Raw genomic sequence first — 56,138 nt, 5'->3', positions numbered from 1 at the left:
GCAACGCCCTGAAGTGGCACTGCGCCGAGCACCACGGCCCGAAGGTCATCCGCAAGATCCTGGAGGCCGGCATCGACAAGGGCATCCTCGTCAATGTGAACTTCCCGGATTGCGAGCCCGACGAGGTTCGCGGCACAGCGGTGGTCAACCAGGGGCAGCGCACCCAGGAGCTTCTGCGTCTCGATGCGCGGGTCGACGGACGGGGCAACCCCTATTACTGGATCGCCTTCGAGCGCGGCCCCTTCGATCCCGGCAACGGCACGGATCTCTGGGCCCTGACCGACAGGCGCATCGCGGTCACGCCCCTGCGCATCGACATGACCGACGAGCCGACTCTGACGCGCTACGCGCAGGCCTTCGGCTAAGCGAGGCTTCAGATGAGCCAGGAGCCCTTCTTCTCCGAAGCGGAAGCCCGCAGCGAGCAGGAGGCCATCGGCGTCGCATCCTTCATCCTGTCCCTGCGGGCTAAGGGCATTCGCGACACAGCGCTGCTCAGGGCCATGGAGCTCGTGCCCCGTGACGTGTTCGCCCCCCGCCGCTTCCGGGACCTGTCCCGCACCGATGTCGCCCTGCCGCTTCCCTGCGGCCAGACGATGACCGCGCCCGCGACGGTCGCGACCATGCTCCTGGCCCTCGGCGTCGCGCCGGGGCAGCGCGTGCTAGAAATCGGCACCGGCACCGGCTACGTCAGCGCTCTCATGGCGCATCTCGGGGCGGAGGTGACCACGGTCGAGCGCTTCAACACCCTAGCCGCGAGCGCCGGCCAGCACCTGACCATCGTGGAGGCAGGCAAGGTGCGGGTGGAGGTCGGCGATGGGCTTGCCGTGCGCGTGCGTGACCGGTTCGACCGTATCCTGCTCAACGGCGCCTGGCCCGACATTCCGGCGACATTGACGTCGCAGCTAGGGCCCGGCGGGCGTCTCGTGGGCGCCTTGGCGGAAGAGGGCGCGCCGCGCCTCGTTCAGATCGATCGCCTCCCGGATGGTGAGTTCAGCCGGAACCTGGGCGGGCCCCTGCGGATTTCCCGACTGGTCGCCGGCATTGCGGCAACACTCTGATCGAATCGAAAAAATTTGGCGACACGGTTACGACATTTTTCATGGCGTCAACCGTTGCTTAACCTGAACAGCGTTTTAATGCCCCCATCAAGTTGCGTGCGGTTGGGGTAATTGAGTCATGCGTTTGCGTGTGGGTTCTGGGCAATGGAGTGCTGTGTCGCGGGTCGCTCTGGTGAGCTTGATCGGCTCTGCCGCGGCGGCCTGTAGTGGCGACACGATGCGGTTTTCGGAGAATCCGTTCTCCAATCCGTTCTCCAACAGCGAACGCGTTGCGCCCGGCACGCCGACGGCCTCTCAGGACACTCCGTCCTATAACGGTGCTCCCTCCTATGCGGCGGCTCCGCTGCCCACCCCGTCCGTTCACGCGCAGGCACTTCCCCCGGTGCAGGCTCAGCCTCTGCCGCAGCCCTCGCGCATGGCGGCCGCGCCCGCTCCGATTCAGCCGCGCCCCGCGCCGATGACCCCGCCTGCCGCTCAGTCGAAGATGCGTTTCGTTGACCAGACCAAAGTCGCCGTCTCCGACCAGCCCGTCCCGGTCGAGCCGGCCCGCCGCACCCGTCCGGGCATGCAGCAAGCCGCAGCGCCGGCTCCCATGCAGCCGAGACCCGCGCCCGTGCAGCAGGTTGCCTCCGCCACGAACGAGCCGCTCGTGTCGCCGGCGCGTCCCGTCGAGCCTCAGCAGAAGGTCGCCGCCATCGAGCTGCAACCCGTGAAGCCTGCTCCGGTCACACAGAGCGTTGCTCCGGCCCCGGCTCCCGCGCCGGCTCCGCAGCCCGAGGCCGCCAAGGCCCCGGTGCAGGAGCCCGAGCAGACGGCAAGCCTGTCCGCCAGCAACTTCCGCTGGCCGGCCCGTGGCCGCGTAATCGCGGGCTTCGGCGCCAATGGCGGCAACGAGGGCATCAATATCGCCGTTCCCGAAGGGACGCCGGTGAAGGCCGCCGAGGCCGGCACGGTGACCTATGCGGGCAGCGAGGTGAAGGGCTACGGCAATCTGGTTCTCATCCGGCACGAGAACGGCTACGTCTCGGCCTATGCCCATAACAGCGCGCTGAACGTGAAGCGCGGCGAGCAGGTGAAGCGCGGTCAGGTGATCGCCACCGCCGGCCAGACAGGCAACGTGACCTCGCCGCAGCTGCACTTCGAGATCCGCAAGGGCGCGACCCCGGTCGACCCGATCAAGCATCTCGCCGACTAGAGTCGGCAACGGTTTGGATTGGCTTTCGAGACCCGAGGCTGATCACGCGAGGGGACGGTGGAGCTCAGCCACCGTCCCTTTGGCGTTTGCGATCGGGTGAGGCTGTAAAGACCTCGCCGCGTCATGCCCTCGAGGGGCAGAGACCGCGACCGGTGGGAGTGTAGGGACGACAAACGGGCAACCCGCTCCGCGGGCATTCGTCATCCCCGGCCTTGGGCCGGGGATCCACGTCTTCGCGGCGCGGCATTTCTCAAGATGTGGACGGCCGCACCGAGGGCGGCCGTGCCGGCGGGGAGCGGAGCGGCCTCTCGGGCTGACCGTTGGTGGCTGAGATCGGCTTAAATCGCCTTGCCCAAGCGCCCGGCGAGATCCTGGATGAACTGCCAGGCCGTGCGGCCCGAGCGCGCGCCGCGGGTCGTGGCCCATTCCAGGGCTTCGGCACGGATGGCGGCGCGGTCGCCGTCGAGGCCGAGATGGTCCACATAGCCGAAGATCATGTCGAGATACTCGTCCTGGCTGCACTTGTGGAAGCCGAGCCACAGGCCGAAGCGGTCGGACAGGGACACCTTCTCCTCGATGGCCTCGCCGGGATTGATGGCGGTGGAGCGCTCGTTGTCCATCATGTCGCGGGGCAAGAGGTGGCGGCGGTTGGACGTGGCGTAGAAGATCACGTTGTCCGGGCGTCCCTCGATTCCGCCTTCCAGCACTGCCTTGAGGGACTTGTAGGAGGTATCGTCCGCATCGAAGGACAGGTCGTCGCAGAAGACGATGAAGCGATGCGGGTCCGCGCGGAGCAGGCCCATGAGATCCGGAAGCGTCTCGATGTCCTCCCGGTGGATCTCGATGAGCTTGAGGGGGCGGGCCTCGGGTGCCCTGGTCGTGTTGATCTCGGCATGAACCGCCTTCACCAGCGACGACTTGCCCATGCCCCGGGCGCCCCAGAGAAGGGCGTTGTTGGCGGGCAGGCCTCTGGCGAAGCGGGCGGTGTTCTCGGCGAGCTGATCCCGCACCCTGTCGATGCCCCTGAGCAGGTTCATCTCGACCCGGTTCACTTTCGCCACGGGGGAGAGCCTGCGCCCCGCCGCGTGCCAGACGAAGGCGTCCGCCGCGGCAAAGTCCGCCTGGGGAGCCCCAGCCGGGGCCAGACGCTCCAGGGCGTCGGCGATGCGCTTCAGAAGGGCCATGGATTCGGGGGAGGTGAGATCGGCGGACATCGGCATCTGACTTCAAGAAAAGGTGAGGAGGCCGTGCTTAGCGCAAAAACCGCCCTCCGGTCCATGCAAGAGGGGCGGGAAAGACCGCAGGAGCTTTGGGAAAGCCTTCCAACTTCATTGATTTCGTGGAGTCGATGGGTATAGTCCGCCCACTTTCAGTCCCGTTTGGCGCGGGTGGGCCCTGAATGGGTGCCTGCCTCGCGCCTTTATCCATGGAGAGCCGCTTGTTCATTTCACCTGCTTTCGCACAAGGGGCCCCCGCTGCAGGGGGCGGAATGGATACCATCATCCAGTTCGTCCCGTTTATCCTGATCTTCGTGATCATGTGGTTCCTGATCATCCGTCCGCAGCAGCGCCGGGTGAAGGCTCACCAGGAGATGATCAAGAACGTGCGCCGCGGCGACACCGTCGTCACCTCCGGCGGCATCATCGGCAAGGTCACGAAGGTGCTCGAGGATTCGGCCGACATCGAGGTGGAGATCGCGGACAACGTGAAGGTGAAGGTGGCTCGCGCCATGATCTCCGAGGTCCGCTCCAAGACCGAGCCGGTGAAAGCCTGACAATAAATGATCGGCCCTCGGGCTGGTGGCGCATCGTGCGGAGAAGTGGACCCGGTTTTCCGCCATCGACGATGCGCCATTTTAGAGAGGGAGCATCGGATGGGTGCCGAAAGTGGACGCCGCTTTCGGGTCCGATGCCTGAAGCTCTTGAGGGCCGGTTCGCTGTACGACATGTGCAGCAGAGTGTTTGAGAAAGGTTGAGCTGACGATGCTGCGCTTCTCGAAGTCGAAGATCATCGCTACCCTGGCGGTCATCATCATCGGTCTCCTGCTGGGGATTCCGAGCATGATGTCGCCTGAGCATCGCAAGGCGTATCTGAGTGCCGTTCCGAGCTGGGTTCCCTCTTGGATCGTGCCGTCCCGCGCCATCGTGCTCGGCCTCGACCTGCAGGGCGGTTCCCACGTCCTTCTCCAGGTGGACGAGCAGGATCTCGTGCGCGGTCAGGTCGCCATTCTGCGCGACGACGTGCGCCGGGTCCTCCGTGACACCCGCGTCGCATCGCAGAACGGCATCCAGACGATCCCGCGCGGCGTCCAGATCCGCGTGCCGAACGCCGCCGATCGTGAACGCCTGATGCCGCGTCTGCGCGAGCTGGCTCAGCCTATCAGCAACGCCGTTCTCGGCCAGACCGGCAATGCCAGCGTGGCGATGAGCGAGACGCCGGACGGCGCGATTACCCTGACCCTGACGGATGCGGGCATCAACGAGCGCGTGCGCCGTGCCGTCGATCAGTCCATCGAGGTGATCCGCCGCCGTATCGACGCCACCGGCACGACCGAGCCCAGCATCCAGCGCCAGGGCGCGGACCGCGTGCTCGTTCAGGTTCCCGGCCTCCAGGATCCGCAGCAGCTCAAGGCGCTTCTGGGTGAAACCGGCAACCTGGAATTCCGCCTCCTGGCCCAGCCCGGCGCCACCGATGTGGACATGCTGCCCATGCGCGATGCGGGCGGACAGCGGGTGCCCGTGGAGCGTCGGGTGATCGCCGAGGGCGGTGACCTGACGGATGCGCAGGCGGCCTTCGATTCCCAGACCAACCAGCCCATCGTGAACTTCCGCTTCAACATCCGCGGCGCGCAGCGCTTCGGCCAGGCGACGACGGAAAACCTCGGCCGGCAGCTCGCCATCGTTCTCGACAACGAGGTGATCTCCGCCCCCACGATCCAGTCGCCGATCACGGGCGGCTCGGGCCAGATCTCCGGCAGCTTCACCGTCGAGCAGGTGAACAACCTCGCGGTTCTGCTGCGCTCCGGCGCGCTGCCCGCCAAGCTCACCATCGTCGAAGAGCGCACCGTCGGCCCAGGCCTCGGGCGTGACTCCATCGAGGCCGGCAAGCTGGCCACGTATGTGGCCGCTATCTTCGTTGCGGCCTTCATGTTCGCGACCTACGGCGTGTTCGGCCTCATCGCCAATATCGCGCTTCTCGTGCACGTGGGCCTGATCTTCGGTCTCATGTCGGTGCTCGAAGCCACGCTCACCCTGCCGGGCATCGCGGGCATCGTGCTCACCATCGGCACGGCGGTCGACTCGAACGTGCTGATCTACGAGCGCATCCGCGAGGAAGTGCATGGAGGCCGCTCCATTGTGTCCGGCATCCAGGCGGGCTTCGACCGGGCCTTCGCGACCATCGTGGACTCCAACAGCACCATGGCCATTGCCGCCGTGATCCTGTTCTTCCTCGGCTCCGGTCCCGTGCGCGGCTTCGCTGTCGTCTTCATTCTCGGCATCCTCACGACGGTGCTCACCGCCGTGACCCTGACGCGCATGATGATTGCGCTCTGGTACCAATGGATGCGCCCCAAAGTTCTTCCGTTCTAAGGAGTGAGTATCGTGCGCCTCGTTCGGCTCTGGCCCGAAAACTCCCACTTCGACTTCATGCGCTTCCGGCGCTTCTCCTTCCCGCTCTCGGCCCTGGTGTCGGTGGCGACGGCGATCATGCTTCTGACGGTCGGCCTCAATTTCGGCATCGACTTCAAGGGCGGCACGCTCATGGAGATCCAGGCCAAGTCCGGCCAGGCCAACGTCGCCCAGATCCGCCAGACCGCCGAGGGCTTCGGCTTCGGCGACGTGGAGGTTCAGGAATTCGGCACCGCCGGCGAAGTTTCGCTGCGCTTCCCGATTCAGGCCGGCGGCGAGGCCGCGCAGGCGGGCGTGGTGCAGAAGGCGCGCGACACCTTCAGCAACGAGTACGAATTCCGCCGCGTCGAGACCGTTGGCCCGCGCGTGTCGGGCGAGCTGGTCCAGTCCGGTACCATCGGCATCGTGCTCTCGGTGATCGCGGTCCTGTTCTATCTCTGGTTCCGCTTCGAGCGCGAGCTGGCGGTGGCCTCCATCATCGGCACGCTGCACGATATCGTGCTCACCATCGGTTTCTTCGTGATCACGCGGCACGAGTTCAACATGACCTCGATCGCGGCGATCCTGACCATCGTGGGCTATTCGCTCAACGAGACCGTGGTGGTGTTCGACCGTACCCGCGAGCTCATGCGCCGCTACAAGACCATGCCGCCGGAAGAGCTGTTGAACCTCTCGATCAACCACACCATGTCCCGCACGATCATGACCGCGACGACCACGGCGCTGTCGCTTCTGGCCCTCGTACTCTTCGGCGGGCAGGCGATCCAGGGCTTCGCTCAGGTCATGCTCTACGGCGTGGTGATCTGCACCTATTCGGCGATCTGCATCTCCTCGCCCATGCTGATCTATATCGGCCTGCGCGGATCCGAGACCGTGAAGGTGCCGGAGGGCAAGGCCGCAGCCGCGGAGTGAGATCATGAGCGCTGGCCGCCTGTATGACGGTTTCGTCCCCGGACGCCACCAGATCGACGCTTACGGCAATGGCGGCTTTCGCTTCGCGGACATGTCCCATCGCGGCTCGATCCTCGCGCTGCCGTCTGGCATCAAGGCCTGGCCGGTCGGCTCGATAAAGGAGCTGAACGACGAGGCGCTCGCGCCCATCCTGGCCGAGGCCGAGGAGATCAACCTTCTCCTCTTCGGCACGGGCGCGGATATCGCAGCGCTTCCAGGGCCGTACCGCGAACGTTTCCGCGAGGCCGGCATCGGCCTCGACGTGATGCAGACCGGGGCGGCCGCGCGCACCTACAACATCCTTCTGGCGGAAAACCGCAAAGTTGCCGCCGCCCTCATCGCCGTGGGCTGATATGGCCGATCCGCAAGCCAATTTCGCCCATTGCGAGGCGCTCGTCCGCGAGGCCGATCCCGACCGCTATTGGGCGAGCCTCCTCGCGCCCGAAGAGAAGCGGTCCTATCTCCACGCCCTTTACGCCTTCAATTTCGAGATCGCGCGCGTGCGGGAATCCGTGCGCGAGCCGATGCTCGGCGAAATCCGCCTGCAATGGTGGCGCGACGCGCTGCAGGGCGAGGCGAGGGGCGACGTGCGCGCCAATCCCGTCGCCGCGGCGCTCGACGACACGATCGTCAAATTCCGGCTGCCCCGGCAATCCCTCGTGGACCTGATCGAAGCCCGCATGTTCGATCTCTACGACGATCCCATGCCGAGCGTGAACGACCTCGAAGGCTATAGCGGCGAGACTTCGTCGAGCCTGATCCAGCTCTCCAGCATCGTCCTGTCCGATGGCAAGGACCCCGGCACGGCGGACGCCGCAGGCCATGCGGGCGTGGCCTATGCCATCACCGGCCTCCTGCGCGCCTTTCCGATCCACGCCCGGCAGGGGCAGCTCTACATGCCCGTCGATATCCTGGCGCGGCATGGGGTGGTGCGGGACGACGTCGTCAGCGGACGCGGCGGGCCGGGCCTGAAGGGAGCGCTGGCCGACATGCGCGCCATCGCCCGCCGCCACCTCGAACAGGCGAGAACGCTGCGCACGACGATTCCGCCGGCGGCCGAACCGGCCTTTCGCCCACTCGCGCTGGTCGAGCCTTATCTGAAGGCGATGGAGAAGCGGGATTACGACCCGCTCCACACACCCGTCGAGCTCCCGCAATGGCGGAAGATCTGGGCGCTCTGGCGCGGGCCGTTCTGAGGGGACGTCCTTCTCTCCGCCATTCCCCGTTACCGTCTTCACCGGCCGTGTGCCGGTGATTCGCGCTATTGCGCATCGCGGCGCCGGAAAGACGTGGATGGCCGGATCTGATCCCCGGACCGAGTCCGGGGACGGCCATGACGAGGGGTGAAAGGCATCAGCCTCGGGAAGAGCAGATCACTCCGCCGCAGCTCACTCCGCCGCAGCGGGCATGTTGGCGGCGGACAGCCACGCCGCGAGATCGTCGCGGGCGCGGTCGGTGAGCATCTTCTTCTTCGCGATGGTCTTGGCCGAGCCGCGCAGACGCTTGCCGTCCTCCGCCTTCGGCGCGCGGTCGAGGGGCGGGAACAGGCCGAAATTTACGTTCATCGGCTGGAAGGAGCGCGGACCCTCGTCGATGGTCTCGATATGGCCGCCGGTGATGTGGTTGATCAGGGCGCCGAGAGCCGTGGTGTGCGGCAGGGGTTGGATCGGATGGCCGAGCCGCTCGGCGGCGGCGAAGCGGCCCGTCATGAGGCCCACCGCCGCGCTTTCCACATAGCCCTCGCAGCCGGTGATCTGGCCCGCGAAGCGCAGGCGCGGCATCGCCTTCAGGCGCAGGGTCGGATCGAGGAGCTTGGGCGAATTGAGATAGGTGTTGCGGTGGATGCCGCCGAGCCGCGCGAATTCGGCGTTCTCCAGGCCGGGGATCATGCGGAAGATGCCGGTCTGCGCGCCGTATTTCAGCTTGGTCTGGAAGCCCACCATGTTGAACAGGGTGCCGAGCGCGTTGTCCTGGCGCAGCTGCACCACGGCATAGGGCTTCCGGTCGGGGTTGTGCGGATCGGTGAGGCCGACGGGCTTCATGGGGCCGTGCCGCAGGGTCTCGCGGCCGCGCTCGGCCATGACCTCGATCGGCAGGCAGCCGTCGAAATAGGGGGTGTTGGCCTCCCATTCCTTGAACTCGGTCTTGTCGCCTTCCAGCAGCGCATCCACGAAGGCTTCGTACTGCTCCCGGGTCATGGGGCAGTTGATGTAGTCCTTGCCGGTTCCGCCCGGGCCGACCTTGTCATAGCGGGACTGGAACCAGGCGATGTCCATGTTGATCGACTCGCGATAGACGATCGGCGCGATGGCATCGAAAAAGGCGAGCGACGTCTCGCCCGTGAGGCCGAGGATCGCCTCGGCCAGGGAAGGCGAGGTGAGGGGGCCGGTGGCGATAATGACGGAAGACCAATCCTCCGGCGGAATCCCCGAGATCTCGCCACGCTCGATCGTGACGAGCGGATGAGCTTCGAGGGCCGCCGTCACCGCATCGGAGAAGCCGTCCCGGTCCACCGCCAGCGCGCCGCCCGCGGGCACCTGATTGGCATCACCCTTCGCCATGATGAGGGAGCCGAGGGTGCGCATTTCCTGGTGCAGCAGGCCGACGGCGTTCGTCTCCGCGTCGTCCGAGCGGAAGGAATTGGAGCAGACGAGCTCGGCCAGGCCTTGCGTCTTGTGCGCGTCGGTGCCGCGCACCGGGCGCATCTCGTGGAGGATGACAGGGACGCCGGCCTGCGCGATCTGCCAGGTGGCTTCCGAACCGGCGAGGCCGCCGCCGATGACGTGAATGGGTTCGATCTTGCTCATGGTCATTCTCCAGGCTGGCCTTGTTGACTCCCATGGGAGCCCTGGTCAAGCTGAGCCAGTGTTTTCGAAAAGGTTCGCGCCATGCCATCCAAACGGCCCGTGGTCTTTATTACAGGCGGCAGCCGGGGCATAGGGGCCTCCGTGGCGCAGATGGCAGCCGCTCGCGGCTACGATGTGGCGATCACTTACCGGTCCGAGCGCGAGGCCGCGGAGGCCGTGCTCGCGGCCTGTCGCGCTTCCGGCGCCAAGGCCTTGGCCTGCCAGGGCGACGTGGCCGTGGAGGCGGACGTCATCCGCATGGTCGGCGAGGCCGAGGCCGGGCTGGGCCGTCTCTCCCATGTGGTGAACAATGCGGGCATCACCGGCAAGTCCGGCCGCCTGGAGGACACCCCCGCCGATGTCCTGCGCAGCTGCATCGACATCAATGTCACCGGGGCTTTGTTCGTGGCCCGCGAGGCGGCGCGGCGGCTCTCGACCCGGAGGGGCGGCCAAGGGGGCTCCATCGTCAATATCTCGTCGGCCGCCGCCAGGCTTGGGAGCCCTGGAGAATATGTCTGGTATGCCGCCTCGAAGGGCGCAATCGATTCCCTGACGATCGGGCTCGCCCGGGAACTGGCGCTCGACGGCGTCCGCGTGAATGCCGTTTCGCCGGGCATGACCCGCACGGACATCCACGAGCGCAGCACCCAGGATATCGGGCGCCTGGAGCGTCTGATGCCCTTCATTCCCATGCAGCGGATCGGGGAGCCGGAGGAAGTGGCAGAGGCCGTGCTGTTCCTGATGTCCGATGCAGCGTCGTACATCACCGGAGCCAATCTGCCGGTCTCGGGCGGACGCTAGTCGGATGGCGCCGCCTCTCCGCATGCTTTCTCGTCATGGCCGGCTCAAGGCCGAGGATGACGAAGCAGAGCGAATGGCTGGCACAAGACTGATCCAAAAGAAAACGCCCGCTTGTAGCGGGCGTGAAACTCTTGGTGCAGTGCAGCGATTTTTTTACGCGGCAGCGTGCTCGCGGGCGATGCTGTCGATCTGGAAGCGGGAGATGCCGAGATCGTCGAGCTCGCGGTCCGAAAGCAGGGAGAGCTCACGGACGGTTTCGCGGTAACGCATGTAAGCGCGGACTTTAGCGAGGATGTAGGACACGAACATTGGGAACTCCTGTCAGTTTGCCGGCCCCTGTGACCGGCGGGCCTTTGTTCTTGCGTGTGCAATGCAGCATATAGACCTGTGCGCCGCAAAAGAGGAGTGGTAATAATGTAGATCAGTTATGCTTTAGTAGCATACCGCTTTAAGGCTCCGTTAATGGGGCCAGCGCTCCGCTATGGCCTCCGGCCCGGGCGTGACGAACTCCGTCCGCGTGCGGGGGAGCGCCTGGGGATAGGTCTCCAGCAGCCAGGCAATGAGCTTCTCCCGGACCTCATTGCGAAGATCCGAGGAGGCCCCCGAGGAGCCCGCGCTCATGAGGCCCCTGATCTCGAGGGTCGCCTCCTTCGCGTCGGTGACGTGCAGAACCCCGACCTGACGGTCCCATAGCTTGGATTCCTCCAGGATTTCCAGGAATTTGGCCCGCACTTCGTCGATGGGCGTGGCATAGTCCACATACCAGAAGACGGATCCGAGGATCGAGCTCGATTGCCGGGTCCAGTTCTGGAACGGTTTCTCCATGAAGTAGGAGAGGGGCACGACCATGCGTCGCCAGTCCCAGAGGCGGATGACCACGTAGGTGGTCTGGATCTCCTCCACGGTGCCGAACTCGCCTTCGAGCAGCACCTCGTCCCCGAGCCGGATCGGCTGGGCGATGGCGAGCTGGACGCCGGCGATGAGGTTCGAGAGCACCGGACGGGCCGCCAGACCCACGGCCAGGCCCGCGACGCCTGCCGAGGCGAAGAGGCTGACGCCGTATTGCCGCACGGACGGGATCGTCATGAGCATCGCGGAAAAGGTGAGAAAGCCCAGCCCGAACACGATCGTCCGGCGCAGCAGGCGCACCTGGGTGAGGAGCTTGCGGCTCAGGACGCTGTCCTCGGAGCCTCTCAAGGCCCGGCGGAGATAGATCTCCGAGGCCGTGTTCACGATCGCGATCGCGCTCCAGCCCAGGAAGATGATGAAGCCGAAGAGAAGAACCCGCTCGAACAGATCGTAGTTGGGCCCGCGCCTCGGCAGGATCTGCACCACGAGGCCGAGGCCCAGCACGAGAAGGCCGAGCCGGGTCGGCGGGCCGATTCTGTGCAGCAGCTTGCGTCCAAATTCCGCCAGCCTCCCTCTCAATGCCAGGCGCAGCGCATTGAAGAGGAGCGAGTGGAGGAAGAAGAGCAGAAGGGCTGCGACGGCGAGGAAAGTGATGTTGACCAGCCAGCTCGGCCACAGGTTCTGCCATCGCTCGAGAGCGTTGGTGAGAGTCAGCAGGATGTCGTGCATGGGAGCGCAACGTCAGGCCGGGGCAGGTGTTCCCCAAAAGAAAAGCCCCCGGTCAGGCCGGGGGCTGAGATCCTGCGGGCCACGCAGAGACCTAGAGCACGTAGAAATCGGCTTTCGTGATGGCGAGCCCAGCCTTCAGCTGCGCGAACTTGATAGCCGCTGCGCCGCCGATGCCGTCGGGATCGTAGAGAACGGCGCCGGTGCTCTTGTTGTAGATCAAGCGGTCCGTGGAATCGGCCGCGGCGCTGCCGACCCGGAACGCAGCGGATGAGAGCCAGCCATCGGGCCCGACCCTCGTGAAGATCCTGTTGTCGAGCATGATCGTATCGTAGCGCGGGTCGAAGTCCGTGATCGTGTCGACATTCGTCCGCGAGGGTGTCGCGTCGAAGACGAAGTAATCGTTTCCGGAGCCGCCGGCCAGAGTGTCGATGTCGAGGCCGCCGCTGAGATAGTCGCTGCCAGAGCCGCCGCTCAGATAGTCGCGGCCCGCGCCGCCGTAGAGATCGTCGTCTCCGCTGAGGCCGTAGAGCCTGTCGCTACCGGCATCGCCGAAGACGATGTCCGCGCCGCCATAGGAATAGACGACATCGTTGCCGTTGCCGCCACGGATCACGTCCGCATAGTCGTTGCCGTAGAACGTGTCGTTGCCCCGGTTGAGCGCGACGTACCAGTCGTAGCTGTTCAGATCGTCCACCGTGGTGTGGAGATCGAGATCCTTGATCGAGAGCACGGCTTGGCCGTAGTTCTCGTAGAGCAGGTCGTCGATGATCACGTCGTAGCCGTTGCTCCAATACCAGGCCGAGTAGCGGTCGATGAGAGAGCTGCCATTCACGTCGAATACAGCGAGGTTGCCGTCGTCGTAGATGTTGACGGTTTCTATATACGGACTGGCGCTGACGAAGGACCAACCGGAAGGGGTGGTGCCGGACATATTGAAGCCGATTCCGGCCGTATTGAACGCTTGAAAAATCGCCATGGCGGCACATTCCTGCTTGGTAACTCAGTAGCGTGACTCTACAGGCCCGAATCTGAATTTAAGCTGCATAGTCTCTGAGAAGATTTGGCAGCGTTAATACTGCGTAAATGGCGCTCTCAAGTTGCAAGATGAACGGGTATTCATAAAGAGCATCGAGTATTGATATGTTTCGTTACTCTGAGGCGGTGGAACAGGAATTTGCGGTATGCGTTCTCACTCCACATTATAGTTAAGTGGAGATGAATAGATGAAGAAAATCGCCCTTGGCGCGGCTCTTCTGCTGTTGAGCAGCACGGCTTACGCGCAGACGACAACGAATTCGAACACCTCTTCGTCCTCGACGTCCGATGCCCGGATGACGGTGCCCAACAAGCAGCAATCGGGCGGGGAGCAGGCGAGCGGCAGCGTCCGGCACGGCGAGAGCACGACCTCGCGATCCAGTGTGTCGACCCGCGAGCAGGGCGGCGCCCGCGTCGGCGTTGGCGTGGAGAGCCGCGAGCGCACAGGCGTTTCGGTTCGCTCGCGCACCGTGCGTGAGGTCGATGAGCCGAGTGTCACCGTTCATCGCCGCCGCAGCGTGACCACCATCGAAGAGCCGGACACCGAGGTCCGTCATACGGTGATCAAGAAGAAGCCTTCCACCAAGAAGGTGGTGCTGAAGAAGAAAAACACGAAGAAGGTCGCGGTGAAGAAGCGGCGCTATCACGTGGTGGATGAGCCGGTGGAGGTTCGTCGCCGCACCGTGCGCCGCTATGAGGAAGTGAACGAGCCGAGCGTGTCCGTGAGCCGCCGCACGACGGTCCGTACCCGCCATGAGGCACCGGCGGTCGGTGTCTCCGTCGAGCAGCGTCGCAACGCGACCCGCACCTCCACGGACGTGAACACCACGCGCTCGCCGTCGACGACAGGTTCGGTCTCGACCCGCAGCACGTCGAGCGGCAACACGTCGGACCGGAGCAACGCCACGACGTCCACGAAGAAGCTGCCGGCCGGCTCATCGTCCCAGAGCGGTAGCTCGACGGCACAGTAAAACCTGTGCGTTCCGCATATAGGACAAAGGGGCCGGTTTCCGGCCCCTTTGCATGAGCAATCGACAGATGCCGCTGCCCGAATGAGATCAGTGGTGGGCGCCCATGCCTCCCATGCTGCTGAGAGCCTGCTGGCAGGCCTGCTCGCAGCGGCGGCATGCTTCGGCGCAGACACGGCAGTGCTCGTGCTGCTTGGCATGTCGCTCGCATTCGTCGCCGCACAGGCGGCACGCGGCCATGCATGCGTTCAGCATATGGCGGATGACGTCCTCGTTGGAGCCGGTCCGCCGCGTGGCGACGGTTCCGGTTGCCATGCAGATATCCGCGCAATCCATGTTGAGGCGGATGCATTGCGTGAGCTGGGCGACCATCTGCTCGCCGAGGCAGGCATCGGCACAGGACGTGCAGGTCTGCGCGCAGTCGAAGCATTCCTCGATACAGCGGACAAGGGCGTCGTTGGTGTTTCCTTTGACATGCGGATGCGTACTGATCATCTCGCGAGCGTGCATGACGATCTCCTCTGCTGTTGCGGTTGTTCCCATGAGAAGCTCGGCGAAAGCCCTCGGCCTGCGAGCTTGGGGACCAACAGAGGATCGGCGGCATGGTTCCAGCGTGAGGGGAGCTGCCGTTCCGGAGACCGGCGCCTCAGCGCCGGATGCCTTCGACGCTGATGAAGGCCCGCGCGGGGCCGTACTCGGTCTGCTTCCTGACATCCATCTGAACGCGGCCGCCAGCCTGGTTCGTTACGGTGTCGGACACACGGCCGCGGGACGAGCGGACGATCGTCTCGGCCCGCACCCGGCCGCCGATGCGCACGCAGGTGGACGCATCCTGAAGCTGGGCAAAACCGGGAGGGCAGGGCGAGGCTGCCCTGGCGGAGCTGCCGTAGGCCAGCAGGGTTGCCGATACGAGGAGAGCGACGTATTTCATGGGCCTGCAGTCTAGCTCCTGGAAGCCCGAAAGCAAATATCGCCGCCCGGAACTCAGAGCGAACCGGTGCCGGTCCTTCGGTCCGAGGCCCCGGCGACGCCGGCGCGGTCGACCTCGACATGGAACTGTTCGGCTTTCGGACTGTCGTCCTCGATTGCGCCGATGCGGTAGCGGTAGGCCATTTCTCCGCCGAGCCAGCCGCTGAAGAGCAGCAGCAGAGTCTGCACGCTCGAGAGCCAGAGGCCCCATCCCTGGACGCCGGCAGCCGGATCGCCCAGGCGAACGCCCACATTCACGAGAGCGAGGCCCACGACAGCCACGTTCGCGATCATATGGGCCCAGGAGATCCAGAGATTGCGGACGCGATCGATCGTCGCGAAATCGATCAGGCCGGGAATGGCTGCGACCAGCGCCATGACGACACCCGCGATCAGCAGCCAATAGGAGGCCTGAGCCCAGAACGGATCCCCGGTGCTCACGAATGCAATGTCGGTGCCGAGAGCGCCTATGAGAAAGGCAATGGGGAAGGCGACCAGCATATGATGGAGGGGGTGACCGGCGATCGCTGCCGTGCTTTCCACCCCGTAACGATGATAGCGGGCCATGTGGCACTCCCTTGGATACAATATGAAGAAGAATGCTGCGGCCAAGGCTTCGTTCCTGTGCCTGGTGCACGCGGCGATCATACAACGTATTGGGGACTGGACATCCGAAGGTTAATCGAACATAGCACGAGTAATGATTACCTAGGGTAGGGGGTGTGCAGGGACTCCTTTACTGCTGCCATAGACAAGCTGAATCCTTGCCGCTGCTTCGATGACCCTGGATCCCGTTACCCTCAATGCTGCTTTCATCCTGCTGGCGCTGGTTCTCGGTGCCTTGCTGGTGTTCGCCTGGACCCTCAACCGGAGGGTCCGCGCTCTGCTGCCGTGGGGAGCGGCTTTTTGCCTGATCGCAAGCGGCTTCGCGGTCGCGAGCCTGGGCCGGCCGCTCAATTCCTACCCGGCGCTCCTGGTGGGCAATGCCCTCGGGCTTCTGTCCTATGTGGCGCTTTACGCCGGCTGCCGGATCTTCAACGACCGAAGGGGGTTCCCTGCGCCGATCCTGTCCGGCGTCGTACTGTGGATCGCGGCTTTCCCCTTCATCTATGAAAGGCAGGACCTCCGGCTGATCCTGGTTTGCTTGGCGACCGGCGTCTATTCCCTGCTCAGCGCCTGGGAACTCTGGCGGCATGCCAAGCAGCCGCTCGCCTCCCAGCGGATCGCGGTTGTTCTCCTGATCCTCCTGGCGATGTTCAACATCATCCGAACCTGGCCCGGGATCTCGCTGACATCGGTCCCCTGGTTCGATGCCCTGGCCCATCGCTGGTCCTCCGAGATGGCCCTGTTCCTCGTGGTCTTCACGCCGACGCTGGCCTTCATTTTCCTGTCGATGGCCAAGGAACGCGTGGAGCTGGGCTACAAACGGGCTGCTTTGATCGATCCCCTCACCGAAATCCCGAACCGTCGCGGGTTCATGCAGAGCGCAGCCCAGCTGATAGAAGGCAGGCAGGGCAAGCCCGTCAGCGGCCTCGTTTTCGACCTCGACAACTTCAAGAGCATCAATGACGGCTTCGGTCATGACGTGGGCGACAATGTCTTGCGACTCTTCGCGGAGATCATGGCCAGGCATCTTCCCCCGCAATCCTTCGGACGACTTGGGGGTGAGGAGTTCGCAGCAATCCTGCCGATGGATATGAAGAGTGCCAAGGCTCTTGCCGAGGCCATCAGGACTGACTTCGCTCTGGCGGGAAAGGCCATGCTCGGCCCACACGCTAGGGCCACCGTCAGCGTCGGGTGTTCCGCATCCACCGAAGCCGCTCTTGAGGCGCTTCTTCACGAGGCTGATCTCGCGCTCTATCAGGCGAAGGATCACGGCCGGGACGTTGTGATGTCAGCGGCTCCGCAAAAGGCGGCTCAGTAGACCGACCGGTCTCATCCCGAAGCTCAGCGCTGCGCTGTCACGACGAGCGCCCTCATGCGATTTTCGACGGTCCCATTGCCGTAGCGCGCGGCAATGGCCTGCGCCGCTCTTTCCGTGATCTCGTCGAGGCGTCCGGGAGCGCGGGCCTCGAGTTCCCCGCGAAGCGGCGTTCCTTGCGTGAGCCCCATGGCAGCATCGCTGGCTGACGGGGCATAGCTGGTCCTGTCGACGGTCTCGACGGCGATGGTGCCGAAGCCTGCTCGCTGGAGGTCGCTCCGGATGCGATCCTCGTCGAAATAACCGAAGGGTATCCGTTCGAAGAAGCGCGGCGGGTCCTCCGGGAACATTGCAATGGCCTCGTCGGAAACGATCTTACTCACCGGGTTCGCTTCCAGCCTGCCCCAGACATTGAACAGGTAGCGCCCGCCGGGCTTGAGGACACGCAAGGCTTCGCGGAAGGCGGCTGACTTGTCGGGGAAGAACATCGCGCCGAACTGGCACACCACGGCATCGAAGGAGCTGTCCTCGAAGGGGAGTGCCTGGGCATTCATCTGGCGCCATGTCACGTTCGGCACCTGGAGCTTGGTCTGAGCAAGATCGAGCATCGCCTGATTGAGGTCGGTCGCAACGATCTCGACGTGGGGTGGAAGAGCATCGGCCAGGGCGCGGGTCACGATGCCGGTTCCCGCCGCCGTTTCCAGAATCCTGCCCGAGGCGAGATCCCTCAGCCGCCATGCGAGATCCTCTGCGTAGGGTTGGAAGACAAGCGATCCGAGATAGTGTTCGTAAAGGGCCGGGATCGAGCCGGCGAAAGCCGTGTCGGTCGCGCTCATGGTCTCCTCCACCGGAAACGGTGCCATCATCCGTCTCACGGCGGGAGCGGGCAATGGTCTCAAAAGGGGAGGGCCAAGGTTGCGGGGCACGTCCAGGCAGGGAGCAAGTGCCCGGCGGCTACGCCGGAAAAGCCATGGCGTCGTGAACACCGGTGTGTTGACCTGTGCGCATGAAGGGTCGGCGAGGGCGCGGCGGGCTCGGGCCTGGAGGCAAGCATGACGGCTATTTTGCTGTTGCCGTCCTGGCTGGGAGCGACCCTTGCGATGCTGATCGCCGTCACCGCATCGGCGCTCCCGCTTGCCATCGTCGGTAGGCGCATCCGCAATGAGCTGTCGCCATCGGCGCACGATGTGGCGGAAACCGTCGCCGTTCGGATCGGCACGATCCATGGCCTCATCCTGGCGCTCGTCTTCGCAGAGGCGCAATCGACCCACACCAACCTGCAGCAGGAGGTCTCGAAAGAGATCACCACAATCGAGCATGTGGCGCTTCAGCTCAACCAATGGGATGGGCCGGAGATAGACACTCTCCGAAGCCAGCTCGCGGCCTATGTCAGGGCCGTTCTGGAGCACGAGTGGCGGGCCGACGCACGCCCTCAGGGCAGCAAGGTGGCGGCGCGCGCCTACAACGACCTCGACATCAGCATCCTCAACCTGAAGGCGGACACCCTCCGGGAGCAGTCACTGCGGAGCCGCATGATCATGAACCTGGATAATCTCCAGGATCACCGGAAGGCGCGGCTGGCGCTTCTTCATCGCGGCCTGCCCAGCCTGTTCTGGTGGATGGCCGTGGCGGGTTTCGGCATCATCGCAGGCTTCTTCCTGGTCTTTCCCGCATCTGCGACCCACATCGCCATTCTCTCCATCTACGGAGCCTATACGGGACTTGCGCTCTATTTCATCCTTGCTTTGAGCCATCCCTATGCGGGCCCGGCCACCATCGACACCGCGCCCTATGAGGCCGTGCTCGAAGACGAACTCAAGGCGTCGAAGGTGACCTCGACGCCTTGATGCAGCCGATTGGCTCGATGTTCGAGAGGATGCGGGAGCCGGCTACTCCGCAGCTTCCTGTCGTGTCACCTTCTTGGGCTTCTTGCCGGAGTCCTTTCCCGAGGCTTCCTTCTTCAGGGGCCTTCGTTCCAGCACCTCCTTGAGGAAGCGGCCGGTATGGCTTGCCTTCGATGCGGCGATGTCCTCGGGCGTGCCCTCGGCGACGATCTGGCCGCCGCCGCTTCCGCCTTCGGGCCCCATGTCGATGACCCAGTCCGCGGTCTTGATGACTTCGAGATTGTGCTCGATCACCACCACGGTGTTGCCTTGGTCCACCAGTTCATGCAGCACCTCGAGGAGCTTGGCGACGTCGTGGAAGTGCAGGCCCGTGGTGGGCTCGTCGAGGATGTAGAGTGTGCGGCCGGTGGCGCGCTTCGACAGCTCCTTCGAGAGCTTCACGCGTTGGGCCTCGCCGCCCGACAGCGTGGTGGCCTGCTGGCCCACATGCACGTAATCGAGGCCGACGCGGGCGAGCGTCTGCATCTTCTCGCGGATCGACGGCACGGCCTTGAACAGGTCGCGGGCCTCCTCCACCGTCATGTCGAGCACGTCCGCGATGGACTTGTCGCGATATTTCACCTCCAGCGTCTCGCGGTCGTAACGCTTGCCCTTGCATACGTCGCAGGTGACGTAGACGTCGGGCAGGAAGTGCATCTCGATCTTGATGACGCCGTCGCCGGTGCAGGCCTCGCAGCGGCCGCCCTTCACGTTGAACGAGAAGCGGCCCGCCTGGTAGCCGCGCGCCTTGGCCTCGGGGAGGCCGGCGAACCATTCGCGGATCGGCGTGAAGGCGCCCACATAAGTCGCCGGGTTCGAGCGCGGCGTGCGGCCGATGGGCGACTGGTCGATGTCGATGACCTTGTCGAGATGCTCGAGGCCCTCGATACGCTCATGGGAAGCCGGGTGCTCCAGCGCGCCGTTGAGCTTGCGCGCCACCGCCTTGTAGAGCGTGTCGATGACGAGGGTGGACTTGCCGCCTCCGGACACGCCGGTGATGCAGGTGAAGGTGCCGAGCGGAATGTTCGCCGTCACGTTCTTGAGGTTGTTGCCCTTCGCGCCGACCACCTTGAGCATGCGCTTCGGATCGCGCTTGCGGCGCTGCGCCGGCACCTTCACGGACATCTCGCCCGTCAGGTACTTGCCGGTGAGCGACTTTGCGCTCTTCATGATCTCGTCTGGCGTGCCCTCGGCGACGATCTTGCCACCATGGATGCCCGCGCCGGGGCCGACGTCGAACACGTAATCGGCCTGCAGGATCGCATCCTCGTCATGCTCCACCACGATCACGGTGTTGCCGAGATCGCGCAGGCGCTTGAGCGTCATGAGCAGGCGGTCGTTGTCGCGCTGGTGGAGGCCGATGGAGGGCTCGTCGAGCACGTAGAGGACCCCCGTCAGGCCGGAGCCGATCTGGGAGGCCAGGCGGATGCGCTGGCTCTCGCCGCCGGAGAGAGTGCCGGAGGAGCGGGCGAGCGTGAGGTACTCCAGGCCCACATCGACCAGGAAGGTCAGGCGGTCGCGGATCTCCTTCAGGATCCGACCGGCAATCTCGTTCTGCTTCTTGTTCAGCTTCTTCGACAGGCCGCCGAACCACTCATGGGCGTCCTTCACGGACAGCGCCGTCGCGTCGCCGATGTCCGAGCCCGCGATCTTCACCGCCAGGGCTTCGGGCTTGAGGCGCTTGCCGCCGCAGGACTCGCACGGCGTCTCGCTCATGAAGCGGCCGATCTCCTCGCGGGCCCAGTCGCTCTCGGTTTCCTTGTAGCGGCGTTCCAGGTTCGGGATCACGCCCTCGAAGGGCTTCTTGACCTCATAGGCGCGAAGCCCGTCGTCATAGGCCATGCGGATGGCTTCGCCGTCCGAGCCGTAGAGGATCACGTCGCGGACCTTCTCCGGTAAATCGGCCCAGGGCTTCGTCATAGAGGCCTTGTAGTGCTTGGTGATCGCCTCCAGAGTCTGGCCGTAATAGGGGGAGGTCGACTTCGCCCAGGGCATGACCGCGCCGCGCTTGAGCGAGAGCGCCTCGTCCACCACCAGGGCAGGATCGATGCGCATCTCGTGGCCGATGCCGCCGCAGGTGGGGCAGGCGCCGAAGGGGTTGTTGAACGAGAACAGGCGCGGCTCGATCTCGGGAATCGTGAAGCCGGAGACCGGGCAGGCGAACTTGGAGGAGAAGACGATGCGCTTCGGCTGTCCCTTCTCGTCCTTCTCGTCCGCATATTCGACGATGGCGATGCCATCCGTGAGTTCGAGGGCCGTCTCGAAGGAATCCGCCAGACGCGCCGCGATGTCGGCGCGCACCACGATGCGGTCCACCACCACGTCGATGTCGTGCTTGAACTTCTTGTCGAGGGCAGGGGCCTCGTCGATGGCGTAGTATTCGCCGTCTACTTTAAGGCGCTGGAAGCCCTTCTTCTGGAACTCCGCGATTTCCTTGCGGTATTCGCCCTTGCGGCCGCGCACCACGGGGGCCAGCAGGTAGAGCCTCGTCTTCTCCGGAAGCTCCAGGACCCGGTCCACCATCTGGCTCACCGTCTGGCTCTCGATGGGAAGGCCCGTGGCCGGGGAATAGGGAATGCCGACGCGCGCCCAGAGCAGACGCATGTAGTCGTAGATCTCGGTCACCGTGCCGACCGTCGAGCGCGGGTTTTTCGAGGTGGTCTTCTGCTCGATGGAGATGGCGGGCGAGAGGCCGTCGATCTGATCGACATCGGGCTTCTGCATCATCTCCAGGAACTGGCGGGCGTAAGCCGAGAGCGACTCCACATAGCGCCGCTGCCCCTCGGCATAGATGGTGTCGAAGGCCAGCGACGACTTGCCCGAGCCGGACAGGCCGGTGAACACCACGAGCTGGTCGCGGGGCACCATCAGGTCGACGTTCTTGAGGTTGTGCTCCCGCGCGCCGCGCACGCAGATCACGCGCGCATTCGGGTCTCCCGCCTTGGCGCGGTTGAACAGCTCGTCGAGTTTAGCCATGGCTATAAGCGGCCTTCAAAGGGGAAAACGGCCATGAGCGGCCGGCTCCGGGATATGTGACGTCTCCCCCGCCGATGCAATGCGACGGATGATTCCGGCAGGAATTTAGAACAAAAAGGGTACGTTGGGCAACTGTCAGCCAAAGCCCAGTGTCGGCGACCCGAGGCTCTGGTTCCGGAGCGAAGTGAGGTCGGAAAAATCCGCGACGGGCTTCTCTCTACTGAAATGCAATAACATTGACAAAACAATAGTTATTTAGTTACGTTGACTGATCCCACCAGGAGCAAAATCATGACAACTGTGGCCCTCGCCACCTATCTTGCCCGCCCGTCTGCCTTCAATGACGCGGAGGATATTATCATTCAGGGCTCTGCGGACGAATTCCGCGTTCTTTCGCCTGCTCAAATCACTCAAATGGGCCTGCACAACGTCGACCAGATCGATGTGGATGCGGGTGCCGGTGTTCTCAGCCTCTCGGTCGCACAGGCTGCTGCTTTTGCTCCCACCAACATCATCTTCACCCCTGGCGACACGATAACCGTGAGCGGTACCAACGCGGACCTGCAAAATCTCACGCCAACGCAGATTCTCAGCCTGGCGGAGAAGGGACTCCTTGCGATCGTCTGTTCCGAGACCGGCCTAACCTTATCGGTCGCGCAGGCCATCGCCCTGGCCTCAACAGGCATCGCATTGAGCGGCACCAATGTCGTCACCATCAGCGGCACCGCGGACGAGCTCAAGGGTCTTGGGGCTGGCACACTCGACGCGCTGTCGGCCAAAGGCGTCGCTTTCCTCGATTCCACCACTGATGAGAACATCTTCAATCTGGCGCGCTTCAACTCTCTTGGGACGATCCGCCTGACGGACGCCGACACGAACCGACTGGAGGCTTCCTCACAGGAGATCGCCGCATTCGGGACCGGCCACTTCGATCAGTTTAGAGCCAAGGGCATTGACGTCATTTTTGCATCCAATGGCGACCTGGTTTTGTCCCTGGCGCAGTTCAATGCCCTGGGAACCCTCGACATCGGGAGCTTCACCGATGTCAAGACCCTGCGGGGGCCGGCGGATACATTACAAAACCTCACGACGGGTCAGATCGGGCAGCTCCACGCGAAGGGCATCAACCGTATCGACGCGAACGAGGGCAGCCTCAGCCTGTCGCTCGATCAGGCTTCGGCCCTGGCTCCAACCAATATCGTGTTCGCAAATGACGATGTGGTAAGCCTGACTGGGTTGAGCGATAACCTGAAAAATCTCACGCCGGTTCAGATCTCCGCGCTGAACAGGAACGGCTTCGATAAGATCGATGCCACGGACAACAAGCTGAACTTGACCGTCGAGCAGGCTGCGGCCCTGGCCGAGACATCCATCACATTCGCAGCGGATGATGCGGTCAAACTGATCGATACGAAGCTCCATTTGGAAAGCCTGACGCCGGATCAGATCGCTGCGCTCAACGCCAAGGGCCTCGATGTCATCGACTGCTCGCCCGAGAACGCCTTCAGCCTCTCGATTGCGCAGGCTGACGCCCTGCTTGCCACGACGATCGCATTGAGCGGCGACGACACGGTGACCCTGGTCGGTAGCGTGTCGTCATCGCTCGGTAACTTTCTCACGGCGGAGACTATTGGGAATCTTGGCACCCTGGGCGTCAAGGTGATCGATGTGGACGAAAACCTCATGGCCATCTCGGTCGATCGAGCGGTCGCCATGATTGAGGCGCACATCGCATTCGCCGATAATGATTCGGTTGCGCTGGTCGATTGGGGAACCACTCTGGATGACCTCTTGCCTGGCCAGATCGCCGCATTGGAGGGCATCGGCATCACAGCAATCGACGCCGTTGACGATGCACTCACCCTCGGTGTCGAACAGGCCGGCGCTCTGGCCGGTACGGGCCTCAGCTTGAGTGCAGGCGACACCATCGTTGTCTCCGACGATGGCGTCAATTTCCAGTTTCTGTCGGCCGCCCAGATCGGCGCGCTCGCAGCCATGGGCGTCGATACCTTCCACTCTGGCAGTCCGGTTAATCCCCTCGCGCTGACCTTGGAACAGTTCAACGCCCTGGGCGGGATCACTCTGTCAGCGGTCAACGGCATCAAGGTCACGGCTTCCGGAGATGCCTTTGCCGCTTTGACCCCCACGCAGTTTGAGGCCTTTGCCGCCAAGGGGGTTAATGTCATTGATGCGGACAACAACGCTCTCGCCCTGAATATGGCGCAGTTCAATGCCCTGGGCACCGTCGGCTTCGCTGACGACGACACGGTGATCTTGCTGGACGCTGCGGATGCGCTGCGCACGCTCGACGAAAACGCGATCCAGCATTTGGCCGACAAGCACGTCACCCGGATCGAATCGACTGGCAATGCCTGGAGCCTGACGGTCGCAGCGGCCAACAAGCTGGCTACGACGCAGATTGCCTTGAGCGACGATGATATGGCGTTTGTGTCCGATACGGCGGATGCGCTGCGCACCCTCACGACGAGTCAGATCACCGCGCTGGGCCAGAAGGGCTTCGACGTGATTGATGTGCTCCCTGATGCGAATGGGGTCAGCACTCTCACCCTCGGTGTTGAACAGGCCGCTACTTTGGCCGGTACGAACATCATCCTGACCGCTGAGGATCGGGTGGTTGTGGCCGATACAGCCAGCGCTCTGGAACTGTTTACAGTCACGCAGATCGATAGGCTGGGCCAGAAGGGCGTCGATGTGATCGATGTGGTCCACAATCCAGCTCCCGGGACCAGTGACACGCTCCACCTCTCCGTCGACCAGGCGCAGGCCCTGGCTGCCACGAATATCGTGCTGATGGCGGGCGATGACGTGGTCGTGGCCGCTTCGGGAGACAGTCTCCACAACCTCAGCGCCGATGAGATCACCCGCTTGGGCCAGAAGGGCGTCAAGGCGCTCGATGCGACGGGCAACAACATCTTCAACCTCTCTGTCGATCAGGCGCGAGCCCTGGCGGATACGCCCATCATCCTGACCGCTGCCGACGAAGTCTCGCTCAATGTGACTTTGGAGGAGCTGCAAACTCTGACGGGAGCTCAAATCTCTGCGCTCCGCGCCAAGGGCGTCGACCATATCAACATCACGAACCCGACGAACGAAACGTTCTACGTAACCGTGGCGCAGCTCGATGCGCTGGCCGGGGTTGATCTGTCGAACATCGGGACCATCGCTCTGCGGGATCGCGGTGCCGTTCTTGGAGGCCTCTCGCCCGATAAGATCGCGCAGCTCGTCGCCCTGGGGGTCGATTCCGTCGATGCCGCCAACGACGTTCTGGTTCTGAGCGCGGCGCAGCTGAGCGCCTTCGGCGCGGTTCCGCTCGCGGTGGAGGATTCGGTGACCCTGCTCGATACGAGCGCGTGGCTCGTTGAGCTGACGGAGGCACAGATCAGGGCTCTGGACATTCAAGGTGTGGACAGGATCAACGTTCTCGACGACGAATGGGAAATGACGATCGCGCAGGCCAAGGCTCTGGCGACGACCGATATGGGGCTTTTTGCAACGGATGACGTGACCTTGAAGGGGACCGCCGCGGAACTGGTGACGCTCTCCGCTACCGACATCACCGTGCTGGGCCGCAAGAACCTCGACATGATCGACGTGAGCGGCAATGCCTTGACCTTGAATGCAGGTCAGGCTGCGGCGCTTGCCGCTACCGCCTCTCTGAAGTTCTCCGCAGGGGACGTGGTGACCGTGTCCGGCGAAGGCGGCGCCCTCGCCGCTCTCACGCCTGTGCAGATCGCCGCCCTAAGTGCCAAGGGCGTGGACGTCCTGGATGCTTCGGACAATCAGCTCACGCTGTCGGTCGCTCAGCTCGATGCTCTTGGCAACCTGGCACTGGCCGCCGGCGATACGGTGACCTTGTCCGGCACGGGGGCTGCTCTTGCTGGCCTCACGGACGTGCAGATCGCAGCTCTGGATGACCAGGGCATCGACGGCATCGATGCGTCCGACAACAGCATCGCTCTCTCCTTGAGCCAATTCAACGCGTTGGGAGCGCTGAACCTGGCCGCGAACGACGTCATCAAGGTTCAGGGAACGCTCTCGGCGGACGTCTTTACCGGCACAGGGAACAACGAGGCCTTCTTCGGCTCCGTTGGCAATGACGTGCTGCGCGGCGGTGGCGGTGACGATACCCTCTATGGTGGCGCTGGCAAGGACGTGCTCACCGGAGGTGCTGGCAAGGATACCTTCGTGTTCGACACGGCACCGAACAAGCTTACGAACCTTGATCAGATCACGGATTTCAACGTCAGGGACGACGGAATCTGGCTCGACAATGCGGCGTTCAGGAAGCTCGGAAGCGCCGGAAGCGCGCTGAATCCGGCCAAGTTGAACAAGGCCTTCTTCACGATCAGTTCCGTGGCCAAGGACAAGAACGATTATCTGGTCTACGACAGCGCGAAAGGCATGCTCTATTATGATGCCGACGGATCGGGAGCGGGCAGGGCGATCGAGATCGCCAAGCTCGCAAAAGGTCTCAAGTTGACTGCTGCGGACTTCTTCGTCGTCTAAGCTCATATCCATGCGAGCCACGGCAGGGGGCCAAAGCCCTGCCGTGGCTCGTCGAGTGACCTGGAAGATCGAACTCAAATGCGACTATGGGGTCTGGGCAGTCAGATGCTCGAATCGAGCACGCCAGGCTTCCAGCCTTGAATAAGGCCTCGTAAAGTATATATCGTTTCGCCGAACGTTAGGATAGGCGAACCGTATCATGACCGCATATACCCATACTGTCGGGAACTTTATAACCACTGGCCAGATCGTGGGGGCGAACGAGTCCTTGCTCGTGACCCGGGACGGCAGAATTTCGACTGTGGCCGATGACGCCATCTTCGCCGCCGACAACACGACCCTTGATATCTTTGGTACGGTCATCAGCGCATCCGGCTTCGGTCTTTATGCCGAAGGATCGTCGAGGATCTGGGTTGGGGCGACCGGATCCGTCTCTGGCACGACAGGTCTCCTGCTCACCGGCACCGGATCGAAAGTCGTCCAGAACGACGGCAGGATTTCCGGCGTCAATATAGGCATTGATGCGGTTGGGGCCCTGACCCTCGTCAACAAAGGGATCATCGAAGGTGGGACCTTCGAAAATGGAACATCGATCAAGGGGTCCAACGTCGCTGACATCGTCATCAATGAAGGAGCTATCCGTGGCGGTGTTGTCGCCCTTCAGGCCGGGAGCGACACCTATTATGGCCGCAATGGGGTTGCCCAAACTCTGATCCTTCTCGGCGATGATAGCGATCGAGCCTATGGTGGGGCAGGAGCTGATTACTTCGGTGGAGAAAGCGGGGACGACCTGCTCGACGGAGGCAGCGGCCAAGACATGGCCTTGTTCCTCGCCAATTTCACGGGAAACCGAACCATCGACTTGAGAATCTCCGGCCCTCAGGACACGGGAGAGGGGACAGATACGCTCATCAGCATCGAGAATGTCATGGTCCTGCACGGAAGCAATCAGCTGATCGGTAACAATGCCGGCAATCTCCTGGCAGGCGGGGAGGGCGCGGACACGCTCATCGGCGGAATCGGCAATGACACTCTGTTCGGCGGCTCAGGCGACGACGTCTTCAATGGCGGCTCGGGTTTCGACGTCGCGACGTTCATCGTGCCCGCACCATTCTCGTTTTTGTTCCCCCCTACGGTGGGTGCCGTGGTGAACCTGGGAAGCCAAGCTGCCCAGAATACCGGCTACGGCAGTGACGCCTTCATCGGCATCGAGGGGCTGATCGGCACGTCCTTGGCCGATAGATTCACTGGGAACAGCGCGGCCAACACCTTGTGGGGCCAGGGCGGCAACGACACGCTCGACGGTGGCACCGGGCGGGACGTAATCAGCGGCGGCCCAGGGAACGACACCTTCGTGTTCCGGGACCGGCCGGGCTCCACGCGCCACGACAAGATCACCGACTACAACAAAACCTATGACAGCTTCCAGCTCGACAACAAGTACATGGCGAAGCTCGGACCAGCGGGCCGCTTGGGCAGTTCCAAGTTCGTCGTGGGCCCGCACGCCAAGGATGCCAACGATCACCTGATCTACGACCGCTCGACGGGCAAGCTCTATTACGATGCGGACGGATCGGGCGGTGGCGCCCAGGTGCTCATTGCTCATTTCACCAACAAGGCCGCGCTCACCTACGCGGAGTTCACCATCATCTGATGAGAGGCGGCAGTTCCAATCGTCGCTTCGCGTCTTCATCGACCGATGGACGACCGTACGGCAGATCAGGCTCCCTCGGATCAGGCCTGGGCATTCTGGGGACAGGTCGATCCTGGGCTTGTCCTGGCATCCATTTGGCCCCAGAACAGCCTCACGTGAACAGGAGAGTGCCCGATGGCAGGCAGTGTGAACAAGGTGATCTTGGTGGGCAATCTGGGGCGTGACCCGGAGGTGCGGCGGCTGAACAACGGCGAGCCGGTGGTGAACCTGCGCCTGGCGACCTCGGAAACCTGGAAGGACAAGGCCACCGGCGAGCGCAAGGAAAAGACCGAGTGGCACTCGGTGGTGATCTTCAACGAGAACCTGGCGCGCGTGGCCGAGCAGTATCTGAAGAAGGGCTCCAAGGTCTATGTCGAGGGCCAGCTCCAGACCCGCAAATGGACCGACCAGTCGGGCCAGGAGAAGTACACCACCGAGGTGGTGCTGCAGCGCTTCCGCGGCGAGCTGACGATCCTGGACGGGCGTTCGGGCGGCGGCGGCGCGTCGGAATATGGCGACGAGGAGCCGGGCCAGATCAGCCGTGGCGGCGATTTCGGCCGCTCCTCCCCCATGGAGCGCCGTCCGGCGCCCGCCTCAGGTGGGGGCGGGGGTGGGGGCGGCGCGCCGCGCTACAACGACCTCGACGACGATATTCCGTTCTAGCGCATCGCGCGAAGGGCGGCCCCGCTTTGTCGCAAAGGACGACGCGCTTTTCCGGAGAGTGGGGCATTGGGTGGATTCCAAGAGGGCATAGCCACTTTCCATGTCCGATGCTTTCGTCGATTGGCCGTGACATCGCCCTGCGAGGGGTCTAAAGAGACGAAAAGGCGGCCTGGAGCCGCCTTTTCCTTTGACCCACGCGAAGCTGCCATGACCTCCCCAGCCCTCGACACCCTCTTCACCTGGATCCGCACCGAGAGCCCGACCCATGACGTCGCCGGCGTGAACCTGATGATGGATCTCGTCGTCGATCAGATGAAGGACGCGCCGGTCGCCATCGAGCGCATCCAGGGCGAGCAGGGCCTCGGCGACGCGCTGATCCTGCGCGCCGGCCCGCAGACGGACGAGCCCGCCATCCTGACCCTCTCGCATCTCGACACCGTGCATCCGGTCGGCACCATCGAGAAGGATCTGCCGCTGCGGATCGAGGGGGACCGGCTCTATGGTCCCGGGGTCTACGACATGAAGGCCAGCGCCTGGTACTGCCTGGAAGCCTTCAAGGAGGTCGCCCGCAAGGGAACGGCCACCCGTCCGCTGGTCTATCTCGTCACGCCGGACGAGGAAATCGGCTCTCCCATGACGCGGCCGATCATCGAGGATTTCGCCCGCCGCTCGGCCTATGCCCTCGTGACGGAGCCGGGGCGGGACGGCGGCAAGGTTGTCACGTCGCGCAAAGGCGTCGGGCGCTTCGACGTGCGTGTTGAGGGCCGCCCGGCCCATGCGGGCTCGCGCCACGCCGACGGTCGCAACGCCGTCTACGAGGCGGCGCGCCAGATCCTCGCGATCGAGGCCATGACCGATTACGCCCGCGGCGTCACGACGACAGTCGGCATGGTGTCCGGCGGAACAGCGGTGAACACGATCCCGCAGCATTGCAGCTTCCCCGTGGACCTGCGGGTCGAAACCGTGGCGGACGGCGAGGCGCTGACGCGGGCGATCCTCGGGCTCAAAGCCCATCATCCTGATTTCAAGATCACGGTCAGCGGCGGCATGAACCGTCCGCCCTACGAGCGCACGGAAGGGACAGCGCGGTTGTTCGACCATGCGAAGTCTCTCGCGGCCGAGATCGGATTCGATCTGGTCTCTGCCCCGCGCGTCGGCGGCGGCTCGGACGGCAATTTCACGGCGGCCCTGGGCGTGCCGACCCTCGACGGCATCGGCATCGATGGCGACGGAGCGCATACCCTGCACGAATATGGCCTGATCTCCTCCATCGCTCCGCGTCGGGAACTCGTGAAGCGCCTGCTGGAGACGCTGCGCTGATCGCGATCAGCGATCTGCGCGACAGGCCGGGATTTGCGGATACGGTCGCGGATCGGGTCTGGCGCGCCTTCTGGAAAGACGAGGGGCACCGGCCCGATCTGCTGACGGGCCTCGTGCGGCAGAGCTTGGGAGCGGGTCCCGTTCCCACCACCCTTGTGGGGCATGACGGCGGGCGGTTCATGGGAACCGTCTCCATCATCGCCTGCGACGAGGAGAAACGCCCCCACTATACACCCTGGATCGCGGCTTTATGGGTCGAGCCTGAGGACCGCCGGCAAGGCATCGGCGCGGCTCTCGTCGATAGGGCGGTGGAATTGTCCTTCGGCATGGGTGCTGCCCGCGTTTATCTTCTCTCGCGCGAACGTCGCCGGGCCTATTATGAGAGGCTGGGCTGGTCGGTTCTCGAGCATGGTGTGCTGGAGCCGGAACTTCATGTCCTGATCAGGAATGCAGGCGAGGGGGCATCTCGATGAGTGCGCGGTCGGAGCCGAATTACCGGCTCAACGTAGGCATAGCGCTGTTCAACACCCGCGGGCAGGTGCTGATGGCCCGGCGTCTCTGGAGTTCGGGTCCCGAAATCATCGTGCCTGGACATGAGTGGCAGATGCCGCAGGGCGGCATCGATGCCGACGAGGATCCGCTGACGGCGGCCTTGCGGGAATTGCAGGAAGAAACGAATGTCACGAACGCGGTCTATCTGGGCGAGACGTCGTCATGGCTGACTTACGACTTTCCGCCCTATGACGGCCCGCCCCATCGCCTCTCGCGCTACCGGGGACAGCAGCAGAAATGGTTTGCCCTGCGCTTCTCAGGCGACGAGAGCGAAATTGACGTGACGCTGACGCATGGCGATGCGGTTCCGGAATTCGCCGAATGGCGCTGGCACGAACTTGCTGCCGTGCCGGCCCTCGTCGTGCCCTTCAAGCGAGCGGTTTACGAGCATGTAGCAGAGGCGTTTGCAGCCTTTGCGCTTGCTCCCGCTGATCGAAACGGTTGAGGCTCGGGGCGGAGCCTCAATCCTCATTCTCCTTGTCCGGCTGCGCGATCTCGGGATGTTTCTGCACCAGCGCATCCCGGTCCTGGGCCAGGGCATCCCAGGTACGCGCCATCTCGAGTAATTGGTCGCGCTGCGGCCCTTCCGGAACCTGCTTGGCCAGCACGCGGCATTCCTCGGCATGTTTGCGGTATTCGGATGCTTTCTTCATGGCTTCTTCTTCGTCTCCTTATGGGAGCCTTGCTTACAACGTCCCAGGACGCAAGAGGGCGACGACGCCGTCGATGATGAACTGCACGGCAAGTCCCGCGAGAATGACGCCGAGCAGCCGGGTCAGGACCACGTTCCCGGTCACGCCGAGCCAGCGGGAGACGCGCTCGGCTGCGGAAAACACGACGAAACAGCTGATAATCCCGAGGGCGATCAGGATGATCAACGACGAGAGATAAATGAGATTTCCGTCGGCCCGTCCGGCCAGGAGGATGACCGCCGTGATGGCTCCGGGGCCGGCCATGAGCGGGATCGCCAGTGGAAACGCCGCGATGTTGCGGATATGGTCCTCCGTGATGGCAACCTCGGCCGTGTGCTGCTTGCGCTCGTTGCGGCGCTCGAACACCATCTCAAACGCGATCCAGAACAGCAGGAGCCCGCCCGAGATGCGGAAGGCTGGGATCCCCACGCCGAGAAGGCGCAGAAGAACCTCGCCACCGAGGCCGAAGAAGGCGAGGATGCAGAAGGCGATCAGGCAGGCCCGCGTGGAGACGCGGCGGCGTTCGTCCGAATTCATGCCCCGGGTCAGTGACACGAAGATGGGGGCCAGAGCGACCGGGTCGAGAGTGACGAGCAGCGTGACAAGGGCGGCGGAGATAAAGTCGAAAAGCATCGGCTGGACCTTCGAGACAGCTTTGCTTTATGGGGTGCCTGAAGGGTTTTGGCGAGAGGGCACGCAACGATGTTCACGATTTTGGACAGGATCAGCTGGCCAGGGCATCCCGACAAGGCCAACGAGGATATCTGCGGGGCCTGTCAGGACTGGGCCTGTGTGATCGACACCTCGATCTTCCCCGGCACCGCCCCGGTCGTCCATCCCAAGAGCGACGCGGCCTGGCTCGCGGCCTTCGCGGATGAGCGCCTCTCGAACCTAGCGCCCCAGGCCGAGGACGGCGCCGCCCTGATCCGCCATGTGATGGAGGAGGCCCGCACGGCCTATCGCGCCGCCGCTCCCGAGGAGCGGCACGAGGACTTCGTCTCCTGGCCGCTCGGCGCGATGACCCTCATCCGTCGCAAGGGGAATGTCTTGGATGCCTGGACCTTCGGCGACACCACGGCCTATGTCCGCCGGCCCGACGGGGCGGTCCTGACCCTGGGCGATGCCCCCGGCCTGCGGGACGCCGAATCCGCCAAGGCGGCCGAGCTGATGCAGGCCTCGCATTCCCGCCCCGACGACATTCTTGCCGAACCCGTCTTCCTTGCCTGGCTCGGCGAGCGCCGCGAGCGGCAGAAGAAAAGCGGCGTTCCGGCGGCCCTTCTGAGCTTCAATCCGGATGCCGCCAACCGTCTGCGGCACGAGAGCGTGCCCTGTGACGACGGCGCCACCATTCTGCTCGCGAGCGACGGCTTCTCGGCTCTGGTCGATCTGTACGGGGCCTTCGACGCCCAGGGCCTGATGGAGGCCGCCATCGCCTCGGGCCTGGAGCCGCTGGCTCGGAAGGCCCGGGAGATCGAGACGACGATGGATCCGGACGGGAAACGCTATCCCCGGTTCAAGCTCAGCGACGACACAACCGCGCTCTTGCTGAGGGTTTAGAGCGCCGCCCCCTTAACCCTCATCAATGGCGCGGCTTCGGAAAGGGGTGGTCATCCGGGTGTTGAATCCTCGTCATGGCCGGGCTTGACCCGACCATCCACGTCTTGCGGAACGCTGTTCTCGGACGGCGCAGGTGTCCGTTTCCGCCCCGAACACGCCTGCGAGACAGGACGATGCAACGGGGTTGCGAATCCCTCGCAGCGACGGGGACGAGGGAAGGCACGGGCCTTCCGCTTAAGCCGCGTCCTCTTGCCTCTGGAAAACACCTCTGAAACCTTGAAAAAGGCGTGGAAAACGGCCATCTAAGGATTTGAATTTCAATTGGATTCGCGAGGCTGCCTCCCGGCTTGACGAAGCGGCATCTTGAGCCGCCTCTCGCGAAAGGGCAGACCGTTTTAAGAAAGACCAACCTTGACCGATCCGAACGATATCCGCTCCGGCGGCCCCGGCGGGGACCAGCCGGCCAGCGACATCAAGCTGATTTCCATCGTCGACGAGATGAAGCGCTCCTACCTCGATTACGCCATGAGCGTGATCGTGAGCCGCGCGCTTCCCGATGCGCGTGACGGCCTCAAGCCCGTGCACCGGCGCATCCTCTACTCGATGCACGAGAATGGTTACACGCCGGACAAGAAATACGTGAAGTCCGCCCGCATCGTCGGTGACGTGATGGGTCAATACCATCCGCACGGCGACCAATCGATCTACGACGCCTTGGTGCGCATGGCGCAGGACTTCGCCATGCGGGTCATGCTCGTGGATGGACAGGGCAATTTCGGCTCCGTCGACGGCGATCCGCCGGCGGCCATGCGCTACACCGAGTCCCGCCTCGCCAAGGCGGCGATGCCGCTGCTCGACGATATCGACAAGGACACGGTCGATTTCTCGCCGAACTACGACGAGTCCAAGGACGAGCCGGTCGTTCTGCCGGCCCGCTACCCGAACCTGCTCGTCAACGGCGCCGGCGGCATCGCGGTCGGCATGGCCACCAATATGCCTCCCCACAACTTGGGCGAGGTCATCGACGGCTGCCTGGCCTATATCGACAACCCCGGCATCTCGGCGGAAGAGCTGATCGAGATCATTCCCGGCCCGGATTTCCCGACGGGGGCCATGATCCTCGGCCGCGCGGGCGTGAAGTCGGCCTATACTACGGGCCGCGGCTCCATCGTCATGCGGGCCAAGTCCGAGGTCGAGGAGATCCGCAAGGACCGCGAGGCGCTGATCTTCACCGAGATCCCGTATCAGGTGAACAAGGCTTCGCTGATCGAGAAGATCGCCGAGCTCGTGCGCGAGAAGAGGATCGAGGGCATCGCCGACCTTCGCGATGAATCCGACCGCGACGGCATGCGCATCGTCGTCGAGATCAAGCGCGATGCCATGGCGGACGTGGTGCTCAACCAGCTCTACCGCTATACGCCGCTCCAGACGAGCTTCGGCGCCAACATGGTGGCGCTCAACGGCGGCCGTCCCGAGCAGATGACGCTCAAGGACCTGATCGGCGCCTTCGTCGATTTTCGCGAGGAGGTCGTCTCCCGCCGCACCAAGTTCCTGCTCAACAAGGCCCGCGAGCGCGCCCACGTGTTGTGCGGTCTCGCCATTGCGGTCGCCAACATCGACGAGGTGATCCGCCTCATCCGCACGGCGCCCGACCCGAACACCGCCCGCGAGGCTCTCATGGCCCGTGACTGGCCGGCTCACGACATCGCGCCGCTGATCGCGCTCGTCGACGATCCGCGCCACAAGATCAACGACGACGGCACCTATCGTCTCTCGGAGACGCAGGCCCGCGCGATCCTCGACCTGCGCCTGCAGCGCCTGACCGCTCTGGGCCGCGACGAGATCGGCGACGAGCTGTCCAAGCTCGCAGCCGAGATCTCGGATTACCTCGAGATCCTGCGGTCCCGCGCCCGCATCATGGGCATCATCAAGGACGAGCTCGCCGAGATCAAAGAGGCCTACGCCACCCCGCGCAAGACGCGGATCGTGGACTGGGACTCCGACGTGGACGACGAGGACCTCATCGCCCGCGAGGACATGGTGGTGACCGTCTCTCACGCCGGCTACATCAAGCGCGTGCCGCTCTCGACCTACCGGGCGCAGCGCCGCGGCGGCAAGGGCCGCTCCGCCATGACGACGAGGGACGAGGATTTCGTCACCCGGCTCTTCGTGGCGAACACCCATACGCCTGTGATCTTCTTCTCGTCCGAGGGGCAGGCCTACAAGGAGAAGGTGTGGCGCCTGCCGCTCGCCGCTCCGAACGCCAAGGGCAAGGCGCTGGTGAACATGCTGCCGCTCAGCCAGGGCGAGCGCATCAACGCCATCATGCCGCTGCCGGAGGACGAGGCGTCCTGGGATAAGCTGGACGTGATGTTCGCGACCTCGCGCGGAACGGTCCGCCGCAACAAGCTATCGGACTTCGTGCAGGTCAATCGCGGCGGCAAGATCGCCATGAAGCTGGACGAAGGCGAGTCCATCGTCGACGTGCAGATCTGCTCGGAGCATGACGACGTGCTGCTCACCACGGCCAAGGGCCAGTGCATCCGCTTCCCGGTGACGGATGTGCGCGTGTTCAAGGGCCGCGACTCCATGGGCGTGCGCGGCATCAACCTCGCCGAAGGCGACAAGATCATCTCCATGGCGATCCTGCGTCACGTGGAGGCGACGGGAGAAGAGCGCGCCGCCTACCTCAAGATGCGCCGAGCCGTCATGGGCGAGCAGTCGAACGGCGAGGCCGACGCGGCGGGTGCGGACGATGCGGAGGAGACCGAGAACGGCAACGTCTCCCTCTCGCAGGAGCGCTATGCGGAGATGAGCGCGCAGGAGCAGTGCATTCTGACAATCTCCGAAAAGGGCTACGGCAAGCGTACGCTGTCCTACGAGTACCGCATCACCGGACGCGGCGGCAAAGGCATCACGGCCATGGCGGTCAACAACCGCAACGGCCTGCTGGTGGCTTCCTTCCCCGTGGAGAACGCCGACCAGATCATGCTCGTCACCGATGGCGGCCAGCTGATCCGTGTGCCGGTGGACGGCATCCGTGTCGTCGGCCGCAACTCGCAGGGCGTCACGATCTTCTCTACGCGCGACAAGGAACGCGTGGTCTCGGTGGAGCACATCGAGGGTGAGGAAGGCGAAGACGGCGAGGACGCTGACGAGGCTGGAGCCGAGGGCGATACTGCGGGCGGCGAGGAATAAGACCTCAAGGCTCGATTAGCCGATACTTCAAAAGAAGGGCGCCTATAGGCGCCCTTTTTGTTGCGTCACTTGCCCAAGAGGCGCGTGTATTCCGTGATGAAGCGATCGGCTGTCCGGTCCGAGTTCTCGCTCACCGACGTTGTGAAGCGGATCTTCACAAAGTTTTTCCCACGCACGGTGACGAACACGTAGGAATGACGTGTCTTCCCCTTCTGCGTGATCGTCAGGTGCGCCTTTACAAAGGAAACTGTTTCGGCCTTCGCGATGACCTTGGCGTCCTCGTATGCGCCGGCCGACACGGCATAGGCAATGTCGCTGAGCGCCATCCGTAACTGTTCCTTGATCTCCGCTGCCTGTGTTGCCGCTGTCAGATCCTTTCCAAGATCGTAGACGTAGATGTCGGCCCAGGCTTCGCCCTGCTTCGCATAGCCTACGCTAAAACCAAGGTCCGGACTGCCGTAATCGGCCTTCTCCATGCGGGAGAGGCCAGCGATCTGCTTCGGGAAGGGATAGCCCTCGATCTGCGTGATTTGCTCCGGAATCCGGCTTTCGGTCGGACCGGCGCAGGCATTCGAGACGACGGCCAGTGTAAGAACGAGGCCGAGCGAAAGGCTCCACGAGCCCAGAACGCGCAAGAAACGAGACATGACAACTCCCACAATCCCCATCTAAATATTATAACGTATTGGGAATGGAAAGCCCTATGTGGCCGGGCAGGGAGTAGGGCAGCCGACGCCGAAAAGGCGGCAACCGCGATCAGAAAAGATGCAGTCCCTGGATGGCCGCCGGGCTCAGGACGGCGGCTGCAAGAAGAACGACGATGCCAAGACGAAAGGCCATGGAATGCCCCCTGAAATGGTTAACAAAGAGTTACCTAGGGCGAGCCGGTGCCTCGTCCAGCCTAGGTTGCATAGGGCTGACGTCTTAAATCGGCGCGTGAATCTCACGCCGGGGCCATTCTTGTCTAAGGAACTGGTTTCGAATGGGTTTTGCCGCTCGCTGCATTCATCAGATCGCCGGTACGTAGCCCGAAGCTATGGCGGCGGGCGCGAGGACGAGAAATGCCGTTACGAGAGTGACGACGAGCCGAACGATCATGGGAGCCTCCCTGCTGTGCGCTTCCTTGTGGCAGAGCCGGGCTGGGATCGCCGTGCGTTGGCACACGGCTTGCGGACGTCGAATTATCCCGCTACGCCTTGAGCCATGACACGCATCGCCCTCTATACCGGCAGCTTCGACCCGGTCACCAACGGCCATCTGGATGTCCTGCGCCAGGCCTGCAGCGTGGCGGACAGAATAGTCGTGGCCATCGGCGTTCATTCCTCGAAGGCTCCGATTTTCACGGCCGAGGAGCGGGCCGGGATGCTGCGGGCGGTCTGCGGACCCGTGTTGCAGGCGGCTGGCGTGGAGCTGGAGGTCGTGACCTTCGACGATCTCGCCGTGGAGGCGGCCCGTCGCCACGGAGCCAGCCTCATCGTTCGTGGCCTGCGGGACGGCACGGATTTCGACTACGAGATTCAAATGGCGTCCATGAACGCGTCCATGGCACCCGAGGTCCAGACGATCTTCTTTCCCGCCTCGCCGCCGGTTCGCCCGATTACTGCCACGCTTGTCCGGCAGATCGCAGCTATGGGCGGCGACGTTTCGGCCTTCGTGCCAGGGCTTGTCGCGGAACGGCTCAAGGCCAAATTCACGCGGCCATAACGTTTTTCGACCCTCAGAGGAGAACCCCATCCATGAAGCGTTTGCTCGTAGCCGGTGTGCTCGTGCTGGCCGGCCTTGTCCCGGCCGCGGCCCAGCCGGCCAGTGACCCGCAGAACACCGTTTACCTGGACACCAAGGATGGTCGGATCACCATCCGCTTGCGCCCGGACCTGGCCCCCAAGCATGTCGAGCAGATCAAGGCGCTCACGAAACAGGGCTTCTACAACGGCGTCCCGTTCCATCGGGTGATCGAGGGCTTCATGGCTCAGACGGGCGATCCCACCGGCACCGGCACCGGAAAGTCCAACCTGCCGGATATCCCGGCCGAGTTCAGCCAGACCCAGTACAAGCGCGGCTCCGTTGGCATGGCCCGCTCGCAGAACCCCAATTCCGCCAACAGCCAGTTCTTCATCTGCTATGAGGGCTGCGGCCCGCTGACGGGCCAATACACGCTCTTCGGAGAGGTCGTGTCCGGCATGGACGTGGCCGACAAGATCAAGAAAGGGAACCCGGCCGCGAACGGCATGGTTTCCAATCCCGACAAGATCGTGAAGATGCAGCTCGCCGCCGACGCGAAGTGAGCGAATGTGCCCTGACCTGCCATCCGGAGCGCGATGGATGTCCGTCTCGCTCATCCTCGCGATGGCCTCCGCTTCGGCGGCGGCCGCGCGGGACGGCTGGCATGGCCATGGTCTTTATCACCATAGGGACGGTTACTGGTACCGGCCCTATGAGGAGCTTCCGACGTTGCCGGAGGGCATCATAGGAAGCGTCAGGCCGAAGCCCGATGGAGCACCCATCGGGCGCATCAACACCATGCAGGACGTCTTCAGGGCCTTGCAGGCCTGCTGGCGACCGCCTCGGGGAAGCGGCTATTCCGGCCAGGAAATCACGTTACGCCTCAGCTTCAAGCGCAACGGCGAGGTCCTGGGCAAGCCGCTGATCACCTATTACAAGCCCGGAACCGAAGGAGAGCAGCGCGAGCCTTTCACCCGCTCCGTTCGCGAAGCCTTCGAGCGCTGCACGCCCTTCCCCTTCACGGAAAGCTTTGGAGCGGCCATCGCAGGACGCATCTTTGCCTTCCGTTTCATCGACGCCCGACCTATGTGAACGGGCAGGAATAGAGTTTTGCCGACCAAACCGCTTCAGGAGAGACCGATGGCAGATCCGGAAAACACCCTCATCATGGAAACCACGAAAGGCCGCGTGGTTATCGAGCTGCGCCCCGATCTGGCCCCCGGTCACGTGGAGCGCATCAAGACCTTGGCGCGCCAGGGCTTCTATGACGGCATCGCCTTTCACCGGGTGATCGACGGCTTCATGGCCCAGACCGGCTGCCCCCAGGGCACCGGCACCGGCGGTTCGGATCTCCCGGACCTGAAGGCCGAGTTCAACGCCGAGCCGCATGTGCGTGGCACCTGCTCCATGGCGCGCACCAACTACCCGCACTCCGCCAACTCGCAGTTCTTCATCTGCTTCGACGATGCCCGCTTCCTCGACAAGCAGTACACCGTCTGGGGCAAGGTGACGGAAGGCATGGAGAACGTGGACAAGATCAAGCGCGGCGAGCCCGTGCGCGATCCGGACCGCATCATCTCGATGAAGGTCGCGGCGGACGCTGCTTAAAAGCCCCTGGGGTTTCACTCCGTCATGCCCGGGCTCGTCCCGGGCATCCATGTCTTCCATCCCCGGAAGGCGCGGATGGCCGGGTCAGGTCCGGCCACGACGCTTTGAGATAGATCCATGCGTGTCGATCTCTTCGACTTCGACCTTCCCGAGCAGAACATCGCGCTCCGCCCCGTGGAGCCGCGCGATTCCGCGCGCATGCTCGTCGTCAGGCCCGGAAGCGGCTTCGAGGACCGGATCGTGCGCGATCTGCCGGATTTGCTGCAGCCGGGAGACGTGCTGGTCCTCAACGACACGAAGGTCATTCCCTCGCGGCTCTACGGCCTGCGCGTCCGCGAAGAAACCGCCGCGCGCGTCGAGATCATGCTGCACAAGCGGGAAGGGGCGGATTGCTGGCGCGCCTTCGCGCGCCCGGCAAAGAAGCTCCATATCGGCGACCGCATCCGCTTCGGCGAGGAATCCGAGAGCACGGCCTGCGAGCTGGTGCGCCTCGATGCGGAGGTGATCGAGAAAGGCGAGGGGGGAGACGTGGCGCTCCGCTTCTCATTCTCGGGCCCCTTCCTCGACGAGGCGATCGCCCGTCTCGGCGAGCTGCCGCTGCCGCCCTACATCGCGGGGAAGCGCGCGACGGACGAGAAGGACAGGACCGATTACCAGACGGTTTATGCCCGGGACGAAGGCGCGGTCGCGGCCCCCACGGCGGGCCTGCACTTCACGGACGAGCTCTTCCGGCGCCTCGACGAGCGCGGGGTCTCCCGTCGGTTCGTGACCCTGCATGTGGGCGCGGGAACCTTTTTGCCCGTCAAGGCCGACGATACCAACGAACACCGCATGCATGCCGAATGGGGCACGGTCAGCGCTGAAACCGCACAGGCGCTCAACGAGGCCCGGGCCCGGGGCGGGCGGATCGTGGCGGTCGGCACCACCTCGCTGCGTCTGCTGGAGAGCGCCGCCCGAGAGGACGGCACCATCGCCCCCTTTTCCGGCGACACGTCGATCTTCATCACGCCCGGATACCGCTTCAAGGCCGTGGACGTGCTGATGACCAATTTCCATCTGCCGCGCTCGACCCTGTTCATGCTGGTTTCGGCCTTCGCGGGACTGGATTGCATGCGCGCGGCCTATGCCCATGCCATCACGACGGGCTATCGCTTCTACTCCTACGGCGATGCGAGTTTGCTCTTCCGGCGTTGATGCGCCATTTCTGCTCTTCGCGCCCGCACGGGCTTGAGCCGATCCCACGAGGACCGAATGACCACCGAGAATTTCACCTTCACCATCTCGAAGACGGATGGAGCCGCGCGGACTGGCGAGATCCGGATGCCCCGCGGCGTCATCCGGACGCCTGCCTTCATGCCGGTGGGCACGGCGGCCACCGTGAAGGCGATGTATCCCGATCAGGTGAAGGCTCTCGGGGCGGATGTGGTGCTCGGCAACACCTATCATCTGATGCTCCGCCCCAGGGCGGAGCGCGTCGCCCGTCTCGGCGGGCTGCACCAGTTCATGAACTGGCCGTATCCGATTCTCACGGATTCCGGCGGTTTCCAGGTCATGTCGCTGTCGGCTCTGCGTAAGGTCGACGAGACCGGCGTGACCTTTCAATCCCATATCGACGGCTCGAAGCACTTCATGTCGCCGGAGCGCTCCATCGAGATTCAGGGGCTTCTCGGATCCGACATCCAGATGCAGCTCGACGAATGCGTGCGTCTGCCGTGCTCGGACGAAGAGGCGGAGCGGGCCATGCGGCTGTCCCTGCGATGGGCGGAGCGCTGTCGCATCGCCTTCGGCGAGCAGCCCGGCAAGGCCATGTTCGGAATCGTTCAGGGCGGTGCAGTGGAGCGGCTTCGCATCGAGAGCGCGCGGGAACTCGCCGCCATGGACCTGAAGGGCTACGCCATCGGCGGGCTCGCCGTGGGCGAGCCGCAAGAGGTGATGCTGCGCATGATCGAAACGGTCGAGCCGCACATGCCACGGGAAAAGCCGCGCTACCTCATGGGCGTGGGCACTCCGGACGACATCATCGAGGCAGTGCGCCGCGGGGTGGACATGTTCGATTGCGTCATGCCCACCCGCGCCGGACGCCACGGCCAGGTCTTCACCAAGCACGGCCGTATGAATCTGCGCAACGCGCGCTTCGCCGAAGACACGCGTCCGCTTGACGAGAGCTCGAAATGCACGGCCTCGAATACCTATAGCCGGGCCTATCTCCACCATCTCGTCCGATCGAACGAGATCCTGGGCATGATGCTGCTGACCTGGAACAACCTTGCCTATTACCAGGAGTTGATGGCCGGTCTGCGCAAGGCCATCGCGGAGGGCCGTCTCGAAGACCATATCGGCGAGATCAAGGAAGGCTGGGTGAGGGGCGAGCGCGACGGCAAGGCCGAGATCGGCCAGCACGCCGACAACATCGCCATGCCGGCGGAGGGGTAGAAGGGCCGGGATCCCTTCCAGTGGTGGAAAACCCGAGGGCTGTGCGACCCGAATTGACGATTTCGACGTCGGACCGGGGCTTTTCGATTGACCCACCGCCCAAGAGCCCCTATTTCGGGCTCACCTCTGGGAGCGCGTAGCTCAGCCGGTAGAGCATCTGACTTTTAATCAGAGGGTCCTGGGTTCGAGTCCCAGCGCGCTCACCACTTAATTCCCAGAGAGTTAGCAACGGTAATTAAGGTTTCTTATGAAGCCTTGTTACCGGGCTTGTTTACCGGCACCTGTTCTAGGCCTGTTCCTGGCCTTTCCTCCGCTTCGCAAGGCGCAGCTCTGCCACCCATGCAGATTGCACGACAGCGCGCCGAGCAGGATGCGCAGCCGAAATGTCGAGCTGCTGCGAATTCCCGGCCGATGACCTCAGGTGGCAAGTCTGATGGCCCGAGGGGAACGCGAGCTAGGGCGTTCCACTCGCGTGGAAACAGCTCTTCGCTCTGTTGTGTTGCAGTTTTTCGGCGAACCGGGCCCACCTCGCCGAAAAATGCTCGAGCCCGATGTCCGCGCAATCGGGGAGGATCAGAGAGATACTCCTCTGCTCGGCAGGCGCTGACAGGCCCACATGGCAGCCTGAGTGCGATTAGCGGCCCCGATTTTGCGCAGGATGGCTTTGACGTGAATCTTGATGGTGGCTTCGCTGATCTCCAGCTGGCGAGCGATGACCTTGTTAGGTTCGCCTTTCGTCAAGCACCCGAGGATTTCCGTCTCCCGTGCCGACAGCTTGTAAGTCTCTAAATCAGAGAGATTCGAGTTCATATGCTGGGGCGAATGCATTTGCCTCTGCGACGTCGCATCCGAGAGCGTGTGCAGAACCGCGGAGGGCAGGACATTTTCGCCAAGCATAACCAGTTCAAATGATTTGGTCAGAACCTCCGGAGCAGCGTCTGCAAGACAGAAGCCATGTACGCCTGCGGCATGCCCATGCTGCACCACATTGAGGTCGAATTGATCCGCCAGAGCCACGATCCGGGCCTCCGGGAGCTGCTCTTTCACATGCTTGACGACATCGATCAGGCGACTGACGTTCTGCTTGTGCTCGATGATCACCAAGTCGGGCCGTAGCGCTTCCGGAGGAAGGGATCCTGAGACAGAAGCGGCCTCGGTAAGAGCGAACGAAGTTCCCTGGAGGATATGCTGCAGCCCTGAACGCAGAAGGCGGCTGTCGCAGATAAGCGTTGTTGGAATCTTTGGATTAAGGCCGCTGGGTGGGAGGTCAGTATCCGACGAGTGCTTGGCAATAAGCGGCAGCGTTGGCGCGGTCATCTGTGCCCCTAACAATTTTAAGATCAAGAAATGGTAATCAGGAAGAGTGCGATCCGTCTGTCGGGAACCAGACCATGTCCAATTGGCCGATAGTCTAAAGAGATAATAGTCACTCTATTGCGTTGTATAAACTTAACAATACTGGCTGAGTTTCGGTTACAGCAGCGTCGAATCTGCCACCCATAAACAAATCCAACGCTCGTGTATGCTCTCTACCGTGATGGCACCAAGCCCTGCATCCTGGAGGGCGACGCAGGTGATGATCGTAGTGCCTTGTCCGCGCTCGGCTGTAATGTCCATGAATGGCCAAGTCGCTGTTCGATGATCTGCTGCTTCGGAAGCCGTGGGCATCACATTTGCCCCCTTCATCGATGTTGGCAGCTGTGTCCTGAAGATTTCGCGACTGTGGGTTGGTGCTGCGAAGGCGCGGAGCCGAGCCAAGTCGCGGTGAGGGTTGTGAAGCCGGAGATCGTCGCGCGAGAACGTCCGATAAGCGCATGCGAAGGAAGGAGAGCCGCAGGCCGAGCCCGAGGCTTGTCATTCATCCATGCTGCCATCTTGGCTACGGCCATCAGAACGCAATGCTCGCAGGAGCGCCACGATTGAGATCGACAGACTTGCCCCGAATGGTGCTCCAAGAAACGCCACGAGCGGTCCATATGCCCACCAGAGGATCAGGACCGTGATCAACGCGCTGATGAGCCCCACAATAGTGTAAGCCACGACCATCAGAGCCTTCCTCCGGAGAAACTGTCATATGTGGCCGCCCCGTCCGGCAAGGTTCTTGCTGAACGTGTACGCAAGATTGTCGGGTCCGGTCCATAGAGCCACTGGCGCTGCTGAAAGCCCGTCGAACAGGTCCCGATCACATCATCGATCTCAAATCTCCTACAACGCCGCGGGCTCTTCTGATCATGGCTCGGCCGGGTTACATCAAGCGATTGTCTCCTTCCCAAACCGAGTGTCTCAAAATGCCCGCCGATATCTCAGGCGCAAGCGCAAATGACTCGCCGCATCCCCGGAAGACGATAACCAATGTGGGAGGTGCGACTGGCTTGGGCGTCACCGGGAACACCGACCGCAGGCAGCCGGGAATTGTCGTGCTCACGCCATGAAGAAGGCCCGCAAGAGATGTTGCGAGCCCAAGTCCTTTCTGATGTCCGATGCGCTCTTCATTCTCTGACGCATCGTTTTTCGCGGAGAACCGAAACCAATTTTCCGCGCGATGTGCTACGCGGCTGCCGGTGACAGCGCTTCGGATACAAGCTTCATCCGTCGCCGCTGCAGCCACCAGATAAAGCCTGTCAAGGCGAATGCCGGGATGTAGACCCACAAGGTGGAGGGCCGTCCGGGAGCGGACTGGAGAACGGCAACGATGGTGAAGCCCGGCTCCAGGCCCACACGCTTGGCGTAGGAACCAAAGGCCACGTTGCTGATGGTCATCTGGTTGCCGAGACCTGCAACGGTGAGGCCGGAGTTGCGCAGGCGCTCCTGCGGGGTCGGCTTCTGCTCCCCGAGATCGAGGCTCACCGTCTTGCGCACATCGTCGCCCTCGATGGTCGTGCCCTCCACCACGAAGGCGAGACGATGGCTCGCCGGCGCGCGGGCGACCTCATTCATCAGCTCGCTCGCGGGCAGTTCGATCGTCGCCGGATGGACTTGGTTGAGCCACCAGTCGGGGCGGAACAAGGCAAAGCAGATGACGAGCAGAATCGCGCTCTCCCACAGGCGGCTCTTGGTCGCGAAGTAGTTCATCGTGGCGGCCGCGAAGATCAGGACCGCCGTGATGTTGGCCGTAATGACGATTGCCGTGTCAGTCCAGCTGTCCACGCCGATCAGCAGCATTGCGGGGTTGAAGATGAACACGAAGGGCAGAAGGGCCGTGCGGAGCGCGTAGAAAGCACCCTGGAAGCCTGTGGCGATGGGATCCTCGCGCGAGATCGCCGCCGCCGCGAAGGCCGCGAGGCCCACGGGCGGCGTGATGTCGGCCATGATGCCGAAATAGAACACAAACAGGTGCACGGCGATCAGCGGAATGGCGAGGCCTGCCTGAGCTCCGAGCTCCACCACCACCGGCGCCATCAGCGTCGCGACCAGGATGTAATTCGCGGTGGTCGGGATGCCCATGCCGAGCACGAGGCTGATGAGAGCGATCAGCATCAGCATGATGATGACATTGCCGCCAGAGATGAACTCCACGAATTCGGTCATCATGAGGCCGAGGCCGGTGAGCGTCACCGTGCCGACGATGATGCCCGCGGTCGCGGTGGCGATTGCGATGCCGATCATGTTGCGCGCCCCGAGCGCGAAGCCGTCCAGAAGGTCGGCCATGGCTGCGCGAGTGGCCGCCGAAGCAGATTGCTTGCGGAACAGAGCGAGCAGCGGGCGGCGCGTGGCCAGAATTCCGATGATGGAGGTGGTGGCCCAGAAGGCGGAGAGGCCGGGCGACATTTCCTCGACCATCAGGCACCACAGCAGGACGACCAATGGAATGAGGAAATCGAGGCCCGTGCGCGTCACGTCCCAGGCCCGGGGAAGTTTGATGATGGGTGTGTTGGGATCGTCGAGTTCGAGATCGGGGAAGCGCGCCGCATAGGCGACGGTTGCGAGATAAATCACGAGACCGGCGGCTGCGAGAATCCAGGGAGCGCCCGCGCCGAAAGCCGCTTGCGCGCCGATCACGCCGTAATAGAGCAGGCCAAGCACCACGACCGACCCGGACAGGCCCAGACCCGTGCGCAGGAAGCGTGTCTTCGCAGGAGACGCTTCCCGCGGGATCGGCTTCGCGCCGATCTTCAGCGCTTCCAGATGCACGATGTAGAGCAGCGCCACATAGGAGGCGACGGCCGGAAGGAAGGCATGCGTGACGATCTCCGAGTAGGGGATGCCGACATACTCGACCATGAGGAAGGCGGCTGCGCCCATCACGGGCGGCATGATCTGCCCGTTAATGGAGGAGGCGGCCTCGATGGCGCCGGCTTTCACGCCGGACAGGCCTGTGCGCTTCATCAGCGGGATCGTGAAGATGCCGCCCGACACCACGTTCGAGACGGAGGAGCCGGACACCACGCCGTTGAGGGCGGAAGACACCACGGCGACTTTCGCCGGGCCGCCGCGCAGATGGCCTAGGAGGGCGATGGAGATCTGCATCATCCAGTTGCCTGCGCCTGCCTTGTCGAGCAGCGTGCCGAATAGAACGAACAGGAACACGAAACTCGTCGACACGCCGAGCGCGATGCCGAACACGCCTTCCGTCGTCAGCCATTGGTGCTGCAAGAACTTCGAGATCGAAGCGCCCTTGTGCAGCAGCACGTCCGGCATGTACGGGCCGGCGAAGGTGAAGAGGATGAAGACCAGCGCGACGATGACCATCGGCAGGCCGAGGGAGCGGCGCGTGGCCTCGAGCAGAAGCAGAATGCCTGCCCCCGCGGTCACGAGATCCAGCATGATCGGCTGGCCTGGGCGCGTGGCGAGATCGCGATAGAACAGGAAGAGATAGGCGCCTGCGAAAGCGCCTGCGAGGGCGAGCGCCCAATCGACGATGGGCACGTAAGCGCGCGGGGAGGATTTGAAGGCCGGATAGGCCATGAACGCGAGAAAGAGCCCGAGGCCGAGATGGATGGCGCGCGCTTCGGTGTCGTTCAGGATGCCGAAGCCCAGGGTGAATGGTAGCGGCGAGGCGTACCAGAGTTGGAACAGCGACCAGGCAATGGCGACCGTGGTGATCAATGTGGCGGTGAAACCGGTCGGCTTGCGGCCTCCCGTATCGGCCTCGGCGACGAGCTGCTCGAGCTCGGCGGACGGAGCGAGTGCGGCTTTCTCGTTTGTCGACATGGTCGCGTCCTCAAGTCGTCTCAATAAGGCAAGGGGGCAGCATTCGCTGCCCCCGTTCCGATAGACTTCGGGAAAGGCCCGCTTATTTCAGCCAGCCCTTTTCCTTATAGTATTTTGCCGCACCCGGATGGAGCGGAGCGGACAGGCCGTCCTTCACCATCTTGGCCGGGTCGAGGTTGGCGAAGGCCGGGTGCAGCGACTTGAATTCGTTGAAGTTCTCGAACACGGCCTTGGTCACCTGATAGACGGTTTCCTCCGGCACCTTGGTCGAGGTCACGACGGTTGCGAGCACGCCGTAGGTTTCGACGTCCTGCGGGTTGTTGTTGTAGAGGCCGCCCTTGATCGTGGCTTTGGCATAGTAGGGCTTGTCGGCGAGCAGCTTGTCCACGGCAGGTCCCGTGATCGACACGAGCTTCGCGCCGCAGGTGGTGGTCGGGTCCTGGATGTTCGCGGACGGATGGCCTACGCCATAGAAGAACGCGTCGATCTTGTTGTCGCAGAGCGCAGGGCCGTGCTCGTCGGCCTTCAGCTCGGAAGCGAGCGAGAAATCGGACAGCTTCCAGCCCTTCGCGCCGAGGAGCTCTTCCATGGAGGCGCGGGTGCCGGAGCCCGGGTTGCCCACGTTGACGCGCTTGCCCTTGAGATCGTCGAAGGTAGCGGCATTGGCTTCCTTTCGGGCCAGCACCGTGAAGGGCTCAGGGTGCACGGAGAAAACCGCGCGCATGTCTTCGAAGGCGCCACCGTCCTTGAAGGAGCCGAGACCTTTCAGGGAGTTGTACTGAACGTCGGACTGGGTAAGGCCGAAATCGAGCTCGCCCGCCTTGATCGTATTGACGTTGTAGGCGGAGCCGCCGGTGGATTCGACGGAGCAGCGGATGCCGTGCGTCTTGCGGTCCTTGTTGACCAGGCGGCAGATCGCGCCGCCGACGGCATAGTACACGCCGGTGACGCCGCCGGTGCCGATGGTGGCGAAGTTCTGCTGCGCTTGAGCTGGAAGAGCCGTGAAGGCCAATGTGGCTGCGGCTGCGCTCAGCAGGGTCTTGTTCATGATCTTCATTGACTTCCCTCTTGTTGTGTCCGGCTTTGCGCCGAACTTGAAGTTGTCCGGGATTGGTTTTCCCGTTGGTGCCTTGGCCTCTGCGAGAGAGGTCAGGCGGCTTTCAATCTCACGCCTTCGAGGGCCGCATCCACGGCATCTCCCAGGCGTTCGACGATCGTGTCGACGATGGCTTCGTCGACGATGAAAGGAGGGGCGAGCAGAACGTGATCGCCCTGTACCCCGTCGATGGTGCCGCCCATGGGATAGACCATGAGGCCGCGGGCCATCGCCTCGCGCTTGATGCGCGCATGCAGTTTTTCTTTAGGGTCAAAGGTGGCCTTGGTTGACCGGTCCTCCACCAGCTCGATGCCCATGAAGAGCCCGCGCCCCCGGATGTCCCCGACATGAGGATGATTTCCGAACCGGTCTCCCAGCCGCTGGCGCAGGCGCGTGCCCATTGACTTGACGTTAGACAAAAGACCGTCGCGCTGGATCACCTCTTGGACGGCAAGGGCCGCCGCGCAGGCGAGGGGATGGCCCAGATACGTGTGGCCGTGCTGAAAAAAGCCGGTGCCTTTGGCGAAGGCATCATAGATGTGCCGCCCCAGCAGGACCGCGCCGATCGGCTGGTAGCCGCCTCCCAGACCTTTGGCGATGGTCATGATGTCCGGCGAAATCCCGTCTTGTTCGCAGGCATGGAGCGTGCCCGTGCGGCCCATGCCGCACATCACCTCATCGAGAATGAGCAGCACGCCGTAACGATCGCAGATCGCCCGAATGCGTTTGAAATAGTCCGCCACGGGGGGCACGGCACCGGTGGTGGCGCCGACGACGGTCTCCGCAACGAAGGCGATCACCGTCTCAGGGCCGAGTTCGAGGATCTTGTTCTCCAGTTCCTGCGCGGCGCGGGCCGCGTAGTCCTGATCACTCTCGCCCGGCAGCTGATGACGATAGGCGAAGCAAGGGTCGATATGGTGCGTTTCGATGAGAAGCGGCCTGAACTGCGTCCGGCGCCATTCGTTGCCGCCGGTGGCGAGCGCGCCCAGCGTATTGCCGTGGTAGCTCTGGCGTCGGGCGATGACGTTGCGGCGCTCCGGCTGGCCGATCTCGACGAAGTATTGCCGCGCCATCTTGAGCGCAGCCTCGATAGCCTCGGATCCCCCCGAGACGAAATAGACGTGGGACATCCCTTCCGGCGCATCCGCAATCAGGCGGTCTGCCAGGGATTCGGCTGCTTGCGTGGTGAAGAAGCTCGTATGCGCATAGGCCAGCTTATCGGCCTGTGCATGAATCGCGGCCGTCACGTCGGGATGACCATGGCCCAGGCAGGAAACCGCCGCCCCGCCGGAGGCATCGATATATGCCTTGCCTTGCGCGTCGATGATCTCGACGCCCTTGCCGCCAACTGCGACCGGCAGAGTCCCGTGGATCTGGCGATGAAGAATGCGGGTCATCAGGTTCTCCTGCCGTCTTTCGGCAACCAGTGGATGTTGAAGGCCGTGAGCTGATCCTCGGTGCGCCGGAGCGCTTCCAGCGAGGCTTCTGCGCCGCGCCCGGCAACGAGCGCCGTCAGGATTTCGCCAACGACGAAGGCGGGCGTCATGCTGTGGAAGAACGAGGGGCTGTCGGTCGAGACGAGAATGGTGGATTGCGCAATCGGCGCGAGGGGGGACACGAGACTGTCGGTGACGGCGACAATCGGCACTTTGCGCGAATGGGCGTATTGCGCCACTTCGATGGTTGCGCGGGTATAGGGCGCGACGCTGACGGTGAAGAGGGCATCCTGCGGCGTAGCGTTGCGGATAGGGTCCATTCCGAACCCGGCATGAGTTTCGAGCAGAACCGACTTTTCACCGATCAGCGACAGCACGTAATTCATGTGCCACGCCACGATGTGCGACGAGCGCAGGCCGAGACAGAAAATGCGCTCGGCGGAGGCCAAGAGGGCGGCGGCGCCCGCCAGCCGGTCGAGCGGCTCGGGGTCGGCCAGTCGGCCGATCTGGCTTATCAGGGAAGCGACCATCTCCGCAGCCAGGGCCTTTTCGCCCCTTGCCTTCTGCGCCAGCACCTGTGCTCCGGCCTTGCCCGAGAAACTGAGGCCGTTATCGCGAATGGCTTGTGCATAAAGATTGCGGACGGCGTCATAGCCGTCGAAGCCCAACCTCTTGGCCAGCCGAGTCATTGTCGCAGGCTGGACCCCAGCCTGCCTCGCCTGCTCACGCATGGAGAGAAGCGCCACATCTCTCGGCCGGTCGAGAACAAAGCGGGCTGCCGCCTGGAGCTGCTCCGGCAGGTCCGGGAATGTCTCGACAATCGCTGCGGCTAAGGGCGCGGTGTCCATCACCGAACCATAGACTCAGCTCTCGATTTTGTGCAACATTTGTTTTTCCAAGGCGGTGGTTTGAAACAGATGGATCGGAGGCGGCGCATGAACGGGCAGCAAGCGGCAGCAGGGCAGGGGATTGCGATCGCGGTCGCTCCCAATGGCGGACGCCGCACCAAGGCCGATCATCCTGCACTCCCCATGACGCCGAACGAAATGGCCCACGTGGCTTCCGAGTGTCTTGATGCGGGCGCGTGCATGATTCACGTGCACGTGCGCGACGGACAGGGCGGGCACCTTCTCGACGCGGATGCCTATACGGAAATGACGAAGGCGATCCGTCAGGCCATCGGCGATCGTCTCGTGGTTCAGATCACCAGCGAGGCACTTGGTGTTTACGAACCCGAGGAGCAGATGGCTGTGGTGCGTGCCACACGGCCCGAGGCGGTGTCGCTGGCTCTGCGCGAGCTTGTGCCGGACGAAGCCTCCGAAGCGGCCTTTGCGGAGTTTCTGAACTGGCTCCGGCAGGAGCGGATCGTTCCGCAAATCATCCTCTACACACCCGAGGAGGCGGTCCGGTTGGAGGAAATGACGCGGCGTGGGCTCGTTCCGTTCGAAACGATGCCGGTTCTCTACGTCCTGGGGCGCTACACGGTTGGGCAGACCTCCCGTCCCGCCGATCTGCTGCCGTTCTTGGCGCCGAGCCAGCCGAATTTCACCAATTGGATGGTGTGCGCTTTCGGCCGTCATGAAGCCGCTTGCGTGACGAGCGCCGCGCTCTTGGGCGGTCATGTGCGCGTGGGGTTCGAAAACAACATCTTCTTGGCCAATGGGGCGGTGGCGGGCTCCAATGCGGCGTTGATCGCGCAGACGGTGCAGGCGCTTACGGCCTGCGGAAGTCCTCTCGCCGATGCGGATTCATGGCGACAAGTCTGGGCCGGGTGTCTCGGCTAGCGCCGGGGCGCTCCTTCGGGGCTTCGTCTGCCTACCGGCGCGAGACGACGTTCCGTTCTTGCAGCCAATCGCCTGCCTATCCCTACGTAGTTCCCGGCGCTCCACAATGCGGCCTGGTGCAGATCCAGAGCCGTCTCGCCGCGCAAGGCGGGGAGGGATCAGGGAGCCAAAAGGCGGCGGCGTGGCCGAATTGCCTTTACGGTTCTGTTAAATTTGCCATTCGTTAACCATGCCGGGTTGAAGATAGGGATTGCCGTAAGGCTGGCGGGGATGGCGCGGATGGACCGCCTCCTCGCCATTCGTGTTTTCACCGCATCGGACCGAAGGAGCAATGCGTGAACGGGGCTCTCAAACAGCGCATTGGAGAAAGGGTCAGCGCCCTTAAGATTTCCTGGCGGCGGGCATCCCTGGAGGCAGGGCTCGAGGCGGGTTTCATCCAAGATATCATTACGGGACGCGCCAGCGATCCAGGCGAGGAGTCCCTTGCAAGCCTTGCAGCCGTGCTCAAGTGCACACCGGCCTACCTTCTGGGGCGGAGCGATGAACTCACCGGAGGTGTGGGACCTGCTCACGGCATGGATCCCGTAGCCCCGGACGCCAGCCAGCGCCCCGATGCTGTCATGGCCCTCAGGATCGTCGACGAGCTGCTCACCGGAGGGCACGTCGATGCGGCCCGCCTTGCCGTCAGGCGGGCCCTGAAGTCGATTGCGGTCTCATAGGCACTTTGTGCGGCAGGGTTGGCGGTGCGTTCCGGCCGAGTAGGTCACGGCTCAGTGGGCCCATTGCTGAGCCTTTGCGATCAGGAAGTCGCGGAAGACGTGGAGACGTGCGACAGAGCGCATCTCATCCGGATACACCAGGTAGGTTTCAAGCGACGGCATTTCGATATCGCGCAGGACCTGCCTGATTCCCGGTTTGCCGTTCATCGCATAGTCCGGAGCCATGCCGATCCCGGCACCATTCTCGATGGCATTCCGCAGAGCTAGGCTGTCATTGACCACGAAGTGGCTCGGGCGGGGATCCTTCGGATGCCGCCCGAGCGTCGTCAGCCGATGCAAATCCAGAATGAATCCCGGCTGGTCTCCGCCCAGGCACACGATGCGGTGGTGGTCGAGATCCTCCACGCGTACGGGCTCTCCAAAGCGCTCCAAGTAAGCGGACGACGCGTATGCATGATACTGAATTGTAAACAGGCGTCGTTGGATCAGATCTGGCTGCGTGGGACGGCGCAGCCGAATGGCGAGATCCGCCTCGCGCATGGCAAGATCCAATTCGCCATTCGTCAGGATCAGCTCGATGCGCACGTCGGGATAAAGATCGAGGAATTCCTTGATGCGTCGGGCGAGCCAGATTCCGCCTATGCCGACGGTGGCCGAAATTCTGAGATCTCCCGCTGGGCGCTCACTGGTTTCCGTGAGACGCTGGCGCGTCTTTTCCAGGCACAGGCGCATCTCCTGAGACGCCTTGAGAAGCAGATCTCCGTGCTCGGTCAGGAGAAGGCCGCGGGGGTGCCGGTGAAACAGTGGAACTTTCAGCTCCTGCTCCAGTGCACTGATCTGGCGACTGACCGAGGATTGGTTCACGCCAAGCCTCTCGCCCGCTCTGGTGAAGTTTCCGGCTTCAGCAACCTCACAGAAGAGTCTGATCTTGTCCCAATCCAAAACGCGTCCCTTCCATTCAACGTGGCTTAAGAGCCCCTTCTTTGGGAATGTAGCTTGAAGGGATGTCAATGGGCGGGCAAGGTTGCCCGGCGAAACAGCCCCGCCTGGTACATTACGGGATCAGGCGATCTTCGGGAAACCAGCAAAGTTCCGCTCCACGTGTTTCTCGTTCCACCCAAGCCTGCTGGCGTGGCTTCTTGCGCTTCACCCTCCGAGGCGCACGGCGCGAAGCCATTGTGGTGCTGAGGTGCCGCTGTACCCTTCATTCACAGAGATGAAGCTCGGATTCCATAGAAAGGGCGGGCGTGCGGGTCGAACCTCGCAGGCGTTCGGCACCCGGAAACGCACCAGCCGGATAAATTGCTTTGCTGCATTGCAGCAACCCATGCGGACCCGGGACGTTGTTCGCTTCAGGACTTAATGGAGTGGGTTCATGCACAATCTAGAGGCAGAGGCCGACCTGAACAACTTCCGTCGCGCCGGGCCCTTGGGAAACGGCAGTAGCCAGCCAGGTTGGAGACGGCGGGAAGAGGGCGCCACGCGCTACGCCGCCCGGGGGCATGAGGAGGCTCGTGAACCTGCATGGGATGAACGCCGCAAGGCGCGCCGATGGCTTGCTCCTGCTCTTGCGGGTACGGTCGCTGCTCTGGGAGCGGCTGCGGTCTATAACTACGAGCAGACCCGCGCCGCTGAGCGGAATTATCCGCCGATCGGCGGTTTTCTCGACGTGGATGGCGTGCGGCTGCACTACATCGAGCGCGGCCAAGGTGACCCGCTGATGCTCATCCACGGCAACGGCACCATGATCCAGGACTTCACCGTCAGCGGCCTCGTGGACAAGTTGGCGGAGCGCTATCGTGTGATCGTGATCGACCGGCCCGGCTATGGCTACAGCTCACGTCCGCGCGGGCTATGGACGCCACGCGCCCATGCCAGGCTGTTCCGGAAGGCTCTGGCAAAACTCGGGGCCCGGCAGGCGTTGGTGTATGGCCACTCCTGGGGCACCTTGGTCGCGATCGCCCTCGCGCTGGAGTTTCCGTCCGTCGTCCGTGGCCTCGTTCTGGGCTCAGGCTACTACTATCCAACCCTGCGGGCGGACACGTTCCTGCTCTCGCCGCCAGCCATTCCGCTGATCGGTGATGCCATGCGCTACACCGTCTCCCCCCTCGTGGCGCGGGCGATCCTGCCAGGCATGATCAAACGGATGTTCCAGCCGGCTCCTGTGCCGGAGCGCTTCGAGCGAGAGTTTCCGAAGGCGCTGATGCTGCGGCCGCTGCAGCTGCGTGCGGTCGCCGAAGATGCTGCGCTCATGACCCCATCCGTCATGGAGCTGGATCAGCACTACCGCGAACTGACGGGGCCGGTCACCATCGTCAGTGGGGCCGACGATCAGATTGCGGATGTGGAGCGCCAGTCCGCGCGCCTGCACCGCGAATTGCCGCAAAGCAGCTTGACCGTACTGCCAGGTCTGGGACACATGATCCACCACCTGGCGCCAGACGCGGTCGTGCAAGAAATCGACCATTTGATGCGGCAGTCCCAAGTCTGAACACGTCTCGCCCCTCCGGCAGATCCAAGTCTCTCTCGGGCTGGGCCCTTCGGAAAGGGTGCGCCATTCTTACAGTCTTCGGCGGGGCGATGGTGGAGGTTCGGCGCGCGCGAAGGCGAGTGGCCGCCCGATCAAAATATGATTGCATGAAGACTGGAAGTTTAGCCTCCGTAGGGTTATACCGAGCAGGTCAGGTTCGCCTGACTATGATCGTAGAGGCAGAGTGGAATAGGCGTTTAGGACGCGGGTTCGATTCCCGCCGCCTCCACCACAAACACATCAGCCGTCCAGCGCTGGCAGGAAAGGTTTAAGCAGGTGGCTTCCAGAGATGGAGGGCCGCTGCCTGGATATGTTTGTGATGGGGGCGATATGGGTTCGACTGGGCGCGATAAAGGCTAGGCTGCGATTAGGCTGAGCTACGGCCTCAACAGTGCAAATTCACAAATGCCAACGACAACGTTGACATGGGTGCGGTTCGCCTCGCGGCGTAACCATCCGGGGCTCGGGACAGCCTAGCAACAGAAACGGCACCTTCGGGTGCCGTTCCCATTTTCAAGTCTATGACTTTTCAGCTCGCGCTGCCCCACAACAGAGAGGCGAAGAACACATGTCGGAAATTCAGGTGGACGGCTACATTCGGGTTCCAAAAGGAACAATGGTCTATCCAACGGGCGATGGCCTGGAGGCTCCGTCCACCCGGGATCAAGTCGTCAAGGTCACCAACATTTTCGACGTGGACGTGAAGAGCGACAATTTCTATCTGCTACTCCCCGACGAGATGCGGTTGCGGTACTTCGAGGCCAGTGGTGGCAAGCGCCCCATCGATCAGGACATTCTCGAATACACCGATCGCCTGACGAAAGGTGACTATCGAGCGGTGGAGTGGTCGAGCAAATGGGCGTTGATCGCCGACGTTCAGCCTGCCGACGCTCCCGCCCGCGCCAAGACGGCAAAGAAGGTCGAGAAGCCGGAGAAGAAGCCGCTCACCAAGCAGCAGCAGATGGTGATCGGGTCGCTATGGCGTTTCACCCAGGATGCGGAGCTCCGCTACAAGGTTCGGAATCCGGCCTATGCCCTCAAGCGCGAGGAGATCGAGAATAGCCTCCGTGAACTGCCTTCATATGCCCGGACCCAGGCCGTTGATGCCAAGCTGAGCGAGCTCGGCATCATTGATCACCTTGATGAGCCCTGGGGGCCCGTCACGGCAGGCGAGACCTTCACGGTCCGTGGCAAGCTGACATCTGGCCTCGGGAATGGGCCGGATGTGCCGATGCTGTTCCGAGGCGAGAAGTTTACGCTGCCCTACGACAGCCTTGAGCCATACATCGAGCTGGTGGTTGGACGATAGCGTACCCGCGAGCCGGGGCATCGGATGTGAAGAGTGGACCTGCGCTTCTGAAACCCATCCGATGCTCTCTTCGCTTGTGAGCGCCCGGTTTGAGCAAAACGCTAGAGCATCGGACCCAAAAGTGGATCTGCACTTTTGGGGATCAATCCGATGCTCCCTCTAAAGGCAGCGCATCGTTCGAGCGGAAAACCGGGTCCACTTTTCCGTACGATGCGCTAGAGCAGATTCGACTTAGACGGGCTCATACCCGCAGTTCCTGATGTAGTTCTGGCACTCATTCGGCTCGAAGGCGTCCAGCAGTTCTCCGATGGTGGTCCAGAGCGCCTCCTTGGTACGTG

General features: G+C 63.3%; 50 protein-coding genes, 1 tRNA gene and 1 other RNA gene (1 of these 52 running past the window's edge). 32 read left to right on the top strand and 20 right to left on the bottom strand.

Annotated features, from left to right (window positions below; all coding sequences use genetic code 11):
- From surE to ACS5Q0_RS16185, 3 genes are all read left to right on the top strand, one after another.
- Positions 1-365, top strand: partial view of a 5'/3'-nucleotidase SurE gene (gene surE, locus ACS5Q0_RS16195; protein WP_473127683.1) — the end only. 397 nt of this gene lie to the left of the window's left edge; the window shows 365 of its 762 coding nt (coding positions 398-762); its start codon lies beyond the left edge, outside the window; the stop codon is at positions 363-365.
- 12 nt (positions 366-377) lie between these two features.
- Positions 378-1,058, top strand: a complete 681-nt coding sequence (locus ACS5Q0_RS16190; protein WP_473127682.1) for a protein-L-isoaspartate O-methyltransferase family protein — start codon at positions 378-380, stop codon at positions 1,056-1,058.
- 217 nt (positions 1,059-1,275) lie between these two features.
- Positions 1,276-2,253, top strand: a complete 978-nt coding sequence (locus ACS5Q0_RS16185; protein WP_473127681.1) for a M23 family metallopeptidase — start codon at positions 1,276-1,278, stop codon at positions 2,251-2,253.
- Positions 2,254-2,591: 338 nt separating this feature from the next.
- Here the strand turns inward: ACS5Q0_RS16185 and ACS5Q0_RS16180 are convergent, their stop codons facing one another.
- Positions 2,592-3,467: an ATP-binding protein gene (locus ACS5Q0_RS16180; protein WP_473127680.1), complete on the bottom strand. Its 876-nt coding sequence runs from the start codon at positions 3,465-3,467 to the stop codon at positions 2,592-2,594.
- A gap of 212 nt (positions 3,468-3,679) precedes the next feature.
- Between ACS5Q0_RS16180 and yajC the strand changes: the two genes are divergently transcribed.
- From yajC to ACS5Q0_RS16155, 5 genes are all read left to right on the top strand, one after another.
- Positions 3,680-4,027 carry a preprotein translocase subunit YajC gene (gene yajC / locus ACS5Q0_RS16175; RefSeq protein WP_473127723.1) on the top strand — a complete coding sequence of 116 codons (348 nt, stop codon included), beginning with the start codon at positions 3,680-3,682 and terminating at the stop codon, positions 4,025-4,027.
- A gap of 208 nt (positions 4,028-4,235) precedes the next feature.
- Positions 4,236-5,843 (top strand): protein translocase subunit SecD, encoded by a 1,608-nt coding sequence (gene secD, locus ACS5Q0_RS16170; protein ID WP_473127679.1) that lies wholly within the window; start codon positions 4,236-4,238, stop codon positions 5,841-5,843.
- A gap of 12 nt (positions 5,844-5,855) precedes the next feature.
- A complete protein-coding gene (gene secF, locus ACS5Q0_RS16165; RefSeq protein WP_473127678.1) occupies positions 5,856-6,794 on the top strand; it encodes a protein translocase subunit SecF in 939 nt (312 codons plus the stop codon).
- 4 nt (positions 6,795-6,798) lie between these two features.
- A complete protein-coding gene (locus ACS5Q0_RS16160; RefSeq protein ID WP_473127677.1) occupies positions 6,799-7,185 on the top strand; it encodes an Mth938-like domain-containing protein in 387 nt (128 codons plus the stop codon).
- Between the two features lies 1 nt (position 7,186).
- Positions 7,187-8,029, top strand: coding sequence for a phytoene/squalene synthase family protein (locus ACS5Q0_RS16155; RefSeq protein WP_473127676.1), 843 nt, complete (start codon positions 7,187-7,189; stop codon positions 8,027-8,029).
- 192 nt (positions 8,030-8,221) lie between these two features.
- On the opposite strand, the gene trmFO is transcribed toward ACS5Q0_RS16155, so the two are convergent.
- Positions 8,222-9,640 carry a methylenetetrahydrofolate--tRNA-(uracil(54)-C(5))-methyltransferase (FADH(2)-oxidizing) TrmFO gene (trmFO, locus tag ACS5Q0_RS16150; protein ID WP_473127675.1) on the bottom strand — a complete coding sequence of 473 codons (1,419 nt, stop codon included), beginning with the start codon at positions 9,638-9,640 and terminating at the stop codon, positions 8,222-8,224.
- A gap of 81 nt (positions 9,641-9,721) precedes the next feature.
- On the opposite strand from trmFO, the gene ACS5Q0_RS16145 reads away from it, so the two are divergent.
- Complete coding sequence (locus tag ACS5Q0_RS16145) at positions 9,722-10,480, top strand: glucose 1-dehydrogenase (RefSeq protein ID WP_473127674.1); 759 nt, start codon at positions 9,722-9,724, stop codon at positions 10,478-10,480.
- Between the two features lie 153 nt (positions 10,481-10,633).
- On the opposite strand, the gene ACS5Q0_RS16140 is transcribed toward ACS5Q0_RS16145, so the two are convergent.
- From ACS5Q0_RS16140 to ACS5Q0_RS16130, 3 genes are all read right to left on the bottom strand, one after another.
- Positions 10,634-10,789: a DUF1127 domain-containing protein gene (locus ACS5Q0_RS16140; RefSeq protein WP_473127673.1), complete on the bottom strand. Its 156-nt coding sequence runs from the start codon at positions 10,787-10,789 to the stop codon at positions 10,634-10,636.
- Between the two features lie 150 nt (positions 10,790-10,939).
- A complete protein-coding gene (locus tag ACS5Q0_RS16135) occupies positions 10,940-12,058 on the bottom strand; it encodes a mechanosensitive ion channel family protein (protein WP_473127672.1) in 1,119 nt (372 codons plus the stop codon).
- 91 nt (positions 12,059-12,149) lie between these two features.
- On the bottom strand, positions 12,150-13,034 hold the full coding sequence (locus ACS5Q0_RS16130; protein ID WP_473127671.1) for a calcium-binding protein: 885 nt from the start codon (positions 13,032-13,034) through the stop codon (positions 12,150-12,152).
- 247 nt (positions 13,035-13,281) lie between these two features.
- On the opposite strand from ACS5Q0_RS16130, the gene ACS5Q0_RS16125 reads away from it, so the two are divergent.
- Positions 13,282-14,064 carry a hypothetical protein gene (locus tag ACS5Q0_RS16125; protein WP_473127670.1) on the top strand — a complete coding sequence of 261 codons (783 nt, stop codon included), beginning with the start codon at positions 13,282-13,284 and terminating at the stop codon, positions 14,062-14,064.
- An 87-nt stretch (positions 14,065-14,151) separates the two neighbouring features.
- On the opposite strand, the gene ACS5Q0_RS16120 is transcribed toward ACS5Q0_RS16125, so the two are convergent.
- The 3 genes from ACS5Q0_RS16120 to ACS5Q0_RS16110 all read right to left on the bottom strand — a co-directional run bounded on the left by ACS5Q0_RS16120 (position 14,152) and on the right by ACS5Q0_RS16110 (position 15,597).
- A complete protein-coding gene (locus tag ACS5Q0_RS16120) occupies positions 14,152-14,571 on the bottom strand; it encodes a four-helix bundle copper-binding protein (RefSeq protein WP_473127669.1) in 420 nt (139 codons plus the stop codon).
- Positions 14,572-14,707: 136 nt separating this feature from the next.
- Positions 14,708-14,992, bottom strand: coding sequence for a porin (locus tag ACS5Q0_RS16115; RefSeq protein WP_473127668.1), 285 nt, complete (start codon positions 14,990-14,992; stop codon positions 14,708-14,710).
- Between the two features lie 53 nt (positions 14,993-15,045).
- Positions 15,046-15,597 carry a DUF2231 domain-containing protein gene (locus ACS5Q0_RS16110; RefSeq protein ID WP_473127667.1) on the bottom strand — a complete coding sequence of 184 codons (552 nt, stop codon included), beginning with the start codon at positions 15,595-15,597 and terminating at the stop codon, positions 15,046-15,048.
- 211 nt (positions 15,598-15,808) lie between these two features.
- On the opposite strand from ACS5Q0_RS16110, the gene ACS5Q0_RS16105 reads away from it, so the two are divergent.
- The gene (locus ACS5Q0_RS16105) at positions 15,809-16,954 is read left to right on the top strand and encodes a GGDEF domain-containing protein (protein ID WP_473127666.1); all 1,146 of its coding nucleotides are present in this window, start codon (positions 15,809-15,811) and stop codon (positions 16,952-16,954) included.
- 23 nt (positions 16,955-16,977) lie between these two features.
- On the opposite strand, the gene ACS5Q0_RS16100 is transcribed toward ACS5Q0_RS16105, so the two are convergent.
- Positions 16,978-17,787: a class I SAM-dependent methyltransferase gene (locus ACS5Q0_RS16100; RefSeq protein WP_473127665.1), complete on the bottom strand. Its 810-nt coding sequence runs from the start codon at positions 17,785-17,787 to the stop codon at positions 16,978-16,980.
- A 216-nt stretch (positions 17,788-18,003) separates the two neighbouring features.
- Between ACS5Q0_RS16100 and ACS5Q0_RS16095 the strand changes: the two genes are divergently transcribed.
- A complete protein-coding gene (locus ACS5Q0_RS16095; RefSeq protein ID WP_473127664.1) occupies positions 18,004-18,798 on the top strand; it encodes a bestrophin-like domain in 795 nt (264 codons plus the stop codon).
- A gap of 42 nt (positions 18,799-18,840) precedes the next feature.
- Here ACS5Q0_RS16095 and uvrA read toward each other — a convergent pair whose 3' ends face one another.
- Positions 18,841-21,810: an excinuclease ABC subunit UvrA gene (gene uvrA / locus ACS5Q0_RS16090; RefSeq protein WP_473127663.1), complete on the bottom strand. Its 2,970-nt coding sequence runs from the start codon at positions 21,808-21,810 to the stop codon at positions 18,841-18,843.
- 291 nt (positions 21,811-22,101) lie between these two features.
- Between uvrA and ACS5Q0_RS16085 the strand changes: the two genes are divergently transcribed.
- From ACS5Q0_RS16085 to ACS5Q0_RS16060, 6 genes are all read left to right on the top strand, one after another.
- Positions 22,102-26,337: a hypothetical protein gene (locus tag ACS5Q0_RS16085; protein ID WP_473127662.1), complete on the top strand. Its 4,236-nt coding sequence runs from the start codon at positions 22,102-22,104 to the stop codon at positions 26,335-26,337.
- 199 nt (positions 26,338-26,536) lie between these two features.
- Positions 26,537-27,991, top strand: a complete 1,455-nt coding sequence (locus ACS5Q0_RS16080) for a hypothetical protein (protein ID WP_473127661.1) — start codon at positions 26,537-26,539, stop codon at positions 27,989-27,991.
- Positions 27,992-28,165: 174 nt separating this feature from the next.
- Complete coding sequence (locus ACS5Q0_RS16075; protein ID WP_473127660.1) at positions 28,166-28,693, top strand: single-stranded DNA-binding protein; 528 nt, start codon at positions 28,166-28,168, stop codon at positions 28,691-28,693.
- Positions 28,694-28,900: 207 nt separating this feature from the next.
- Positions 28,901-30,013 carry a M20 family metallopeptidase gene (locus ACS5Q0_RS16070; protein ID WP_473127659.1) on the top strand — a complete coding sequence of 371 codons (1,113 nt, stop codon included), beginning with the start codon at positions 28,901-28,903 and terminating at the stop codon, positions 30,011-30,013.
- A 113-nt stretch (positions 30,014-30,126) separates the two neighbouring features.
- Entirely contained in the window at positions 30,127-30,486 is a 360-nt protein-coding gene (locus ACS5Q0_RS16065) for a GNAT family N-acetyltransferase (RefSeq protein ID WP_473127658.1), read from the top strand.
- Positions 30,483-31,010: an RNA pyrophosphohydrolase gene (locus ACS5Q0_RS16060; protein ID WP_473127657.1), complete on the top strand. Its 528-nt coding sequence runs from the start codon at positions 30,483-30,485 to the stop codon at positions 31,008-31,010. The genes ACS5Q0_RS16065 and ACS5Q0_RS16060 overlap by 4 nt, the downstream gene beginning before the upstream one ends.
- Before the next feature lie 16 nt (positions 31,011-31,026).
- Here ACS5Q0_RS16060 and ACS5Q0_RS16055 read toward each other — a convergent pair whose 3' ends face one another.
- Positions 31,027-31,218, bottom strand: a complete 192-nt coding sequence (locus ACS5Q0_RS16055) for a hypothetical protein (RefSeq protein ID WP_473127656.1) — start codon at positions 31,216-31,218, stop codon at positions 31,027-31,029.
- Positions 31,219-31,251: 33 nt separating this feature from the next.
- Positions 31,252-31,890 (bottom strand): MarC family protein, encoded by a 639-nt coding sequence (locus ACS5Q0_RS16050; protein ID WP_473127655.1) that lies wholly within the window; start codon positions 31,888-31,890, stop codon positions 31,252-31,254.
- A 69-nt stretch (positions 31,891-31,959) separates the two neighbouring features.
- On the opposite strand from ACS5Q0_RS16050, the gene ACS5Q0_RS16045 reads away from it, so the two are divergent.
- Together ACS5Q0_RS16045 and gyrA are read left to right on the top strand one after the other, a co-directional pair.
- The gene (locus tag ACS5Q0_RS16045) at positions 31,960-32,814 is read left to right on the top strand and encodes a hypothetical protein (protein WP_473127654.1); all 855 of its coding nucleotides are present in this window, start codon (positions 31,960-31,962) and stop codon (positions 32,812-32,814) included.
- Positions 32,815-33,312: 498 nt separating this feature from the next.
- Positions 33,313-36,012, top strand: a complete 2,700-nt coding sequence (gyrA, locus tag ACS5Q0_RS16040) for a DNA gyrase subunit A (RefSeq protein ID WP_473127722.1) — start codon at positions 33,313-33,315, stop codon at positions 36,010-36,012.
- A 65-nt stretch (positions 36,013-36,077) separates the two neighbouring features.
- Here gyrA and ACS5Q0_RS16035 read toward each other — a convergent pair whose 3' ends face one another.
- The gene (locus ACS5Q0_RS16035) at positions 36,078-36,659 is read right to left on the bottom strand and encodes a hypothetical protein (RefSeq protein ID WP_473127653.1); all 582 of its coding nucleotides are present in this window, start codon (positions 36,657-36,659) and stop codon (positions 36,078-36,080) included.
- A gap of 556 nt (positions 36,660-37,215) precedes the next feature.
- Here ACS5Q0_RS16035 and coaD point away from each other — a divergent pair.
- From coaD to ACS5Q0_RS16000, 7 genes are all read left to right on the top strand, one after another.
- Positions 37,216-37,716, top strand: coding sequence for a pantetheine-phosphate adenylyltransferase (gene coaD, locus ACS5Q0_RS16030; RefSeq protein WP_473127652.1), 501 nt, complete (start codon positions 37,216-37,218; stop codon positions 37,714-37,716).
- Positions 37,717-37,748: 32 nt separating this feature from the next.
- On the top strand, positions 37,749-38,297 hold the full coding sequence (locus ACS5Q0_RS16025; RefSeq protein ID WP_473127651.1) for a peptidylprolyl isomerase: 549 nt from the start codon (positions 37,749-37,751) through the stop codon (positions 38,295-38,297).
- 37 nt (positions 38,298-38,334) lie between these two features.
- Positions 38,335-38,826 (top strand): hypothetical protein, encoded by a 492-nt coding sequence (locus ACS5Q0_RS16020; RefSeq protein ID WP_473127650.1) that lies wholly within the window; start codon positions 38,335-38,337, stop codon positions 38,824-38,826.
- A gap of 48 nt (positions 38,827-38,874) precedes the next feature.
- Positions 38,875-39,342 (top strand): peptidylprolyl isomerase, encoded by a 468-nt coding sequence (locus tag ACS5Q0_RS16015; protein WP_473127649.1) that lies wholly within the window; start codon positions 38,875-38,877, stop codon positions 39,340-39,342.
- Positions 39,343-39,459: 117 nt separating this feature from the next.
- Positions 39,460-40,536: a tRNA preQ1(34) S-adenosylmethionine ribosyltransferase-isomerase QueA gene (gene queA / locus ACS5Q0_RS16010; protein ID WP_473127648.1), complete on the top strand. Its 1,077-nt coding sequence runs from the start codon at positions 39,460-39,462 to the stop codon at positions 40,534-40,536.
- Between the two features lie 57 nt (positions 40,537-40,593).
- Positions 40,594-41,775: a tRNA guanosine(34) transglycosylase Tgt gene (tgt, locus tag ACS5Q0_RS16005; RefSeq protein ID WP_473127647.1), complete on the top strand. Its 1,182-nt coding sequence runs from the start codon at positions 40,594-40,596 to the stop codon at positions 41,773-41,775.
- Positions 41,776-41,905: 130 nt separating this feature from the next.
- Positions 41,906-41,981 (top strand) — tRNA-Lys (locus ACS5Q0_RS16000).
- A 367-nt stretch (positions 41,982-42,348) separates the two neighbouring features.
- Here the strand turns inward: ACS5Q0_RS16000 and ACS5Q0_RS15995 are convergent.
- The 6 genes from ACS5Q0_RS15995 to ACS5Q0_RS15970 all read right to left on the bottom strand — a co-directional run bounded on the left by ACS5Q0_RS15995 (position 42,349) and on the right by ACS5Q0_RS15970 (position 50,306).
- Positions 42,349-43,092 (bottom strand): LuxR C-terminal-related transcriptional regulator, encoded by a 744-nt coding sequence (locus tag ACS5Q0_RS15995; protein ID WP_473127646.1) that lies wholly within the window; start codon positions 43,090-43,092, stop codon positions 42,349-42,351.
- A 537-nt stretch (positions 43,093-43,629) separates the two neighbouring features.
- On the bottom strand, positions 43,630-43,821 hold the full coding sequence (locus tag ACS5Q0_RS15990; protein WP_473127645.1) for a hypothetical protein: 192 nt from the start codon (positions 43,819-43,821) through the stop codon (positions 43,630-43,632).
- Between the two features lie 501 nt (positions 43,822-44,322).
- Entirely contained in the window at positions 44,323-46,926 is a 2,604-nt protein-coding gene (locus ACS5Q0_RS15985) for a TRAP transporter permease (RefSeq protein WP_473127644.1), read from the bottom strand.
- 82 nt (positions 46,927-47,008) lie between these two features.
- Positions 47,009-47,983 carry a TAXI family TRAP transporter solute-binding subunit gene (locus tag ACS5Q0_RS15980; protein WP_473127643.1) on the bottom strand — a complete coding sequence of 325 codons (975 nt, stop codon included), beginning with the start codon at positions 47,981-47,983 and terminating at the stop codon, positions 47,009-47,011.
- A gap of 92 nt (positions 47,984-48,075) precedes the next feature.
- Positions 48,076-49,419, bottom strand: coding sequence for an aspartate aminotransferase family protein (locus ACS5Q0_RS15975; RefSeq protein WP_473127642.1), 1,344 nt, complete (start codon positions 49,417-49,419; stop codon positions 48,076-48,078).
- Entirely contained in the window at positions 49,419-50,306 is an 888-nt protein-coding gene (locus tag ACS5Q0_RS15970; RefSeq protein ID WP_473127641.1) for a MurR/RpiR family transcriptional regulator, read from the bottom strand. The genes ACS5Q0_RS15975 and ACS5Q0_RS15970 overlap by 1 nt, the downstream gene beginning before the upstream one ends.
- Positions 50,307-50,393: 87 nt before the next feature.
- Between ACS5Q0_RS15970 and ACS5Q0_RS15965 the strand changes: the two genes are divergently transcribed.
- Entirely contained in the window at positions 50,394-51,242 is an 849-nt protein-coding gene (locus tag ACS5Q0_RS15965) for a beta-keto acid cleavage family enzyme (RefSeq protein WP_473127640.1), read from the top strand.
- Between the two features lie 335 nt (positions 51,243-51,577).
- Positions 51,578-51,961, top strand: coding sequence for a helix-turn-helix domain-containing protein (locus ACS5Q0_RS15960; RefSeq protein ID WP_473127639.1), 384 nt, complete (start codon positions 51,578-51,580; stop codon positions 51,959-51,961).
- A 51-nt stretch (positions 51,962-52,012) separates the two neighbouring features.
- Here the strand turns inward: ACS5Q0_RS15960 and ACS5Q0_RS15955 are convergent, their stop codons facing one another.
- Positions 52,013-52,903: a LysR family transcriptional regulator gene (locus tag ACS5Q0_RS15955; protein ID WP_473127638.1), complete on the bottom strand. Its 891-nt coding sequence runs from the start codon at positions 52,901-52,903 to the stop codon at positions 52,013-52,015.
- A gap of 433 nt (positions 52,904-53,336) precedes the next feature.
- Between ACS5Q0_RS15955 and ACS5Q0_RS15950 the strand changes: the two genes are divergently transcribed.
- From ACS5Q0_RS15950 to ACS5Q0_RS15940, 3 genes are all read left to right on the top strand, one after another.
- On the top strand, positions 53,337-54,452 hold the full coding sequence (locus tag ACS5Q0_RS15950) for an alpha/beta fold hydrolase (protein ID WP_473127637.1): 1,116 nt from the start codon (positions 53,337-53,339) through the stop codon (positions 54,450-54,452).
- Positions 54,453-54,602: 150 nt separating this feature from the next.
- Positions 54,603-54,985, top strand: a transfer-messenger RNA (tmRNA) gene (gene ssrA, locus ACS5Q0_RS15945).
- Positions 54,986-55,059: 74 nt separating this feature from the next.
- Positions 55,060-55,800, top strand: a complete 741-nt coding sequence (locus ACS5Q0_RS15940) for a hypothetical protein (RefSeq protein WP_473127636.1) — start codon at positions 55,060-55,062, stop codon at positions 55,798-55,800.
- The last annotated feature ends 338 nt before the right edge of the window (positions 55,801-56,138 follow it).

This window comes from Microvirga sp. HS2 (assembly GCF_055792805.1).
The sequence above is the reverse complement of the archived record's forward strand: the minus strand, read 5'-3'. Positions and strand labels throughout refer to the sequence as shown.

What these genes read in the sequence shown, in the direction of transcription:
- ACS5Q0_RS16190 (WP_473127682.1), top strand. Translation starts at nt 378, where the DNA reads ATGAGCCAGGAGCCCTTCTTCTCCGAAGCGGAAGCCCGCAGCGAGCAG.
- ACS5Q0_RS16185 (WP_473127681.1), top strand. Translation starts at nt 1,276, where the DNA reads ATGCGGTTTTCGGAGAATCCGTTCTCCAATCCGTTCTCCAACAGCGAA.
- ACS5Q0_RS16180 (WP_473127680.1), bottom strand. Translation starts at nt 3,467, where the DNA reads ATGTCCGCCGATCTCACCTCCCCCGAATCCATGGCCCTTCTGAAGCGC.
- yajC (WP_473127723.1), top strand. Translation starts at nt 3,680, where the DNA reads ATGGAGAGCCGCTTGTTCATTTCACCTGCTTTCGCACAAGGGGCCCCC.
- secD (WP_473127679.1), top strand. Translation starts at nt 4,236, where the DNA reads ATGCTGCGCTTCTCGAAGTCGAAGATCATCGCTACCCTGGCGGTCATC.
- ACS5Q0_RS16160 (WP_473127677.1), top strand. Translation starts at nt 6,799, where the DNA reads ATGAGCGCTGGCCGCCTGTATGACGGTTTCGTCCCCGGACGCCACCAG.
- ACS5Q0_RS16155 (WP_473127676.1), top strand. Translation starts at nt 7,187, where the DNA reads ATGGCCGATCCGCAAGCCAATTTCGCCCATTGCGAGGCGCTCGTCCGC.
- trmFO (WP_473127675.1), bottom strand. Translation starts at nt 9,640, where the DNA reads ATGAGCAAGATCGAACCCATTCACGTCATCGGCGGCGGCCTCGCCGGT.
- ACS5Q0_RS16145 (WP_473127674.1), top strand. Translation starts at nt 9,722, where the DNA reads ATGCCATCCAAACGGCCCGTGGTCTTTATTACAGGCGGCAGCCGGGGC.
- ACS5Q0_RS16140 (WP_473127673.1), bottom strand. Translation starts at nt 10,789, where the DNA reads ATGTTCGTGTCCTACATCCTCGCTAAAGTCCGCGCTTACATGCGTTAC.
- ACS5Q0_RS16135 (WP_473127672.1), bottom strand. Translation starts at nt 12,058, where the DNA reads ATGCACGACATCCTGCTGACTCTCACCAACGCTCTCGAGCGATGGCAG.
- ACS5Q0_RS16130 (WP_473127671.1), bottom strand. Translation starts at nt 13,034, where the DNA reads ATGGCGATTTTTCAAGCGTTCAATACGGCCGGAATCGGCTTCAATATG.
- ACS5Q0_RS16125 (WP_473127670.1), top strand. Translation starts at nt 13,282, where the DNA reads ATGAAGAAAATCGCCCTTGGCGCGGCTCTTCTGCTGTTGAGCAGCACG.
- ACS5Q0_RS16120 (WP_473127669.1), bottom strand. Translation starts at nt 14,571, where the DNA reads ATGCACGCTCGCGAGATGATCAGTACGCATCCGCATGTCAAAGGAAAC.
- ACS5Q0_RS16115 (WP_473127668.1), bottom strand. Translation starts at nt 14,992, where the DNA reads ATGAAATACGTCGCTCTCCTCGTATCGGCAACCCTGCTGGCCTACGGC.
- ACS5Q0_RS16110 (WP_473127667.1), bottom strand. Translation starts at nt 15,597, where the DNA reads ATGGCCCGCTATCATCGTTACGGGGTGGAAAGCACGGCAGCGATCGCC.
- ACS5Q0_RS16105 (WP_473127666.1), top strand. Translation starts at nt 15,809, where the DNA reads ATGACCCTGGATCCCGTTACCCTCAATGCTGCTTTCATCCTGCTGGCG.
- ACS5Q0_RS16100 (WP_473127665.1), bottom strand. Translation starts at nt 17,787, where the DNA reads ATGAGCGCGACCGACACGGCTTTCGCCGGCTCGATCCCGGCCCTTTAC.
- ACS5Q0_RS16095 (WP_473127664.1), top strand. Translation starts at nt 18,004, where the DNA reads ATGACGGCTATTTTGCTGTTGCCGTCCTGGCTGGGAGCGACCCTTGCG.
- uvrA (WP_473127663.1), bottom strand. Translation starts at nt 21,810, where the DNA reads ATGGCTAAACTCGACGAGCTGTTCAACCGCGCCAAGGCGGGAGACCCG.
- ACS5Q0_RS16085 (WP_473127662.1), top strand. Translation starts at nt 22,102, where the DNA reads ATGACAACTGTGGCCCTCGCCACCTATCTTGCCCGCCCGTCTGCCTTC.
- ACS5Q0_RS16080 (WP_473127661.1), top strand. Translation starts at nt 26,537, where the DNA reads ATGACCGCATATACCCATACTGTCGGGAACTTTATAACCACTGGCCAG.
- ACS5Q0_RS16075 (WP_473127660.1), top strand. Translation starts at nt 28,166, where the DNA reads ATGGCAGGCAGTGTGAACAAGGTGATCTTGGTGGGCAATCTGGGGCGT.
- ACS5Q0_RS16070 (WP_473127659.1), top strand. Translation starts at nt 28,901, where the DNA reads ATGACCTCCCCAGCCCTCGACACCCTCTTCACCTGGATCCGCACCGAG.
- ACS5Q0_RS16060 (WP_473127657.1), top strand. Translation starts at nt 30,483, where the DNA reads ATGAGTGCGCGGTCGGAGCCGAATTACCGGCTCAACGTAGGCATAGCG.
- ACS5Q0_RS16055 (WP_473127656.1), bottom strand. Translation starts at nt 31,218, where the DNA reads ATGAAGAAAGCATCCGAATACCGCAAACATGCCGAGGAATGCCGCGTG.
- ACS5Q0_RS16050 (WP_473127655.1), bottom strand. Translation starts at nt 31,890, where the DNA reads ATGCTTTTCGACTTTATCTCCGCCGCCCTTGTCACGCTGCTCGTCACT.
- ACS5Q0_RS16045 (WP_473127654.1), top strand. Translation starts at nt 31,960, where the DNA reads ATGTTCACGATTTTGGACAGGATCAGCTGGCCAGGGCATCCCGACAAG.
- gyrA (WP_473127722.1), top strand. Translation starts at nt 33,313, where the DNA reads ATGAAGCGCTCCTACCTCGATTACGCCATGAGCGTGATCGTGAGCCGC.
- ACS5Q0_RS16035 (WP_473127653.1), bottom strand. Translation starts at nt 36,659, where the DNA reads ATGTCTCGTTTCTTGCGCGTTCTGGGCTCGTGGAGCCTTTCGCTCGGC.
- coaD (WP_473127652.1), top strand. Translation starts at nt 37,216, where the DNA reads ATGACACGCATCGCCCTCTATACCGGCAGCTTCGACCCGGTCACCAAC.
- ACS5Q0_RS16025 (WP_473127651.1), top strand. Translation starts at nt 37,749, where the DNA reads ATGAAGCGTTTGCTCGTAGCCGGTGTGCTCGTGCTGGCCGGCCTTGTC.
- ACS5Q0_RS16020 (WP_473127650.1), top strand. Translation starts at nt 38,335, where the DNA reads ATGTCCGTCTCGCTCATCCTCGCGATGGCCTCCGCTTCGGCGGCGGCC.
- ACS5Q0_RS16015 (WP_473127649.1), top strand. Translation starts at nt 38,875, where the DNA reads ATGGCAGATCCGGAAAACACCCTCATCATGGAAACCACGAAAGGCCGC.
- queA (WP_473127648.1), top strand. Translation starts at nt 39,460, where the DNA reads ATGCGTGTCGATCTCTTCGACTTCGACCTTCCCGAGCAGAACATCGCG.
- tgt (WP_473127647.1), top strand. Translation starts at nt 40,594, where the DNA reads ATGACCACCGAGAATTTCACCTTCACCATCTCGAAGACGGATGGAGCC.
- ACS5Q0_RS15995 (WP_473127646.1), bottom strand. Translation starts at nt 43,092, where the DNA reads ATGACCGCGCCAACGCTGCCGCTTATTGCCAAGCACTCGTCGGATACT.
- ACS5Q0_RS15990 (WP_473127645.1), bottom strand. Translation starts at nt 43,821, where the DNA reads ATGGTCGTGGCTTACACTATTGTGGGGCTCATCAGCGCGTTGATCACG.
- ACS5Q0_RS15985 (WP_473127644.1), bottom strand. Translation starts at nt 46,926, where the DNA reads ATGTCGACAAACGAGAAAGCCGCACTCGCTCCGTCCGCCGAGCTCGAG.
- ACS5Q0_RS15980 (WP_473127643.1), bottom strand. Translation starts at nt 47,983, where the DNA reads ATGAAGATCATGAACAAGACCCTGCTGAGCGCAGCCGCAGCCACATTG.
- ACS5Q0_RS15975 (WP_473127642.1), bottom strand. Translation starts at nt 49,419, where the DNA reads ATGACCCGCATTCTTCATCGCCAGATCCACGGGACTCTGCCGGTCGCA.
- ACS5Q0_RS15970 (WP_473127641.1), bottom strand. Translation starts at nt 50,306, where the DNA reads ATGGACACCGCGCCCTTAGCCGCAGCGATTGTCGAGACATTCCCGGAC.
- ACS5Q0_RS15965 (WP_473127640.1), top strand. Translation starts at nt 50,394, where the DNA reads ATGAACGGGCAGCAAGCGGCAGCAGGGCAGGGGATTGCGATCGCGGTC.
- ACS5Q0_RS15950 (WP_473127637.1), top strand. Translation starts at nt 53,337, where the DNA reads ATGCACAATCTAGAGGCAGAGGCCGACCTGAACAACTTCCGTCGCGCC.
- ACS5Q0_RS15940 (WP_473127636.1), top strand. Translation starts at nt 55,060, where the DNA reads ATGTCGGAAATTCAGGTGGACGGCTACATTCGGGTTCCAAAAGGAACA.